This window comes from Streptomyces sp. NPDC001156 (assembly GCF_053598275.1).
This window is the reverse complement of record NZ_JBSFJX010000014.1, coordinates 56,398-111,918: the sequence shown is the minus strand read 5'-3', so window position 1 is coordinate 111,918 and position 55,521 is coordinate 56,398. Positions and strand designations below refer to the sequence as shown.

The following is a 55,521-nucleotide window of genomic DNA, read 5'->3' as shown; positions in this document are numbered from 1 at the left end:
CACCGGCCGTCCGGACCCCCGGGGACCCGGCTCGCGGCGCTCCACCTTCACAATGGGGCCCATGCGCACCGTGACTGCCGTCGCCCACCGCGGCGACCCCTACCGTCATCGCGAGAACACGCTGGCATCGCTGCGCTCCGCCGTCCGGCGGGGCGCGGACGCGGTGGAGATCGATGTACGGCTGACCCGGGACGGCGTCCCGGTGCTGCTGCACGACGGAACACTGAAACGGCTGTGGGAGCAGGACCGCCCGCTCGCCGCGCTCTCCTCGGACGAGGTCCGGGGACTGACGGCGGGCGGGGTGCCGACACTGGCGGACGCACTGGCGGCCACCGACGGCACCCGGGTCATGATCGATGTGCCGGGCCACCCCTCGCTGAGGGAGGTGCGCCGGATCGTGGACGTCGTCCGGCAGTGCGGCGCCGAGGAGCGGGTGTACTACTCCGCTGGAGCGCAGACCATGCTCGCGGTCCGTGCCGCCGACCCCTCCGCGGAGATCGCGCTGACCTGGACGACCCTGGCCCCGCCCCGTCCCGGCCTGCTCGACGCGGTGCGTCCGCGCTGGCTCAACTACCGCTTCAGCCTGATCGATCGCGACCTCGCGGTCCGAGTCCACCGGAGCGGCCATCTGCTGTCCGTGTGGACTCCCGACACCCGCCGCTCGATGCGGCGCCTGCTCGACCTGGGCGTCGACTCGATCACCACGAACCGCGTCGACGAGTTGTGCGCACTGCGCGGGCTCTGAGGCGGACACCGGATCACGACTGACGCCGGGCGAGCCGCCGGGATGGCCCGGCGCGCCGTTCGTACGGAAGAAGAACCTCGGTGTGGCGTCAGGCGGCCAGGGCAGCGCGCTCACGAGCCACGCGTACGGCCTCGGACAGGCTGGCGATGTCGTATGCGCCCTGGTGTCTGCGCCCGTTGACGAAGAAGGTGGGCGTCCCCGCCACATCGCTGAGGTCCGCCGACTCGACGTCCTCGGCCACGCGTACCGCGCCGGCGTGAGCACGCATGTCCCGTTCGAAGCGGACCGCGTCGAGCCCGATGTCCGTGGCGTAGCGCGACAGGTCGTCGAAGTCCAAGGCCCCCTGATGAGCGAGCAGCAGATCGTTCATCTCCCAGAAGCGCCCCTGCAGAGCGGCCACTTCAGCGGCTTCGGAGGCGAGCTGGGCGTGCCCGTGGACGTCGGTCAGCGGGAGATGCCGCCACACGTACCGCACGTCCCCGAAGTCCCCGAGCAGTTCGCGCACCACGCTTTCCGCCTGCCCGCAGTACGGGCACTCGTAGTCGCCGTACTCGACGACGGTCACCGGCGCGTCGCGCGGACCACGGACGTGGTCGCGGTAGGGGTCGACGGGCACCGCCAGATCGACGATCGTCTCCGACTTCCCGAGTAGCGCCCGCATCCGAAGGGGGCGCGGCAGCATGTGTATGGCTGCTGTGACGAGCCGGCTGACCACGAAGGAGCCGAGGACGGCGCTCAGGATGCCGATCTTCGCCTCCTCGAGTCGCAGGCCGGCGAAGGCGCGGGTGGCGATGAGCAGGGAGACGGTGAACCCCACTCCCGCCAGGGTCCCGCCCGTGAGGACGGCGCCCCAGCCGACCGGGACCCGGATCCGTCCGCGGCTCACCGCCGTCACCAGCGCCGCGGCCCCCACGATGCCGATCGGTTTGCCGAGGAGGTAGCCGAGGAGGATGCCCAGGGTCACCGGTGAGGCGAACGCCCGTCCCAGCTGGTCGAGACCGATCGGCATGCCGACGTTGGCCAGGGCGAAGAGCGGTACGACGACGTAGCTGGTCCACGGGTGGAACATGCGCTGAAGCCGCTCGTTCGGGGAGATGGCCGCGGCGATCCCGGCGCGCACAGTGCGTTCCAGTTCCGGCGTCGGCTGCTCGCGGAACAGCCGGAACAGCCCGGTGATGCGTTCCAGTTCGGTGCGCGCCGCCGGGTAGGCGTATGTCAGCAGGCCCATGGCCAGTCCGATGACCACGGGGTCCACGCCCGATTCCAGCAGGGCGACCCATGCGATCAGCGCCAGCAGCGCGTACACGGCGGAGTGGCGGACGCCAAGCCACCGGACGAGCAGAACGACGGCGAAGGTGCCGGCGGCGACCAGCAGCGACGGCATGTTGAGGCGACCGCTGTAGGCGATGACGATGACACCGAGGGCCAGGAAGTCGTCGACCACGGTGAGGGTCAGGATGAAGACCCGCAGTCCGGGGGGCATGTGGCGGCCGATGACGGCGAGCATGCCGAGGGCGAAGGCGGTGTCGGTGGACATCGCGGTGCCCCAGCCCTGCGCCGTCGCGTGGCCGGCGTTGAACGCGAGGTAGACACCGATCGGGACGAGCATGCCGCCCACGCCTGCCGCGAGCGACAGCGCCAGACGTGTGCGGTCACGCAGCTCGCCCATGTCGAACTCGCGGCGCGCCTCCAGGCCGACGACGAAGAAGAACAGCGCCATCAGTCCGCTGTTCACCCACTCGCGCAGCGGAAGCGACACCCCGTACGGGCCCACCCGGAGGGACAGATGAGTCCGCCAGAACTCCTCGTAGCCCGAGAAAGCCGCATTGGCCCAGACGAGTGCCGCGAGCGCCGCCGCCACCAGGACGGCCGCGCTGCCGGTCTCGGTGTGCAGGAAGTCGCGCAGCGGAGAGCGCTGGTTCTTGCCGCAGGCGCTCTGCAGTGTGTACTCGCCGGCTTGGAAGGACATGCTCGGACACTCACTCGACGGTCGGCACGGGGCACGGACGGATCCGAGGCCTCCCGCGGCCGCACCGGACGGCCGGGGTGACCACCCCGCCTCTCGTGGGACCGCGCGGTGGCATCGTCATCCGCCGGTGGTCAGCACCATGCGGAAGCGCGCAGCCCCGGACAGCATGCGTGCGAAGGCGTCGTTGACCTCCTCGAGCGGCATCGTCTCGACCATCGGCCGTACGCCGGTGCGCGCACTGAAGGCCATGGTCTCCTCGACCTCCTGCGCCGTGCCCGACGGATGCCCGCTCAGGGACTTGCTGCCCCCGATGAGCTGCGTCGGCGTCACCTTGAGCAACTCGTTCGTCACCCCGATCACGACCAGTTGCCCGCGCGGGGCGAGCCCGTCGATCGTCGCCGACATGGCGTCGGAGTTCGCCGCGGTGCCGAGGACGACCTTGGCACCCCCGAGGTCCTTCAGCGCCTGCGCGGGATCGGAGGCCAAGCTGTCGATGTAGTGGTCCGCGCCCAGATGCCGGGCCAGATCCTCCTTGTCCCGGCCGCGGGCGATCGCCACGGTCTCGAAACCCATCCTGGTGGCGTACTGGATGCCCAGATGCCCGAGGCCGCCCACGCCGAGGACGGCGACGAGGTCCCCGGCACGGGCCACGCTGCTGCGCAGCCCCATGAAGGAGGTGACGCCCGCGCACCCGAGTGGGGCGGCGTCGACCGCGGAGAGACCCTCGGGGATGCGCGCCAGCGCCTCGACGGGCACCACGATGTGGGTGGCGTATCCGCCGTCGTAGGACAGGCCCGGCACCTTCAGATTGACGCAGCTGATGAAGTCGCCCTGGCGGCAGAGGCGGCAGTGGCCGCACTGACCGCCGAACCAGCCCACCTCCACCCGGGCGCCGACTCCCCAGCCGACCACCCGCTCGCCCACCGCGTCGATCCTGCCCGCCACCTCGTGCCCGGGCACGAGCGGGAAGTGGATGGCCGGAGAGGGGGTCTGCACGAACACCGCATCCGTGTGGCAGACACCGACGGCCTCCACGGCGATCCGCACGTGCCCCCGCCCCGGCTCCGGCAGTTCCCGCTCGACGATCTCGAAACTCCCCCGGGGCTCGGCCACCTGGGCGACTCGCATCACGGACATGGCTTCTCGGCTCCTTGCTGTAGGGCGCGAACCAGACATTCGCTCACCAATCATTCCGTTGTCGCATCGGGCGGCTCAGCAGACGCGCGGCACGGTGACCGCCCCGGAAGCAGGCACCCGGTCCGGTCGTGCCCGCGGCAGCCGTCCGCTCGAAGCGGCCGCTCCTTTGGCTCAGCCTTCGCGCCAGCCCAGCTTGATGAGCAGGTTCTTCGCCTCCTCCACGACGGCCGCCTCGGCGACCACGTCATAGCGGGCGGTCACGATCTGGCTGCGGGAGGCGAAGTCGTGGCGGCCTCCGGTCAGGGCGTGGCCGACGAAACCGAAGAGGGCGCCGAAGATCGCGCCCCAGAACAATCCGCTCACCATCAGCAGCAGGACGTCATGGTTGCCCGCGGCGAACAGCGACAGGAGCAGACCGATGAGCAGTCCGAACCAGGCACCCGAGCCCGCGCCCGCCAAGGCCGCCCGGCCGCGGGTGAGACGGCCGAGCACCGTCTCCACCATCCGCAGGTCCGAATCGATGATCGCGGTGCGCTCCACCGGAAACTTGCTGTCGGAGAGGAAGTCGACCGCGCGCTGGGCCTGCTGATAGGTCGGATACGAGGCGACCACCGGCCGGTCGACCGGTGCCATGGGCGGTTGCTGCGCCATCGAAGGACTCCCTTCGTCGCCGTCCCGGTCGGCGGTCCGCTGTGACCGGTAGCCGCCGCAGCGCCCGGGTCACCTCTGATCGAGCGGTCGCCCGTCGTTGCGCAGAACGTCCAGACCGCGGCGGTACTCGTCCCCGCCGATCTCTCCGCGCGCGAAGCGCCCGGCGAGCAGCCGCTCGGGAGCGGGCCCGTCCGGCGCGGTGGCATCCGGCGCCCCGCCGCCCTCGGATCGCAGCAGGGCCCGGAAGAACGGGGCACCGGCGCTGGTGATCAGCGCCCAGAAGAGGATCGCGGCCGCCGACATGGCGAACCAGCCCCATCCGCCGAGGTTGTGGCCATACCAGAACACCACGGATGTTCACTCCCTCATCCGAACCCTGTGGTCAAACCGTACCCAGGTACAGCGATTCAGGCGCGGCGAGGCAAGCCGGCGATGGCACCCGCGGCACCGGGCACGGCCCGCCGCCTACCGCGGGGTACGGCCGTCGGGTGAGGCGGGGGCCCCGGTCCTTCCCGCCGACGGCTCGGATCGCGCCGACGTCCGTGTCGCCGACGGCTCGCGGGTCGGGACCGCCGAGCTGCTCGGGTGGCGGGAGCCGCCGTCCTGTGGCCCGCCGGTCGGAGTGGGGCTGACGCGCGGGGGCGACGCCGACGGAGTGGGGTTCGCCGACGTGGCGGGTGGCTCCGACGGGGCGTGGTGCTGCGCGGGGCCGCTCGCGGGCGGCGGGGCCAGGGGCACCGTCGGGGACGCGGGCGCCTCGGATGCGGTCAGGCGGAGCGGCAGCGCGACGAGGACGGCGACGACCACGGACGCGCCCACCCCGGCCGCGGCGCGGAGCAGCCGGCGGCGCGCTGCGGCGCGGCGGATCGCCTCGTACCGGCCGGGGGGCGGGCCGAGGTGCTCGGGAGCGGGGCGCAGGATCACCGCGAGGGGGTCCTCGGATCCGTGCTCCGGGCCGTCGTCAAAGCGTGTGGTCAAGGCTTCTCCTCAGGTGGACGCGGAGCAGTTCGCGGGCCGCGTGGAGATCGGCCTTGACGGTTCCTTCCTTGCGCCCGGTCAGCACGGACACCTCCCGGATCGGCATGTCGGCGTAGTAGTGCAGCAGGATCGGGACCCGCAGTCGTTCGGGCAGCGACTGCACGAGCAGCCGCACTGAAGGGTCCGCCTGTTCGCTGTGAGCGCGGACGGCGGCTTCCGAGGTGGCGCGGCGCATGGCTCTGCGCTCGCGCTCCAGTTTGCGCCAGTGGTCCCGGACGAGGTTGGCCGCGGTGACGTAGAGGAAGCCGCGGGGCTCCTCCACGGACGTCCAGCGGGCCCAGAGCCGGGTGAACGCCTCCGAGGCGATCTCGTGGGCCGTCTCGTCGTCGTCGACGAGACGGCGGCACCAGCCGGCGAGGCGTGGATAGAGGACGGCGAACAGCTCGGACGCCGCCTTGTCACGGGACCGTTTCAACGCTCTCCATGGTCGTGAGGGCACTCGTAGAGAAGGATGCCGGGCCGCAGGCGTACGTTCCGTGGGCCCGGCATCCCGGATGGCGGTCCTCCCTGCTCATGGGTTCCCGCCGCTCGAGCGAAGCCGAGGGTGAGGGATGAGCCCGGAGGGCGCCGGGAGGGTCAGGGGGTCGAGGAGGTCAGCGCGGCGAAGACGATCACGTTGTCGAGGTACCCGTCGCCAGTGCGGGGTCCGCCGCACGTGATCAGCCGCAGCTCAGGACGGTCCACGTCCCCGTAGACGTCGTTCGCCGGGAAGTCCGCCTTGGCGACCGTCCGTACGGCACTGACGGTGAACACCGCCGCCGTGCCGTTCTCCAGGCGCACCACGATCCGGTCGTCCCGGTGCAGCCGCGCGAGCCGACGGAAGACCCCGTCCCCGTAGGCGCCGACCGTGACATGGCCGAGGATGACCGACGGTCCCACCTCACCCGGCGTCGGCGAGTGCTGGTACCAGCCCGCCCGGTCGTGTGCCATGACGGGGGGCACCTGCACGGTGCCGTCCGGCGCCAGCCCCAGCGGCATGACCGAGGAGTCGACCCCGATGGCCGGGATCCGCAGCCTGACCGGGACCGAACGGCCCAAGGGCTGCACCGCTTTCGCGGATGCCGGCGAGGACGGCGGGCCGCTTCCGGGGCGTGCCGCCGTGGCCTGGTGAGCCGGGTGGCCACCGCAGCCCACGAGCAGCGAGGCCAGCGCCGCAGTGGCGAATGCGCGCCTGGAGAGCGGGGTCATGCCCCGGTCGCCCGCCGGCGGCGTACGACGAAGACCGCCGCACCCCCGGCGACGAGCACCGCGGCAGCGCCACCGCCGATCAGGCCGTCCATGGCCCCGGACGGCGAGGAGTCGGCCACCACTCCGGTGTCGGGTGCGCCCGACGGCACGACGGAGACCTGGCCCCGGGCCGGTGCCGGGCTCGACGCGCGGCTGGGTACGGCGCTGGGGGCCCGGGTGGGTTCGGCGCTGGGGGCAGCGCTCGACGCCCGGGCCGGGACGGGGCTGGGGGTCGCGGTCGCCCCGTCGGCGAACGCGGGCACAGTGCCCGCCAGCACTGCGGTGCACGCAAGTGCCATGGAGCTGAGGACAGTTCGGCGCATGGAATCGCTCTCTTTCGTCGGCCCGCCCGGTACTCGGTGGGCCGGGTCACGGGTCGAGCGAAGAGACGAGGCAGCAGCGGAGCAGGTTGTAAAGGAATGGCAAAGTCCGGAGCGTCACTCACGTGCTCAGCACGGCGGCTGGCCGCGGCAGGGACGCCGGGAAGCCCAACCGACCTACCGCGCGCACCTCGTGCGCCCGTATCCGCTCATACGCCTGTGCCGGCACCGTCCGCGCCGCGACGGCCGACGGCCGGTTGTGCGGCATGGAGCAGCCACCCGCGGTCGTCCAGCCGCCCGCCGACGACAGCGGGCCGGCCGTCGCCGAGACAACGCCGACGACCGCCGAGGAAAACCGAGAAGGCCGGTGAACGACTTCAGTCCGAGCCGGGCGGCGCTGCCTCACCGAGGCCGTCGTCCGGCTCCGCGCCCATCAGGCGAAGCGTTTCCTCAGCCTTCTTCCGCGCCGACTTCGACCCGGTCACCGACATGGCCGCTCTGGCCAACTCGGCCCTCAACTGGTCGAATGCCAACTCCCCCGACAGATCCCGCAACCTGCGACTTCTGCTCATACTGGTTCAACGGTCCAGCGCACCGCCCGTCACCGCAATACCGCCGAATGGGGTACCCCACCGACCGTCAACGGCCGTGCCACGAAAGCGTGAAGGCTCTTACGGCTGCCGCTCGAGCCTTTTCGGGCCCCGCTCCGAGGCGGAGGTGGCATGAATCGACTCCGTGCCACGACATGAACCACATGTCCCTTACTGTGGCTTTTGCGTAGAGCCCTGCGCGGACGGGATGGGGTGGGGGACGTGGCGTTCGCGGAATCGGCCGGCGGCGACGAGCCCCTGGCCCTCCCCAAGTCGGCCCCGGAGTCCGGACAGCGGTCCCTGGCACCGCTGCTGGCGGTGTGCGCCGGCTACTTCATGGTGATCCTCGACGTGACGATCATCAACGTCGCCGTTCCGGTGGTCGGCCGGGAACTGTCGGCCTCGCTCACCGGCATCCAGTGGATCACGGACGGGTACACCATGGTCTTCGCCGGATTGCTGATGACCGGTGGTGCGCTGGGCGACCGGCTCGGCAACCGCCGGGTCTTCTGCTCGGGTGTGGTGGTGTTCACCGTCGCCTCGGCCGCGTGCGCGTTCGCGCCGAGCGCTTCCTTCCTGGTAGGGGCCCGGCTGGTGGAGGGGCTCGGCGCCGCGCTGATCGTGCCCGGTTCCCTGGCCCTGCTCCAGCAGGCCTACCCCGCCGCGGCCGCACGCTCGCGCGCCTTCGGACTGTGGGGGTCGATGGCGGGCATCGCGGCCTCTGCCGGGCCGCTGCTGGGCGGGCTGCTGGTCTCCACCGTGGGCTGGCGGTGGGTCTTCCTCATCAACGTGCCTGTCGGCGTGGCGTGTCTGCTGCTGACGCTGCGCCACGTGACGCCCTCGCCCCGGCGCACCACCCGGGCTCCGGACTGGCCTGCGCAGTGCGCGGTCGTGGCGACGGTGGCGCTGCTGACCGCCGCGCTCAACGAGGCCGGGCGGCGGGGCTGGACCGATCCCGCCGTTCTCGCCGGGCTGGGCCTGGCCGTCGCGGCCGCCGCGGCATTCGCGGTGCGCGAGCGGCTGGCCAGGACTCCCGCTCTGCCGCCGAACCTGCTGCGCTCGCGTGCGATGAGCGGCGGAGCCGTCATCGGCCTGCTGTTCAACTTCGGCTTCTACGGCATGGTGTTCACCGCCAGCCTCGACTTCCAGCACCAGCGCGGCTTCAGCGCCCTCGAAGCGGGGGCCGCACTGTTCCCGGCGGTGGCGATGACCATGTTCGCATCGGTCCTGTCCGGGCGGCTCGCCCGCCGTACCGGCGACCGTCCGCTGGTGGTCTGCGGCATGCTGCTCGCCGCCCTGGGACTCGCCGGCTGGGCCGCGGCGGGAGCCACTCCCGCCTATCCGCTGCTGGTGGCTCCGATGATGGCCGCGGGGTTCGGTACCTCCTTCGCCCTCACCGGCTCGACCACCACCGTGATGGGTGCGGCACCCGCGGAATACTCGGGGGCCGCCTCGGGCCTGTTCAACACCACCCGCCAGATCGGCAGCGCCACCGGTGTGGCACTCGGGGGCAGCCTGCTCGCCACGGGCGCCGACTACAGCGCGGGGCTGTGCATCAGCATGGCCATCGGCGCGCTCGCCTATCTGGCGGCCGGGGGCCTCGCGTGGCGGTGCGTGCCGGCGAAGTCCGGTCATCCGCAGGACGCTTGAGACAGTCGGGCAGGCGCGAGCGGTCTTCGCTTCCGACGGGGAGGAGGCGTTCCTCGAGGGCCCGTGCCCGCCGGGAGCCGCCTTCGCGGAACCGGAACGCCAATCGGCCGGCTCGGGAGGTCAGTTGTCCCGCGGCCGGAGAAACGCCGCGGCCCCGGACGGGACAACTCCCGTCCGGGGCCGCTCGGTCGGCGTCGCCTGTTACGCGTCCAGCGACGTCATCACGTGCTTGATCCGCGTGTAGTCGTCGAAGCCGTAGGCCGACAGGTCCTTGCCGTAACCGGACTTCTTGAAGCCGCCGTGCGGCATCTCGGCGACCAGCGGGATGTGCGTGTTGATCCACACACAGCCGAAGTCGAGGGCCTTGGACATACGCATGGCGCGCGCGTGGTCCTTGGTCCACACCGAGGACGCGAGGGCGTACTCGACGCCGTTCGCGTACTCGATCGCCTGGTCCTCGTCCGTGAAGGACTGGACGGTGATGACCGGGCCGAAGACCTCGTTCTGGATGATCTCGTCGTCCTGCTGGAGGCCCGAGACGACGGTCGGCGCGTAGAAGTAGCCCTGGTCGCCGACCCGGTGGCCACCGGCCTGGACCTTGGCGTGCGCGGGCAGGCGCTCGATGAAGCCGGAGACCTGCTTGAGCTGGTTCGGGTTGTTCAGCGGCCCGTACAGCACGTCCTCGTCGTCCGGCCGGCCCGTCTTCGTCTCGGACGCGGCCTTGGCGAGCGCTGCCACGAACTCGTCGTGGATGGACTCGTGGACGAGGACGCGGGTGGCGGCCGTGCAGTCCTGGCCGGCGTTGAAGAAGCCGGCCACCGAGATGTCCTCGACGGCCTTGGCGATGTCGGTGTCCTCGAAGACGACGACCGGCGCCTTGCCGCCGAGCTCGAGGTGGACGCGCTTGACGTCCTTGGACGCGGACTCGGCGACCTGCATGCCCGCGCGGACGGAGCCCGTGATGGACGCCATCGCCGGGGTCGGGTGCTCGACCATCATGCGGCCGGTCTCGCGGTCGCCGGTGATGACGTTGAAGACGCCCTTGGGCAGGACGGAGCCGATGATGTCGGCGATCAGCACCGTGGAGGCCGGGGTGGTGTCCGACGGCTTCAGGACGACCGTGTTGCCCGCCGCGATCGCCGGGGCGAACTTCCACACGGCCATCATCATCGGGTAGTTCCACGGCGCCACCTGGGCGCAGACACCGACCGGCTCGCGGCGCACGATCGAGGTCATCCCCTCCATGTACTCGCCGGCCGAGCGGCCCTCGAGCATGCGGGCGGCACCCGCGAAGAAGCGGATCTGGTCGACCATCGGCGGGATCTCCTCGGAGCGGGTCAGGCCGATCGGCTTGCCCGTGTTCTCCACCTCCGCCGCGATCAGTTCCTCGGCGCGCTCCTCGAACGCGTCGGCGATCTTGAGCAGGGCCTTCTGGCGCTCCGCGGGGGTCGTGTCGCGCCAGGCCGGGAAGGCAGCGGCGGCGGCCGCCATCGCGGCGTCGACGTCCGCCTGACCCGATAGCGGGGCGGTCGCGTACGCCTCGCCGGTCGCAGGATTGACCACCTCGGTGGTCCGTCCGTCGGCGGCGTCACGGAATTCGCCGTCGATGTAATTGCGCAGACGACGCAGCTCGGTGCTCACTGCCGGCCCTCCAAGTTCGGTGTCCAATCGCTGAGACACCCACCCTAGTCCGTGCACCCACGTTTTCAACAGCCCCGATCCCGCCGTGGCTGCGAAATCCGCAGGGTTCGATCACAGAAACAACGAATTTCATCGATCCAGCCTTGCGGAACTATCGAGACGTCGTGCACAGTGAGGTCGTGGCCAGTCGAAGCGCAGACCAGAGGGACTCCCGCGAGTCCAGGAACGGCGGCACCCAGCTGGATGCCGTCTCCCTCGCCATCATCGAGCAGCTCCAGGAGGACGGCCGCCGGCCGTACGCCGCGATCGGCAAGGCGGTCGGCCTGTCCGAGGCGGCCGTGCGCCAGCGCGTCCAGAAGCTTCTCGACCAGGGCGTGATGCAGATCGTCGCTGTCACGGACCCGCTCACCGTGGGCTTCCGGCGGCAGGCGATGGTCGGGATCAACGTCGAGGGCGACTTGGAGCCCGTCGCCGACGCGCTGACCGCCATGTCCGAATGCGAGTACGTCGTGATGACGGCAGGCTCCTTCGACCTGATGGTGGAGATCGTCTGCGAGGACGACGACCACCTTCTGAACGTCATCAACAAACGCATCCGGGCTCTCCCCGGAGTGCGCTCCACCGAGAGCTTCGTCTACCTCAAGCTCAAGAAGCAGACCTACATGTGGGGAACCCGATAGCCGTGAGCAGCAAGGACCTCAGCAAGACCGCGTACGACCACCTGTGGATGCACTTCACCCGCATGTCCTCGTACGAGAACGCGCCCGTCCCCACCATCGTCCGGGGTGAGGGCACCTACATCTACGACGACAAGGGCAAGCGTTACCTCGACGGTCTCGCCGGTCTGTTCGTGGTCCAGGCGGGCCACGGCCGCACCGAGCTGGCGGAGACGGCGTTCAAGCAGGCGCAGGAACTGGCGTTCTTCCCGGTGTGGTCGTACGCCCACCCGAAGGCCGTGGAGCTGGCGGAGCGTCTCGCCGACCACGCGCCCGGGGACCTGAACAAGGTCTTCTTCACCACCGGCGGCGGCGAGGCCGTCGAGACCGCCTGGAAGCTCGCCAAGCAGTACTTCAAGCTGGTCGGCAAGCCCACCAAGTACAAGGTCATCTCGCGCGCGGTCGCCTACCACGGCACCCCGCAGGGCGCCCTGTCCATCACCGGCCTGCCCGGCCTCAAGGCCCCCTTCGAGCCGCTGGTCCCCGGCGCGCACAAGGTCCCGAACACCAACATCTACCGCGCCCCGATCTTCGGTGACGACCCCGAGGCCTTCGGCCGCTGGGCCGCCGACCAGATCGAGCAGCAGATCCTCTTCGAGGGCCCGGACACGGTCGCCGCGGTCTTCCTGGAGCCGGTGCAGAACGCCGGCGGCTGCTTCCCGCCGCCGCCCGGGTACTTCCAGCGGGTCCGCGAGATCTGCGACCAGTACGACGTGCTGCTCGTGTCGGACGAGGTCATCTGCGCCTTCGGCCGCCTCGGCACGATGTTCGCCTGCGACAAGTTCGACTACGTCCCGGACATGATCACCTGCGCCAAGGGCATGACCTCGGGCTACTCCCCGATAGGCGCCTGCATCATCTCCGACCGCCTGGCCGAGCCGTTCTACAAGGGCGACAACACCTTCCTGCACGGCTACACCTTCGGCGGCCACCCGGTCTCCGCGGCCGTGGGCCTCGCCAACCTCGACCTGTTCGAGCGCGAGGGCCTCAACCAGCACGTGCTCGACAACGAGTCCGCGTTCCTGTCGACCCTGCAGAAGCTGCACGACCTGCCGATCGTCGGCGACGTCCGCGGCAACGGCTTCTTCTACGGCATCGAACTGGTCAAGGACAAGGCGACCAAGGAGTCCTTCAACGAGGAGGAGACCGAGCGCGTCCTGTACGGCTTCCTCTCCAAGGCACTGTTCGACAACGGTCTGTACTGCCGTGCCGACGACCGCGGTGACCCGGTCGTCCAGCTCGCCCCGCCGCTGATCTCCAACCAGGAGACGTTCGACGAGATCGAGCAGATCCTGCGTGCGACGCTGACGGAGGCGTGGACCAAGCTCTGAGTCGCCCGAGGTTCCGATCATCCTTATGGATGATCAAACAACGGCCCCGTGCCGCCCGTTGGAGTGAGAAACGGCGGTCCGGGGCCGTTGCTGTCCGCAGCTCCCGGCGCGGTCTGCCTAGCGTGCGATGTGACCGATCGCTTCTGCCTTCGTTCCCCCGAACGGGTCCCCCGGACGGGGATCGGCACGGGACAACGGATCTGAACCGAGGTGTACGCGATGGTGGCCCCGCCGGACAACGACGTGCTCTGGGCACAATCCCTGTACTTCCAGCACAACGGCTCACCCGCGCTCTGCGGTGTCTCCCTGGGCGTACGCGAGGGCGAGGTCCTCGCCGTCACGGGCCCGCGCGGCAGCGGCAAGACGACCCTGCTCCAGTGCCTGGCGGGGTTGCTCCCCGTCCAGCGGGGCGAGGTGTGGTTCAACAGCACACCTGTGCACACCATGCGAGCGATGAAGCGCGAACGGCTGCGCCGCGACCGGTTCGGCTGGATCGATCCGGCGCCGCTGCTGCTGCCCGAACTGAACGCATGGGAGAACGCGGCCCTCCCCCTGATGCTCCGCGGCACCAGCCGCCGCCGGGCCAAGACCACCGCCCTGGAGTGGCTGGAGCGCCTCGACGTCGGGGACTGCGCCCGCAAGCGGCCATGTGAGCTGGCCCAGGCCGAGCGGCAGCGGATCGCCGTCGCACGGGCGCTCGCCGCGTGCCCGACGGTGCTCTTCGCGGACGAACCGACCGCCTCCCTGCACCAGGCCGACGGCGTCCAGGTCCTGCGCACGCTCACCGCCGCGGCCCGCTCGCACGGCATCACGATCATCCTTGCCGCGCACCCGGCAGACGCCGCGGTCGTCGCCGACCGCACAGTGCCCCTGCTGGACGGACGGCAAGTGAAGACCGTTCATCTGCCCCCTGTGCCCGAGGAAGGCCGGGCGCCGTGCTCACTCTCCGTCTAGCCCGCGGGGCGCACCCGCTGATCCTGCTGCGCCGGCTCCTGGTCGCGGCGGCCTCGGCGGGCACCGGCTTCCTACTGCTGTGCACGCTGGGATACGCCATGGGGCACCCGGAGGCATCGGCCGTTTCCGTGCTGCGGCTCATCTGGTGCCTCGTGCCGATGGCCGCCACGGTGTACTTCGCGGTCGCCGTCGCCCGCACGGACCCGGGGACCCAGCCGCGCTCGGGTCTCGCCGCCATCGGCCTGGGACCGGTCCGGCTGATGGGCCTCTCCATGGCGACCACGGCACTGTCGACCGTGTTCGGCTCGCTGCTGGCACTGCTGGTCTTCCTGCATCTGCGCGGCGATCTGACGGGGATGCCGTTCGACGGCACGGCCTCCGAGTTCCTCGCTGCCGACCAGCCCCTGCCGCTCCCCGCTGTGCTCACGCTCCTCTCGGTGGTCCCGATCACGGCGTCCCTGGCGAGCGCACTCGCCCTGCGCCCTCGGGGCGGACAGCCGCAGCGCAAGAAGCGGGCGGGCCGCGGCACACCGAGCACCGACGAGGCCGAGAACACTCCGGACACGCAGTCGCCCGGCCTTCCTGACGAGACAGCCGCGCCCGTATTGCCGCCCGCTCCCCGGCCCGCCCCGGGCGGCCTCCCCTGGGGGGTGGCCGCGCTCGCCGCGGGACTCGCCGTGGAGACCCGCGCCGGCGACACCGACCATGCACCGGGGCTCCACCTGCCCGGCGGTCTCGCGGACGGCCCCTCCGGGGTGCTGGCCGGCTGGGCGCTGACGGCGCTGGGGCTGGCCCTGGCCGGGCCTGCCCTCGTCCATCTCTGCGGCTGGATGCTGCAGTCCGCGCGCCCTGGTGCCATGCGGCTGCTCGCCGGGCGCGGTCTGCAGGAGGAGGCCCGTCGGATCGGGCGGCCGCTCGGGGTGGTGTGCGCGGTGGCATCGGGGGCGTACGCGATGGTGGCGATGTACGCTGGCGCACGCCCCGCGTTCGGGCCGCTCACCACGCTGGGCGCCGTGCTCGTGGTCGGCTGCGCGCTCGCGACGCTGGCGATGGCCGCGGTGCAGGCCAAGCAGGAGCGCGCCGACACGGTCGCGGCGCTGGTGCGGCTGGGCGCTCCGGCCAGGGTGCTGCGCACCGCGGCACTGCTGCGCACGAGCACTCTGGTCGCGGTGTTCGTGCCGGTGACCTGGGCGGTGGCGGAGATCGCGGCGATGCCGCTGGCGCGCTGAGAGCTGCTGAGAAGGGCGCCGCGGACCCTGCTGGAAGGTCGCCGCCGACCCTGCTTGGAGCGACGGGTCCAGCTTGCTTGGAGCTGCGACCTCGGCTCGCCTGGGAAATACGCCCCGACCGCCCGCGAGACGGGCGCCGGTCCGCTCGGGAAATACGCGCCGCTCGGAAGACCGGTGCGGGCCCCTCGATGGACGGCCGCCGGCCCGCTTGGAAAAAGCCGTGAAGTTCCTCCCGTACCACCGATGAGTTCCTCCTCGGTCCGCGGTCCATCTCTGCGTACGGACCACCTCACCGCCGGGAGACACCGCTCATGTACCAGCAGATGATCTTCGTGAACCTGCCCGTCGCCGACGTCGACGCGTCGAAGAAGTTCTTCACGGAGCTCGGCTACACGATCAATCCGCAGTTCACCACGGACGACTGCGCCTGCGTCGTCATCAGCGACACCATCATCGCGATGCTGCTGGGCCGGCAGCGCTACGCCGACTTCACCGAGAAGGAGATCGCGGACGCCACCAAGACCAGCGAGGTGCTGCTCTGTCTGAGCGCCGAAAGCCGCGAGAAGGTCGACGAGCTGGTCGACCGGGCCCTCGCGGCCGGTGGCACGGGCAGCCGGGAGGCGATCGACCACGGCTACATGTACGGCCGTGCCTTCGACGACCCGGACGGCCACACCTGGGAGGTCATGTGGATGGACCCGGCGGCCGTTCAGGGCTGAACCGCCGCCCCTGAACGGGGTCGCCGCGGCGGGGGGGTTGAGCTCTCTGAGCGGGTTTCAAACACGCCAATAGTTAACGACCCGGCAAAGTCGACCGTCATGCCGGACATCGCCGTTGACAGCACTTAGCCGCCGCTTATAAACAGGTGAGCCTCTTGGGGGCGCTGTTGTTGCTGCAACGCCCCTCAAACCCCCCGCAGTTGCGCATCCCGTGAAGGGCAATCGTGTCCAAATCCTCCCGCACCGCGCGTACGGTGCGCATTCTTGGCGTCGCCTCCGCAACCGCTGTGCTCGCGCTCGGCGCAGCCGGCAACGCGCTCGCCTGCAACATCAGTGAGTTCTCCGCCGATGCGAAGTGCGACGGCGGCAAGGGCGTCATCGTCGTCACCGACAAGGACTTCTCCGGCACCCCGGCGACCGTGACCGTGTTCCTCGAGAACAACGGCGCCGACGACCACCAGGTCGGCTCGCAGGAGGTCAAGGGCTCCCGCGAAGGCACCACCATCACCTTCGCCGAGGACTGGAAGCCGAACGCCACCTACCGCATCCACGTCACCGCCGGGAAGAACCTGGTCGACGAGGACATCAAGCCGAACCTGACCACCCCGTCCACCGCCTGCCAGACCTCCGAGACCACGCCGCCGGCCTCGGAGACCCCGCAGCCCTCCACCACTCCGTCCCCGTCCGACAGCCCGTCGGCGTCGGCGTCGGAGAGCACGGCCCCCACCACCACCGGGGACAACTCCCCCTCGCCCGCGGCCGGCACGTCGAACCTCGCCGAGACCGGCGCCAGCTCCAGCACGCCCATGATCGCCGGTATCGCCGGCGGCCTGGTCGTCATAGGCGGTGGCGCGGTGTTCTTCGGCATGCGCCGCCGCGGCGCGTCGAAGGCCAGCTGACGCCTTCAGGCCCGTAAGCAGGACGGCCCGCCCCTTCCCGGGGCGGGCCGTCGTGCGTAGCGGGGCGAGCCGTCGCGCCCACTGGGGCATACTTCAGCCCGGCTGTGCGCCGGAAGCGCCGTCCAACACCACGACCTCGGCGGCGTCGAACACGACCCCGACCTCGTCCCCGGGGTCCGGCGCCGCCCGCAGCGGGCACGCCGCCTCCAGCGCGGGGCCCTCGGCGGGCCGTAGTCGCACCGCGACATGGGTGCCGCGGAAGGTGCGTGCGGCCACGGTGCAGCGCAGGCCTTCGGACGCGTCCACGAGCCGTACTCCCGCGGGCCGCACGAGCAGGCTGCCGCGCCCCTGCGGGGAGCCCTCCGGGACGGGCACCTTGCCCCAGGGAGTGTCCGCGGCGTCGTGGACGACGGTCGCCTCCACCACGTTGTCGAAGCCGAGAAAACGCGCCACGAACTCGTCCGCGGGCCGCTGCCACACCTCAAGTGGCGTACCCGACTGGGCGATCCTTCCGTCGCGCATCACGACGACCCGGTCGGCGAGTGCGAAGGCCTCGCCCTGGTCGTGGGTGACGGCGAGCACGGTCGTGCCCAACCGGCCGAACAGCTCACGGAGTTCCACGACCAGGCGCTCGCGCAGCGACCGGTCGAGCTGACCCAGCGGTTCGTCCAGCATCAGCAGCCGGGGCCGAGGGGCGAGCGCCCGGGCGAGCGCGACACGCTGCTGCTCGCCGCCGGAGAGGGACCCGACGGCTCGGCGCTCGGCCCCGGGCAGTCCGACGAGATCGAGCAGCTCCCGTACGCGGGCCTGCTGTTCGGAGCGTGCCGCTCCGTGCATCCGGAGCCCGAAGGCGACGTTGCCGCCGACGTCCCGCTGCGGGAAGAGCTGGTGGTCCTGGAACATCAGGCCGACGCCGCGCCGGTGAGCGGGAACCCCCTCCAGATTCCGGCCGTCGAGGAACACCCGTCCGGAGTCGAGGGACTGCAGACCCGCCACGGTCCGCAGCAGCGTCGACTTGCCGCTGCCGCTCGGCCCGAGCACGCACACGATCTCGTGTTCGGCGACATCCAGGCCTACCGCGTCGAGCGCGGCGCGTCCCGCGAAGCGCACGGTCGCCGTGTCGAGTCTGAGCATGGTCAGAATTCCCCCGTCCGATCGCTCCGCAGCCTCTCCAGGACCAGCAGCGCCACCGCGCACACCACCATCAGAATCGTCGAAAGAGCCATTGCCTGGCCGTAGTTGAGGTCGCCGGGCCGTGCGAGCAGTCGCGCCACCGCGACCGGCAGCGTCGGGTTGTCCGGCCGGGCGATGAACACCGTCGCCCCGAACTCGCCCAGCGACACGGCGAACGCGAACCCGGCCGCGACCAGCAGTGCACGCCGCACGATCGGCAGGTCGACCTCCCGCCACACCCGCCACGGCGATGCCCCGAGCACGGCGGCCGCCTCCCGCAGCCGTGCGTCCACGGCTCGCAGCACGGGCAGCATGGTGCGCACGACGAAGGGGGCACCCACCAGCGCCTGGGCGAGCGGCACCAGGATCCAGGAACCGCGCAGGTCCAGCGGTGGCTTGTCCAGGGCGATCAGGAAACCGAAGCCGACGGTCACGGCGGACACGCCGAGCGGCAGCATCAGCAGCGCGTCGAATCCCCGTACGAGCCGGCCGGCGTCCCTGCGGGCAAGGGCCGCGGCGGCGAGTGAGCCGATCAGCACCGCGATGCCGGTGGCCGCGACGGCGTACTGGAGCGAGGTGCCGATCGCGTGGATCGGCGCCACCAGGAAGGTGCCGCCGTCGTCGTGGGTCAGCGCCTCGTAGTACGCGAAACCCGGCGCATCCAGGGACCGCCCGACAAGGACGGCGAGCGGCAGCACGAGCAGGACGGCGACCGTGGCGAGGACAGAGCCGAGCAGCGCCCACTCCCCCGCCCCGTGCGGTCTGCGCGCCGTGCGGGACGCGTCGACCAGGCGCAGCGCGCTCTCCCGGCGGCGCACGGTCCAGGCGTGCAAGACGAGGATCGCCCCCACCGCCAGGAACTGGACGAGCGTCAGCACGGCGGCCGTGGACAGATCGAAGATCTCCGAGGTCTGCCGGTAGATCTCGACCTCCAGCGTGGAGAACGTGGGACCGCCGAGGATCTGCACCACGCCGAACGAGGTGAAGGTGAACAGGAACACCATCAGTGCGGCGGCCGCGACGGCCGGGCCCAGCGCGGGCAGTGTCACCTTCCCCCAGGCCGCGAGACGGGAGGCGCCGAGCATGCGCGCCGCCTCCTCCTGACGCGGGTCCAGCTGTGCCCACAGCGCGCCAACGGTCCGGACCACCACCGCGTAGTTGAAGAACACGTGGGCGAGCAGGATGGCCCACACGGTCGTGTCGAACCGCAGCCCCCACAGGTCGTCGAGCAGACCGCCGCGGCCGACGAGCCCCAGGAAGGCCGTACCGACGACGACGGTCGGCAGCACGAACGGGACGGTGACGACCGCGCGCAGCACCTGCTTGCCCGGGAAGTCGTAGCGCGCGAAGACATATGCGCCGGGGAGCGCGACCAGCAGCGTGAGGGCGGTGGAGGCGAGCGCCTGCCAGGTCGTGAACCACAGGACGTGCCGGATGTCGGGCTGGGCGAGCACGTCCGCGAGGCGTCCGAGCCGCCACACCCCGTCGACGCGCAGACCACGGGCGACGATCGCGGCGACGGGGTAGGCGAAGAAGACCGCGAAGAACGCGACGGGCAGGGCCATCAGCCCGAGCCGCGCCACGCTCCCCCGCCTCCCGCGCCTCCGCCGAGCCCCTGCGGCCGACGCGCCTGCTTCCGCGTCGGCCTCCCGGGCTACTTCAGTACGAGCGAGGTCCACGACTTGACCCACTGGTCACGGTTGGCAGCGATCCTGCCCGGGGCCATGGTCTCGGGGCTCTTGGCCGCGGGGCCGTACTCGGTGAACTCGGCGGGCACCTTCGCGCCCTGGACCACCGGGTAGACGAACATGTTGAGCGGCATGTCCTCCTGGAACCGCCTGCTGATCAGGAAGTCGATGAACGCCTTCGCACCCTTGGTGTTGTGCGCGTTGCTCAGCAGGCCCGCGAACTCGATCTGACGGAAGCAGGTGCCCGTCGCGACACCGGTCGGCGCGGTCTTGGGCCGCGGCTCGGCGTAGACGACCTCGGCGGGCGGCGACGATGCGTACGAGACGACGAGCGGCCGGTCGCCGCCCGCCTTGCGGCCTCCGGCGGAACCGGAGAACTCCTGGTCGTACGCCTGCTCCCAGCCGTCGACCACCTTCACTCCGTTGTCCTTGAGCTTCTTCCAGTAGCCCTGCCAGCCGGCGGTGTCCCCATCGCCGTACTTCGCGGCGGTGCCGAGCAGGAAGCCGAGACCCGGCGAGGACGTGGCGGCGTTCTCGGTGACGAGCAGGTTCTTGTACGCGGGCTTGGTGAGGTCGTCGAAGGTGGCCGGCGGGGTGAGCCGGTGGTCGGCGAAGTACTTCTTGTCGTAGTTGACGCAGATGTCGCCGTAGTCGATCGGCGTGACCCGGTGCTTGCCCTTGTCGAGCTGGTACTGCGCGCCGACCTGGTCGAGACCCTTGGCCTCGTAGGGCTGGAACAGCCCGTTGTCGACGGCCCGGGACAGCAGCGTGTTGTCGACGCCGAAGAAGACGTCGCCCTGCGGGTTGTCCTTGGTCAGGATCGCCTTGTTGACGGCCTGGCCGGCGTCGCCGTCCTTGAGGACCTTGACGGTGTATCCGGACTCCTTCTCGAAGGCCGAGACGACGCTCTTCGAGGCGGCCCACGAGTCATGGCTGACGAGGGTCACGGTCTTGGAGTCGCCGCCGCTCCCGCTCGCGGAGCCGGACGACCCGCACGCGGACAGCGTGACCATGCCCAGCCCGACGACCACGGCGGCGAACCGCTTGCCGGTGATGCTCACTGAATTCCTCCTGGGGTGACCAGGAAGAGACGCGGCCCTGCCCGGGAGCCTCGAAGGGTTCCCGGGCAGGGCGCAACAGCTCGAGTGAAGACCGAACTCCCTACCCAGAATGACCTGGGCGAGGTTCAGAGGGTCTGCGGGCTCTCCCGCACTCTCAGCGCTGTGGCGCTCCCCTGTCGGAATATGAAGATGTAATGACCGGGCCCAGACTACCGCCCTAACGTTCGCTGGCCGCCAGCTGCCCGCACGCCCCGTCGATCTCCTGGCCACGGGTGTCCCGGATCGTCACCGGCACTCCGTGGGCGGCGATCGCCTCGACGAACGCCTTCTCGTCCTCGGGCCGCGACGCGGTCCACTTGGAGCCGGGGGTCGGGTTGAGCGGGATCAGGTTCACGTGCACGGGCTTGCCCTTGAGCAGCCGGCCCAGCAGATCACCCCGCCACGCCTGGTCGTTGATGTCCCGGATGAGGGCGTACTCGATGGACAGCCGGCGCCCCGACTTCTCGACGTACTCGAAGCCGGCGTCGAGGACCTCACGGACCTTCCACCGGGTGTTGACGGGGACGAGGGTGTCGCGCAGCTCGTCGTCCGGCGCGTGCAGCGAGACGGCGAGCCGGCACTTGAAGCCCTCGTCGGCGAAGCGGTGGATGGCCGGCACCAGTCCGACGGTCGACACGGTGATACCGCGCTGAGAGAGCCCGAGCCCGTCCGGGGCGGGGTCCGTGAGGGCGCGGATGGCCGCCATGACGCGCTTGTAGTTGGCGAGGGGCTCGCCCATGCCCATGAAGACGATGTTCGACAGCCGTGTCGGGCCGCCGGGGATCTCGCCGTCGCGCAGCGCCCGCATCCCGTCGACGATCTGGTGCACGATCTCGGCGGTGGACAGGTTGCGGTCGAGGCCGGCCTGGCCGGTGGCGCAGAAGGGGCAGTTCATGCCGCAGCCCGCCTGGGAGCTGATGCACATGGTGACCCGGTCGGGATACCGCATGAGCACGGACTCGACGAGGGTCCCGTCGAACAGCCGCCACAACGTCTTGCGGGTCGTGTCCTCGTCGGTCGACAGATGCCGTACGACCGTCATCAGCTCCGGGAGCAGCGCCTCCTGGAGCCGGGCGCGGGAGGAGGCGGGGATGTCGGTCCACTGCTCCGGGTCGTGCGCGTACCGGGTGAAGTAGTGCTGGGAGAGCTGCTTGGCACGGAACGGCTTCTCACCGATCGCGGCGACCGCCTCCTTGCGCTCGGCGGGCGTGAGATCGGCAAGGTGCCGCGGCGGCGTCTTGGCTCCGCGCGGCGCGACGAAAGTGAGTTCTCCGGGCTTAGGCATGGCCTTATCAGTGTCGCAGATCCAATCGGGTGACCTGCGGCTGTCGCCGGCTGCGACCCTCGTCAGTAGTCGTCACCGGTCGTCACTGAGCAGCTTCGGACGGCCCAGAGACGGCCCAGGAGCGATCACTCGCCCTCCGCCCCACTGGCGTCCGTTCATGACGAAGTCCTGCCGGGGATGCCTGTCACAGTCCCGCCCCGACTGCGGTCTCACCCATGGCAGCACAGAGACGCAACGATGAAGAGGGGCGGCTGGCCGTGCGGGAAATAAGCCGAAGAAGCCTGCTGGGGGCGGGACTCGGGGCCGCGGCGGCGATGGGCGTCGCCGGGTGCGGTACGAGTCTCACTATCGGTTCCGACCCGCCGGTGCAGGAGCCAGGCCGGGGCGGTACTGGCGGCACCGGGGGCCGTGCGACGCCCCGTCCCACCGAGCCCGCCGTCCGGCTGATAGGCGACGGCTCGACCGCCGACACCGGGAAGCAGCCGCACCAGCCGGAGAATCCCGAGCCGCTGGAGCCGGGGGACACCCCTCCGCAGTTCGTTGTCTTCTCCTGGGACGGCGCGGGCGAGGTCGGCAACGGGCTCTTCCCGCGTTTTCTGGAACTCGCCGAGAACCATGGCGCGGCGATGACCTTCTTCCTCTCCGGCCTCTATGTGCTCCCCGAGTCGAAGAAGACGCTGTACCGGCCGCCGAACAACCCCGTCGGTGCGTCCGACATCGCATATCTCAGCGATGACCACATCAAAGCTACGCTGACGCACTTGCGCCGGGCGTGGCTCGATGGTCACGAGATAGGAACCCATTTCAACGGGCATTTCTGCGGCGGGTCGGGCTCCGTCAAGAACTGGACGCCCGCGCAGTGGGAGAACGAAACCGACCAGGCCGTCTCCTTCGTCACCGAATGGAAAACGAACAGCGGCTGGACCGACATGGACCCGCTGCCTTTCGACTACCGCAAGGAACTCGTCGGTGCACGCACCCCGTGCCTGCTCGGCCAGGACAATCTGCTTCCGACCGCGAAGAAGCTCGGCTGGCGCTACGACGCGAGTTCACCCGGCGGCCGTCAGATCTGGCCCGTGAAGCGGGGTGGGGTGTGGGACCTTCCACTGCAGGCTGTCCCCTTCCCCGGGCACTCCTTCGAGGTGCTCTCGATGGACTACAACATGCTGGCCAACCAATCGGGAAATTCGACGAAGGGAATGCCGTCCCGTTATCCGGGCTGGCGCGAGCAGGCCACCGAGGCCTATCTCAGCGGATTTCAGCGCGCGTACGAGTCCAATCGCGCACCCTTTTTCGTCGGCAACCACTTCGAGCAGTGGAACGGCGGCATATACATGGACGCCGTGGAAGAGGCGCTGAAAGTCATGGCGGGCAAGAAGGACGTACGGCTGGTGTCGTTCCGTCAGTTCTGCGACTGGCTCGACGTCCAGGACCCGAAGATCCTCGAGAAGCTCCGTACGCTCGGGGTCGGACAGGCGCCCACGGGCGGCTGGAGCTCCTTCCTCCAGGATCTCGGCGGAACGTCGGCGCCGCCGGCCGCTTAGAGCCACTGTGGGCCACGCGTGGGCCAGCCGAGGCACTCTCATCCCTTGCATGCCTGTTTCGGCAGGTCACAGGCCCAGGGGCAGTCCAACGGCAGCGGTCTCGAAACCTGTCGTGGCGCGAGTCACCGTGGGTTCAAATCCCACCCCCACCGCGCAGGCGAACGGCCTCTGACCAGGCGAGACGGTCAGGGACCGTTGTGTGCTCTCATTCGGCCGCCCCAGAGTGACGCCCAGTGGTGCCGGCTCTGGGCCCGTTCGGTAGCTTCACGTGTCGTCTTCACGGGACCGCCAGGTCAGGGAGGCAGTACATGGCACCAGTGATCTCGAACCGTGGGCCGTCGCGGTCGGCGAACCCGGCGCAGCGGCTGGCGTTCTCTGTCCTGTTCGCGCTGATCGCCACCGAGCTGATCACCTTCGGGCTTTACCAGGCAGGCCACGCCGTCGGCCTGCTGGGCGAGCCCGGCACGCTCACGGTCGCATCCTGCGCACGGGTCGGTCAGCCGAAGCCCGAGATCTGGTGCACCGGCACCTTCCGGTCGAACGACGGCCACTCCACGGACCCAGCGGCACGCTTCACCGTGAACCCGTCCTTGGCCTCAGGGCAGATCACCCGCCTGGACCGGGTCGACGCGCACTCCTACAGGCGGATCAGCCCGGCCCGCACCGAGAGGTACGCGGCGTTGACGCTGTTTGGCATGGCCCTGTTCGTCTTTGCGGGGGCCGGATTCGCCTCCCGGGCGAACTCCACTGGCCGACCCGGACTGCGCGTCGGCCGCGTAGGGCTCCGACTCGATCAGGCAGGGATCACCCTGCTTCTGGGTGCGGCGCTCTGCGTCATCATCGCGTTCCTGAGCACACTGCTGGGCGGCTGACCGAGTCCGGCCACCCGTGAGGAAGGCCGTGGATCGGGTGCTTCTCCCGGCCGACGCGGGTCTTCCTCGGACGGCCCCGGCCCACAATGGACCGACGTGGCGTCTTTGCAGGTCGAAGCCCTGTCTCCGCGGCAGACGGCCGGCGACGCGGACTCAACGGCACGAGCTGGGCACCCGCACCGCCAGCAGGGCCACGTCGTCCTCGTTGTCCGGCGGGCGCGACCGTGCCAGCACCTGGTCCGCGAAGGACTCCAGCGGACGGTGGGCCAAGGACGCCGCATGTCTGCGCAGGCGGTTCAGGCCCTCGTCCAGAATCTGCCCCGGGGACTCGATCAGGCCGTCGGTGTAGAAAAGAAGGGTCGCCCCCGGCGGCAGTTGCACCGTGGCATCGGGACGGACCTGGTCGGGCGCGATGCCCAGCAGGATCCCGTGGCCGTCGGTCAGGTAGTGGGCCAGGCCCTCGTGGGTGACCAGCAGCGGCGGTGGATGCCCCGCGTTGGTCCAGGACAGCTCGCACTGGCCCGCGTCGTTCACCGTCATGCGGGCGTCTCGGCGAGCAACGTCAGCCGTTGCAGATCGGAGAGCCGCCCGCTGGCCGGTGGCCGCTGGGCGGGCACATCGGCCCGGCCTGCCGAGTGGAAGAGGACGAGGGTGATCGACGGCCGGACGCCGATGTCGCAGGGGGTGGCCAGCCACGACACCGGCAGCAGCGTGCCGTCACCGCGCTCGAGCCACTCGTCGGCGCCCTGCGCCGTACGTCCGGCGAGGATGCACTCCCAGATCCTGCACTGGGCCCTCGGCACGGATTCCCCGCCGCTGGTGCGGTGCAGCAGGTCGTGTGCGTCATGGCCGAGCAGACCGGAGGCGGGACGTGCCAGGAGTTGCTCGCCGCGCCTGTTGACGCCGACGATGCAGCCGCGCGCGTCCGTCAGGTAGGCACCCGTGCCGAGGGCCTCAAGGGCCTTGGCAACCGTCTCCTGAGAACCGCCTGCAGTAGTCATGGCCGCCTCCCCTCACCGGAGAAACGCCTCGTCCACCCTTTTCCGTGTTCCCCGTCGAGAGCGACTGATGCCCCGGTCACACCAGCCGCCTTCCTGCTCACGGAGGTGGTCGACCACATCGATCGGCCACATCGGACACGAGGGGTTGGGAGCTGTTCGGTTTCGGATGTGCAGGAGTGTGTGTGAGTGTGCACGAGCATGTACTTGCTCGTGGTGTTGCAGCGCGCACGACGCATGGCGGGCACTGTCAGTGCCGGCCGATACCGTTCTTCCTGTTGCTGATCAAGCGTTGGGGAGGGAGGGCATCGATGCGTGGTGAGTCGCTGCGCACGATCGCTGCCCCCTTCGTGGCCGTCGGCCCGTCCGGCGTGGCGATCCGCACCCGCATCAAGGCCCTCACGCCGGACGACGAGCAGGTGTTACGTCTGGTCGGCGCGCATCTGGGCTCGCTGGCCTCGAAGGATCTCAAACGCCGGTGCGCCGAGGGCCTGGAGCACTCCGCGGATACGTGGGCCAGGCGCAAGCGGGCCCTGACCGACACGTCGTCCTCGCGCTGGGCCGGTTCGATCACGAAGGCCACCCACGATCAGTGGGCGCTGTCCCGGCGCGCCCAACTCGCGCACATCCACGGCCTTGAGGCCGGCATCAAGACGATCACCCACCGCCTGTCGCTGCCGGTGGGCGAGAAGGGCTCGAAGCGGGCTCCGGGCGGATACCGCACCCGGCAGGAGTGGTTCCACAAGTCCCGGCGACTGCATCTGCTCAAGGACCGGCTGGAGCGGGAGCGGGCCGATCACGAGGTGGGGCGGGTGCGGGTCGTGCGGGGCGGCAAACGCCTGCTCACCACCCGACACCACCTCGAGGCGGCGCAGCTCACCGAGCACGCATGGCGACGGCGCTGGGAAGCATCGCGCTGGTTCCTGCAGGCGGACGGCGAATCGGGCAAGCGGTTCGGGAACGAGACGATCCGCGTCACCCCGGACGGCGAAGTCTCCCTCAAGCTCCCCGTCCCGCTTGCGCACCTGGCGAACGCCCGGCACGGCCGGTACGTCCTCGCCGCAACCGCGGTCTTCCACCACCGCAGCGACGAGTGGGCCGACCGCATCACCACGAACCGGGCCGTGGCCTACCGCATCCACTACGACATGAGCCGCTTGCGCTGGTACCTGACCGCCTCGTGGACGATCCCGCCGGTCACCACCGTCCCCCTGTCCCAGGCCCGCACGGGCGGTGTGATCGGTGTCGACACGAACGCCGACCACCTCGCCGCCTGGCGGCTGGACGAGCACGGCAACCCGTGCGGCGGGCCCCGCCGGTTCGTCTACGACCTGTCCGGCACCGCGGACCGGCGTGACGCCCAGGTACGGCATGCGCTGATCCGGCTCCTGCACTGGGCGAAACGCCACGGGGTGTCGATCGCGATCGAAGACCTCGACTTCAGCGCGGACAAGACCCGGGAGAAGCACGGCCGCCAGAGGCGGTTTCGGCGGTTGATCTCCGGCATGCCCGTGTCCAAGCTGCGGGCCCGGCTCGTCAGCATGGCGGCCGAACTCGGCATCACCATCATCGCCGTGGACCCGGCCTACACCAGCAGGTGGGGCGCCCAGCACTGGCTGGGGCCCCTCACCCACACGACCAGGAAAACCAGCCGTCACGATGCCGCGAGCATCGCGATCGGCAGGCGCGCCCTGGGGCACCGCATCCGGCGACGGACGGCACCGCCCCCACACGACCAGAGCGATCGTGTGGGGCATCGGACCGCCCAGGCCGGACACGGCACCCCAGGGCGTGAGGGAACCCGCCCCCGCATCCTTGGACCACGGACACGATCCGTGTCGCCGGACGCGGCGCGAACGCGGGAGACCAGTGCATCCACCACCGTTCGGGATGCGCCAGTTGACCAGGACTGGGTACAAGACTCACTCCTGCTCACTGACTAGGAACGGTTGTGCCTTCCACGGACCCTGAGTGCCTGCTCCGGCGCCTCGGCGACCACGTCGTGCGACAGGGCACGCGGTCTCGGCCGCCGGGGCCCGTGGTGCGCGTGCCTGCGCAGGCCTAGAATCGAACGCATGAACGATTGCTCGTGGTGTGCGGGCGGCCCTTCCGCCGCAGTCGGAGGATGATCGCGTGGAGTTTCCGGTACAGGTGGCGCTCGCCCGGCCGGTGCCGACGCTGCCGACCGGGCCGGGCTGGTGGTACGAGATCAAGCCGGACGGCCACCGGACGGTCATGTGGCGCACGGCGGACGCGATGCGCCTCCAGTCACGGTCCGGGCAGGATGTGACCGCCTCGTGGACGGACCTCGCCCTGGCAGGGATGGACCTGCCGCGGGGCGTCGTCCTCGACGGCCAGGCCGTCGTCGCGGTCGACGGGCGCTTCTCCCTCGAGGCGGCTCAGTCCCGTACGGCCTCCGCACCGCCAGAGGTGCGGGCGGCGACGCAGGCGCATCCGGCGCGCTTCCTCGTGTGGGACGTCCTGGCCCTGCCGGGTACGGACATGCGGGACCGCCCCTATGAGGAACGGCGCCTGGCCATGCTCGACGTCCTCGAAGGCCTGCCGTCGCCGTCGCGGATCCGGGCGGTTCCGGCCTCGGACGACCCCGATGTGGCACGGGCCTGGTACGACTCGCTCCAGGACGCCGGAGTCGAGTGCGTCGTCGCCAAGCAGGCGGCATCGACATACCAGGCGGGACGTTCCTCGTCGTGGAGGAAGATCCAGCACACCCAGACCTTCGACGCCGAGGTGCTCGGCTACACGGGTCCGGCGCAGCGGCCGCGCGCGCTCGCCGTGCGCCTGCCGGACGGGCGCGCCGTGCTCTCGCAGACGCTCGCGGCTCCCCTGGCCGGGCAGGTCGGGGCATGCGTCGTCACACCGCCCGGATGCGCGTACGGCCGCACGGACGCCGGTGAGACCTACATCGTCACGATGCCCGGGCTGGTTGTGGAGATCCTGGCCGGGACGGTGCGGCCCACGGGCTTCACGGTGACGAGGCTGCGGTGACAGGATGCCAGGACGCATGCCGGGAAGGGGCGGACGATTCTGTGGGCATGTCCGGAAAACGACCTGTGGTGGTGCATCCGCCGTCGCCGCGCGGCGGTCGCAAGGTGACGGCGGACGCGGCGACGCTCGGTCTGGCACACGGCCCGCGGGACGTCGAAGAGTTCATGCGACGGGCAGGACTCGAGGACGTCGACGCCTCGACGTCGGACCTGATCGAGTGGCGCGGGGGCGGGCCGGACGTGTGGCCTGAATGACGAAGCCGGTACCGCGGTATGCGAAGAGGGGCTCGTGTCCTGTGGACGACGAGCCCCTCGACGGAGAAGTGAAGACCGGCGACGCGTGGAACGATCCCTCAGCCGTTCCCGACGAACAGCACGAGCAGCAGCCACACCACCGGCGCCGTGGGCAGGAGCGAGTCCAGGCGGTCCATGATGCCGCCGTGTCCCGGCAGCAGGGTGCCCATGTCCTTGATGCCGAGATCGCGCTTGATCATGGACTCGCCGAGGTCGCCGAGGGTGGCGCTGGCCGCGACCGCGAGGCCGAGCAGAAGACCCTGCCACCACGAGCCGTTGTCGATCAGGAACTGCATGCACAGCGCGCCCGCTGCCATTGCGAAGGTGACCGCGCCGACCAGACCCTCTCGCGTCTTGCCGGGGCTGATGCGCGGAGCGAGCTTGTGACTGCCGAAGCGCCAGCCGACCGCGTACGCGCCCGTGTCGCTGACGACCGTCAGCACCAGGAACGTCAGCACCCGCCGCGGACCGTCCTCGGCGGTCAGCATCATCGAGACGAACGTGGCCAGGAACGGCACATAGAAGGCGGCGAAGACACCTGCCGTGACGTCCCTGAGATAGCCGTCCGGCGGTTCCGTCATACGCCAGACCAGGACAGCGAGCGCCGTGAGCGCCACCGCCACCCAGGCGCCCTCGGCGCCCCGCACATACCCCGAGACGACCATGGCCGCGCCGCCGACTGCCAGCGGCACGAGGGGTGCCTTGATGCCCTTGCGCTCCTCCAGCCGCTTGGTCAGTTCCCACAGGCCCACCACGACGGCGACCGCGACGACGCCGACGAATACGGCCTTGACGATGAACAACGACGCGACGATCACGACACCGAGCCCGATGCCGACCCCTATGGCCGCGCCCAGGTCACGGCCCGCGCTCTTCTTCTGCGGTGCGGGCGCCGGTTGCGGGGCGTCGGGCATGGGCTCCGGATTCTCAGGCACCGCCCAGCGGGCCGGCGCCTGCGGCGTCTCGTCGCGGAACAAGGGGCCGCTCACCCGAGCGACCCCCGGATCGTCATCCTGGTCTCCGCCGAGTGCGGGTACCTCGGGCACGATGGGCATGGGGCGAGTCTGCTGGGCGTCATGCGCATCGTACGCGGGACCCGCCGGGCCGGGGCCGTGGGCCGGCCCCTGGTCGGCGGGCCCCCAGTACCCGGTCTGTGGCGGCGCCCCCCAGGAAGAGTCGTTCATCAGACCTCGAGCAGCTCCGCTTCCTTGTGCTTCAGAAGCTCGTCCACCTGCGCGACGTACTTCGCGGTGGTGTCGTCGAGCTCCTTCTCCGCACGGCGGCCCTCGTCCTCGCCGACCTCGCCGTCCTTGATCAGCTTGTCGATGGCGTCCTTCGCCTTGCGGCGCACGGAGCGGATCGAGACCTTGGCGTCCTCGCCCTTGCCCTTGGCCACCTTGATGTACTCGCGGCGGCGCTCCTCGGTGAGCTCGGGGAACACCACGCGGATGATGTTGCCGTCATTGCTCGGGTTGACGCCCAGGTCGGAATCGCGGATCGCCTGCTCGATGTTGCGCAGCGCGCTCTTGTCGAACGGGGTCACCACGGCCATGCGCGGCTCCGGCACCGAGAACGAGGCCAGCTGGTTGATCGGCGTCGGTGCGCCGTAGTAGTCGGCCACGATCTTGTTGAACATCGCCGGGTGCGCACGGCCGGTGCGGATCGCGGCGAAGTCCTCCTTGGCGACCACGACGGCCTTCTCCATCTTCTCCTCGGCCTCGAGGAGGGTCTCTTCGATCACCACTTGCTCCTGCGTGTCTTGAGTAGGCCCGGCATCCGTGGGCGGCCGCCGGCTGCGTCGCGTCTTCTTCCTGCACGGTTCCGGACCGGTAGGACATTGTCCATCCCCCGGTCAGGTCCGTCGCCCGGACGGGGCTCACCCCGGACGGGTCTGCCTCTGGTCAGTCCCGGCCGCCTTGGTCACCCACGAGTGTGCCGATCTTCTCACCCTTGACGGCCCGCGCGATATTGCCCTCGGCCCGGAGCTCGAAGACCAGGATGGGCAGCTTGTTGTCCCGGCACAGGGTGATCGCGGTCATGTCGGCGACCTTGAGGTCGCGGGTGATGACCTCGCCATAGCTGAGCGAGTCGAACTTGACGGCCTCGGGGTTGGTCTTCGGGTCCGAGTCGTAGACCCCGTCGACACCGTTCTTGCCCATCAGCAGCGCCTCGGCGTCGATCTCCAGGGCGCGCTGGGCGGCGGTCGTGTCGGTGGAGAAGTACGGCATGCCCATACCGGCGCCGAAGATGACCACGCGGCCCTTCTCCATGTGGCGCACGGCACGGAGCGGGATGTACGGCTCGGCGACCTGGCCCATGGTGATGGCGGTCTGCACGCGCGAGTCGATGCCCTCCTTCTCCAGGAAGTCCTGGAGGGCAAGGCAGTTCATGACCGTTCCGAGCATGCCCATGTAGTCGGAACGGGCGCGGTCCATGCCGCGCTGCTGCAACTCGGCGCCGCGAAAGAAGTTGCCGCCGCCGATGACGACGGCGATCTGGGATCCGTCGCGCACCACGGCCGCGATCTCACGGGCGATGGCGTGCACCACGTCCGGATCGACGCCGAGTCCGGTACCGCCTGAGAACGCCTCTCCGGACAGCTTCAGCAGAAACCGGCCGCTTACTTTGCCGTCGTCGCGCTTCTCGGCCTTGGTGGTCATGGAGATCTCCTCGTGGTGCACATACGAAGAAGGCCATTGCCGATGGGTGTTTGGCATCCCATACGCGGCAATGGCCTCCTCGTCAGATCTGCTGTCGTCCGCCGCGCTGGTGCGCGGACCGCAAATGCGCACAGCATGGACGACTGCTTACGACCCTATCGGGGTCGCGCGTCGATCGCGGTACGGACTCAGATGCCGACCTTGATGCGCGTGAAGCGCTTCAGGGTGACACCCGCCTCGTCCAGAACCTTCTGGACGGACTTCTTGTTGTCGAGCGCGTACGGCTGGCCGAGCAGCGTGGCGTCCTTGAAGAAGCCGTTGAGGCGACCCTCGACGATCTTGGCGATCGCGGCCTCGGGCTTGCCCTCGGCGCGGGTGGTCTCCTCGGCGATGCGACGCTCGGACTCGACGACCTCGGCCGGGACGTCCTCCTTGGAGAGGTACTTCGGCGCGAAGGCGGCGATGTGCTGCGCGATGCCCTTGGCGACCTCGGCGTTCGGCTTGTCCAGCTCGACGAGGACACCGATCTGCGGCGGCAGGTCGGGCATGGTGCGGTGCATGTACGCGGTCACGAAGCCGTCGGCGAACTGCGCGAAGCGGTCCAGGACGATCTTCTCGCCGAGGTTGGCGTTGGCCTCGTCCACGAACGCCTGGACGGTCTTGCCGGGCTCGATCTCGGAGGCGAGCAGGGCCTCGAGGTCGGCCGGGGAGGTCTTGGCGACGTGCTCGGCGATCCCCTGGGCGACGGCCTGGAACTTGTCACCCTTGGCGACGAAGTCCGTCTCGCACTTCAGCTCGACGAGGACACCGGAGGAGTTGTCGTCGGCGATGATGGAGACCACGGCGCCGTTCTCGGCGGAGCGGCCCTCGCGCTTGGCGACGCCCTTCTGGCCCTTGATGCGGAGCGCCTCGACAGCCTTCTCGACGTTGCCCTCGGCCTCGTCCAGCGCCTTCTTGCAGTCCATCATGCCGGCGCCGGTGAGCTCACGGAGCTTCTTGACGTCGGCGGCGGTGTAGTTCGCCATGATCTGTGAATCTCTTCTCGGAGTTCGAAGTCTCGAAGTCGGCGGCCGCCACGGATCGTACGGGCGGCCGCCAAAGATCTACGGGCTACGAAGATCTAAGGGCTGCGGGTGAACGGCGGGTGGCGCGGTCGGCGCCACCCACCCTCACATCAGCCGAACGGACCTGAGGTCAGGCCTGCTCGCCCTCGGCGGCCGGAGCCTCGGTGGCCGGGGCCTCGGCGGCGGGCGCCTCGGTGGCCGGGGCCTCGGCGGCGGGCGCCTCGGTGGCCGGGGCCTCGGCGGCGGGCGCCTCGGTGGCCGGAGCCTCGGCGGCCTCGGCGGCCGGAGCGGCCTCCTCGGTCTCAGCCTTCTTCTCGCCCTCGAGCAGGTCGCGCTCCCACTCGGCGAGCGGCTCGCCCGCGGCCTTCTCGCCCTTGCCCTCAGCGGCGACACCGGAGCGGGCGATGAGGCCCTCGGCGACGGCGTCGGCGATCACACGGGTGAGCAGGGTGACGGAGCGGATCGCGTCGTCGTTGCCCGGGATCTTGTAGTCGACCTCGTCGGGGTCGCAGTTGGTGTCGAGGATGGCGACGACCGGGATGTTGAGCTTACGGGCCTCGCCGACCGCGATGTGCTCCTTCTTGGTGTCCACGATCCAGACGGCGCTCGGCACCTTCTGCATCTCGCGGATACCGCCGAGGGTCTTCTCCAGCTTGGCCTTCTCACGCGAGAGGACCAGGAGCTCCTTCTTGGTCAGACCGGAGGAGGCGACGTCCTCGAAGTCGATCTGCTCCAGCTCCTTGAGGCGCTGCAGACGCTTGTAGACGGTCGAGAAGTTGGTGAGCATGCCGCCCAGCCAGCGCTGGTTGACGTACGGCATGCCGACGCGGGTGGCCTGCTCGGCGATGGCCTCCTGCGCCTGCTTCTTCGTGCCGACGAACATGACGGTGCCGCCGTGGGCGACGGTCTCCTTGACGAACTCGTAGGCGCGGTCGATGTACGACAGCGACTGGAGCAGGTCGATGATGTAGATGCCGTTGCGCTCCGTGAAGATGAAGCGCTTCATCTTCGGGTTCCAGCGACGGGTCTGGTGACCGAAGTGGACGCCGCTCTCCAGCAGCTCCCGCATCGTGACGACGGCCATGGCCGTTCTCCTTGAGTTTTCTCGGTTGTACCGCGGGCGCCGGGATGGCACTCGCGCCTGACGCCCGCGATGCGCCGTGCCGCAAAGGACCGAGGAGCGCTGACACCGGCCGCATGAGGGTCTGGTGTCGGGGCGTGCGAAGTCGACCCGGTGACCCGGATCGCCACAAGAAGTGTAAGGGACCGGCGGAGCGGCGGGTGACGCCACTGTCCCCAACCGGGCGGTTGTCCACAGATTCGGCCATGATCACGCGGCGTGCGGGACGGTATTCGCATGCGAGCGGAACGATGCCTGCGGACCTGGTCTGCGGTACTGCTGATGATGACGGTGTGTGCTGGGGCGCCGGCCGCGCGGGCAGACGAGCCGGGCCCGCGGTATCCGGCCACCGCACCCGCACCGGACCCCGGCGCGCCGGTGCCGGCCGTCGCCCGGGTCTGGCCGGTGGGCGACCACCCCGTGGTCCTACGAGGCTGGGACCCACCGGCGAATCCGTACGGCCCGGGTCACCGAGGCGGCGGCCGCGGGAGATCCGGTACGGGCGGTGGCGGGCGGCCGGGTCGCCTTCGCCGGGCGGGTGGCCGGGCGGGGCGTCGTCTCCGTCGACCTGGCGGGGACCGGCGACCCGCCGGCGGACGACCTACGAGCCCGTACGCGCATCGGTGCATGAAGGCGACGAGGTGGAGCCGGGTGAGGTACTGGGCGTGCTGGAACCGCCGACCGCCCACTGCACGGGACCCTGCCTACACTGGGGCCTGCGCAGAGGGGAGGCATACCTGAACCCCCTGTCCCTGCTGCCGTCATGGCTGCTGTGGGCCGGACCGTCCCGACTGCTACGGGTGGACGACGTGCCGGCGCCGTAGGCGGGGCACGCCCGTTCGGGTGCCGTCCCGTGGCCGGGAGCACGCCCTCCTGGCAGTCGGCGCCTTAGCAGGGGGCACACCCGTTCGGGTGCCGTCCCGTAGCCGCGAGCACGCCCTCCTGGCTGCCGATACCGTGCCCGGCGCCGCGCTCAGCCCTGGACGCCCCGCAGAGCCATCGCGACCGCCGCTTCCGTGATGGCGACCGGATCCTCGGCGGCACCCAGCTCGATACGCCGCACCGCCGCGTCGACCACGCCCTGGAGCAGCATCGCCACCAGCCGGGGTTCACGGTGTCCCATCTCACCGAGTGCGTCGCCGATCATCGTGACAAGCCCTCCGTGCGCCGCCCGGATCTTGTCGCGCGCCCCGGCGTCCAGTTCGCTCGCGGAGATGGCCACCACTGCGCGATGCCGCCGGTCCCCCACGAGCGCCAGCTGCCGCCGCACATACGCCTCGATCTTCGCTTCGGGCCCGTCCGCCGCAGCCATCGCCGCCTCGACCTCGGCCGCCCAGACGGGGAAGTCGACCGCACACAGCTCCTCGACGACGGCCGCACGGGAACGGAAGTACTCGTAGACCGAGGACCGCGCCAGGCCCGTCCGCTCGGCGAGCGCCGGGAAGGTCAGCGCCTCCGTACCCCCCTCGGACAGCAGGGACCGTGCCGCGTCCAGCAGGGCGGCTCGCTGCATCGACCGGTGCTCGGCCACGGAGGCCGCTCGAATCCTTGGCACGTCAACCACTGTACGGACGGACCACCGCCGACGGGAGCACACCCGCCAGGCACCCCGCTCCCGGACTCCGCCCGCCAGGGCCCGTCGCGGACTGATTCCGCAGGTCGCGGGCGGGCTGTCTACGCGGAGGACGCCGCGCCGAGGGGTGCGGTCTCAGCGCCCGAAGCTCGCCAGCTTGGCCCGCAGCTGCAGCACCGATTTCGTGTGGATCTGGCTCACCCGGCTCTCCGTCACCCCGAGTACGTTGCCGATCTCGGCGAGGGTGAGCCCTTCGTAGTAGTAGAGCGTGACCACGGTCTTCTCCCGGTCGGGCAGGGTGTTGATCGCCCGCGCCAGGAACCGCCGCAGCTCCCGGTCCTCGGCCACCTCCACCGGGTTGTCGGCGGCGGTGTCCTCGAGGGTGTCCATCAGGCTCAGCCGCTCGCCACCCTCAGCCCCGACGTGCAGCAACTCCTCCAGGGCCACCACGTTCGCCAGCGACAACTGGCTGAAGATGGCATGGAGCTCCTCCACACCGATCCCCATCTCCTCGGCCACCTCGACCTCGGACGGCGTCCGCCGCAACCGGGCCTCCAGCGTCGCGTACGCCCGCTCCACACTGCGCGCCTTCTGCCGCACCGACCGCGGGATCCAGTCCAGCGCCCGCAGCTCGTCGATCATCGCGCCACGAATCCGCGTGATCGCGTACGTCTCGAATTTGATCTCCCTGTCGATATCGAACTTCTCGATCGCGTCGATCAGCCCGAAGACCCCGGAGGAGACGAAGTCAGCCTGTTCCACATTGGCCGGCAGCCCCACGCTCACCCGGCCCGCCACGTACTTGACCAGCGGCGAGTAGTGCAGGATCAGCTGCTCCCGCAGCCGCTCGTCCCCCGTCTCCTTGTACGACCGCCACAACTCGTCGAGCGTCGAGGGAGCGGGCGGGCGCACGCTGCCGCCGTCACGGGCGGCTGGGGGAAGCGCCGCCCGGTCGGACCCGGAGGTGTGCTGGGGCATTCGTCGCCTTGTGCCGTTCTGCAGTGAACTGGGGTTGCCTGGGTGAGCTGTCGGTCTGATGTCGAGATGCCTGTCTGAGTCGGGATCCTCGTGAGCGTAGCGTGACTGTGGCGTCGCAGTGTGCGAAGGATGAGGGATCACCCGTGAGCGAACGGGCGCGGAGGGGCGCCTTCCGCGACCGGGCGGGTCGCCCTGTGTGATCGCTGGAAAGGGTCAACTACGGGAACTGCCAAGGCTGTCGGGGGTCGCCCGGACGGCCGAACACACTCAGTCAGCACCGGCCGCGATCTTGTCGGGGGGTTTCAACGGCCTGGCGTGTCAACTTCCAGCCATCGTCGTGTCGTTCGACGAAACCAAGTGATCGGAGTTCATACAGTCTCGCGACCGCGTCGTCCTCGGTCGTTTGTGCGTCGCGCGCAATTTCGGACGCCGATGTCGCGCTGTGTGCGGGTAGCGCCGCCAGAACCCGCCGGGCGGCAGGTTCCAGCAGGTCAGTTCACCCATGTCGCCGACCAGTTCGACCACGTCGGCGGCGTCGGAGACGAGCACGGCGTCCCCGCGCAGAAGTTCATGGACACCGGCCGAGAGTGCGCTGGTGACCGGTCCGGGCACGCCCATTTCTAGGGGTACCACTTCTTCCTGGGCCATCATGCGGGGGTCAACCCGGCCCTCAACCCTGAGTGACAGGACCAGAGGTGGCGTCCAGACCTGCTGGCCAGCGTCGGGCAGGGCGGCCATGATCTCGTCCCACACCCCGCAGTTGCGCCACGTCTTGTACCGGCTGTGGATGCCCTTCCAGGGGCCGAAGCGCTCGGGCAGCTCCTCCCACAGAACGCCCGTGCGTCGAGCATCACGTGGCCAGGGCGGCACTTGTGGTTCCGAGGCTCCCACGCCTTCACGATCGGCTCGGCCAGCGCCCACGCCTCGTCACTCAGCTCGTCCGGCACCAGCCGACCGTTCTCCTTGAACCACTCCGCCAGCGAGCAGGCCAGCCCGAGCCTCGGCTTCGGGACCGGCCCCGTGATCGTCACCTTCACGTCCAGCAGCGCCAGCACCTCAGCCTGCTCGGTAGGGGTCATGTCGGCCAGCCGCTCACGGGCAACGGCGGCCCAGGCGGCGAGGTCGTTCGCGCGCTGCTCGGCGGCCTCGGTCTCCTCCAGCCACGCGGCGGCCTCGTTACGCATCGTCCGCAGCTGGTCGACTTCCTCGGTCAGCGCGCGGGTGGCCGCTTCGAGGGCGACCGCCGGAAGGTTCAGCTTGGCGTACTCGGTGACAGGCCTGGTCAGGGCGGTCTCACGCTCACTGGTCTGTCGGTCAAGGTCGGCGATGCGGTCGGTGTGGCTGGCCTCGTCCCCCTGCGCCATCCCGACCCACTCAGCCGCCATCGCCTCCAGCCGCTGTGGGTCCTCCAGCAGCTGTACCACCTCGGCCCACACCGCGCGCTCGACCGCTTCGGCGTCGACCATCTCGCACGAGCACATCGGGTCGCCCGGGTACTTCTGCGCCTTGCCGGTACAGCGGTACCACCGACCCTGACGGCCGGTCCGCTTCATCCCGACGTGATGCTGGCCGCAGCCGGTGTGCTCGTTGACCAGCCGCCTCGACAGCGGGTAGCCGTGCGGCTTCGACTTAGGCTTGCCAGGGCCGAGCCGACCCAGCGCCCGCCCCAGGCTCGCGGCCTCCTCGGGCGTAAAGATCGGAGTAAGACGGATGATCACGGTTGCACCGTGCTTGGCTGTGCCGTCCTTCTTTATCTCTGCGCCGTGACCGGCGTGCGCACGGTCAGGGTTGCGGAAGGTCGTGATGGCCTTGAGCGTCGAGTCGGACACGAGCTTGCCGCGCACGTCGGAGTGGGACCAGGGCTTGCCCGACCGCGTGAACAGCTGCTCGGCGCTCAGACGCGCAGCCATCTCCCGAGTGTTCAGGCCCTCTTCAACGGCCATCTTCCACAGGCGCCGCAGGATGCTGACCTCGCGCTCGTCCAGGACGAGGTACGACCCCTTCTTTCCTTTGCCCTCGATCCGGTACCCGTACGACGGCTCGCCACCTGGCCACCCTCCCCGTGCGGCCTTGGCCTGCAACCCCGCCTGGGTCCTCTCGCGGATCAGGTTGTACTCGAACTCTGCGAAGGCGGCGTACTGCTGAAGCATCAGCTTGCCCTGGGTGGTCGTCGTGTCGATCTGCTGCGACACACTGACGATCTCGACGCCCAGGTCTTCGAGTTCCCAGATCCAGCGCCAGAAGGCGCGACCGGTGCGGCCGACCCGGTCCCACTTGTGCACGACGACCACGTCAACCAGACCGGCCCGCGCGTCGGCCATCAGGCGATCAAGGCCCGGTCGGCTGGTCAACGACCCTGACTCGCCCTCATCCTTATAGACATCGTGCAGCTGCCAGCCCTTGCCGTTGACGTACACCCGGCACGCCTCGTCCTGGACCTCCAGGCCGTAGCCCTGGAGCTGCTCGGCAGTCGAGACCCGCTCCATCACTGCCGCCCGGAGCGTCTCCTCCGGGTTGAGCACTGCCGCCCTCAACGCGGGTCCTCCATGTCTGACCCGTCCTCGCGGATTTCCGAGCCGGCAAGGTCGCTGAAGTCGTCGGGGGCGCGGAGGTGGCCACGCTTGCTGCGGCGCGGCTCGGGTGTTTCGCTGGTAATCACTGCTGGAGTCCTGCTTTCAGCAAAAAGGCCCGGTCGGGCACTGCCCCCAAGGGAGCGGGCCTCGTCATGTTCAGTTCCCGGCTTCGGCCAGCTCGTCGTCGCTGGCGGCCAGCACCAGCCGGAACGCGTCGTAAGTAGGGTCGGCGAAGTCGCCGTTCAGCACGGTCGCTCCCGGCACCCACGCCTCGCGGGTCAGCACCAGGTTGTTGCGGACGTCGGCGACCGCCTCGGCCACGGTCAGGTCGGGGTACGAGCGGCGCTGGTCGGCGACAACGCGGGCGACGGCTTCGGTCAGGTTCACGGTGGGCGTCCTTTCGCGCGGGGATTTTCGTGTTCAGTTCTCGGCGTCGTCGTCGTCCAGGCTGGCGGCCTCACTCTCGGCCAGCGCAGCTCACCGCACCTGGACAGCGGGGCACGATGACCGCCTGGCCCAACTTCCTGGCCGCCGCTCTGGCCGCGTCTCTGCCCGCTGTCCGGTCAGACTCCGAGCATGGCCGCCGGCCTGGCCAGGCTGTCCGCCCTCCTGTCCGCACGGCCGGACACGATAGAATCCCCGTCCGTCCCGGCGAAGGGACAGGCGGGGCTTCTGTCGTTTACGGTGGCGCGTCAGCCGCTGTGGCCGGCGAGTACGTCAGGCACTCCGCCGAGAGCCAGCAGAAGGCGTTCGAGGCCCTCTATACGGGCCCTCAGGACCGGCGAGTCGTCCCCGCCGTGGAGCCTGGCCCATAGCTCCTGGGACCGACGCTGTGCCTCCCGTATCTCTGCCAGTTGGAAGCTGCGCTCTACGTCTATGTCAGCGCTCATCGCGACCGCCCTGGAGGGCCTGGCCGACGATGCGGGCCCGCTCCTCGTACAGCGGTTCATCGGCCGGAGCGTCCTCCGCTGCCTCCATCCCCAGGCGTTCGCCTCGCAGGTCCGCGACCAAGGCCACGTCCTCCACGCCGCGAGCCAGGTACTGAATCGCCATGCGCAGTTCAGCGCGAGAGGCAGCCATGTCGGCAGCCAGGGAACGGGCCCTGGCGACGTCTTCCCGTGCTGTGACGAGGATGCCCGACTCCATGGCGTCCGCTATGGCGTTAACGATGCCGTCGCCAGGCGTCACGTACGCCGTCTTGTCGCCGTCAGTCCACGGCAGGCGTCGCAGGCCGGCGGGGCCCTGGGGACGGTCCTGGGCGTCCTCGCGGACCTCCGCTGCCCAAGTGGCCATCCCGTTGTTGTGCGGGCCCGCGTGCCTCGGGCCAGATAGCAATCGGCAGCCAATTCCCCGAGAGTGTCCCTGCTGTGGTCCGCGGGGACCAGTGCTTCGGCGCCGCAGACGTTAAGGTCTTCCATGTCGTTCGCTCCTTTTTAGCGATCGGCCAGGCCCGGGGAGTTCGCCGCTCCGCCGGGCCGCTTTCGTCCACGACCTTACGCGCTTAATCGGTACCGCGGTAGTCCAGAACCGCGGTAGCACAGTGACACGACAGCGCGCAAGCTGAACACCATGGATCTTGACCGCTCCGTGCCCGTGTGGCCGCAGATTGCCGCTGACCTCCGCAGACGCCTGGACGCTGGCGAGTGGAAGGCCGGCGAACGCTTCCCCGGCACGGTCGCCCTGGCCGCCGAGTACGAGGTCACCCAGTCGACAACCCAGAAGGCTGTCGTGGCGCTCCGCGAGGAGGGCCGGCTCCGCACCGTCCTGGGAGCGGGTAGCTACGTGGTCTGACCCCGCCCTGCCTACCTCGCTACGCCCCGACGCCCGGCGGCCCTTCCAGGAACAGGTGCTGCCCTCCGGCCGCGGCCACTTCCACCGCCGTACGGGCCGAGATCTGGCCCACCACGTCGGCGAGGTCGTGGCCCTGGTCGTGTTGCGGGGCACCCGCGCCGTGGATCCTGGTGACCGCCTCGGCTCCCGGCGCGCGCAGTCCGGCGAGGAGCGGATCGGGGCGGCCCAGCTCGTCCGGCTCCTCCTCGGGCACGGGCTCGTCCGCGAGGACGGCGATCAGCTGGCGCAGACTACGCACACCCAGCACGGACACTCGGGCACGAGAGAGGCCTCGGCAGCGGCGCACTCCGGTACGACCACCTGCTCGTAACCCGCGTCCGCGGCGGCCAGCACCGCCGGCAGGATCCCCCGGACCGGGCGGACCCGCCCGTCCAGGCCGAGCTCGCCGATCGTCACGATGTCGGCGAGCACCCGGGGGTCGATCCGCTCCGCGGCGCCGAGCACCGCGCAGGCGACGGCGAGGTCGAAACCGCTGCCCGCCTTCGGTATGGAGGCGGGCTGAGCCGGACCGTGAGCTTTTTCTGCGGCCACTCGCCTCCGGAGTTCTGCACCGCGGCCCGCACCCGGTCCCGGCTCTCCGTCAGGCTCTTGTCGGGCAGACCGACCAGGGTGAACGCGGCCACGCCGGGTTCCAGGTCGGCCTGGACCTCGACCACCACGCCCTCCACGCCGACCAGGGCCACGGAGCACGCACGTGCGAAGCCCATCACGTCACCCCCTCGCACGTGCTCGACCACGGGGGCGCCGCGCTCGGGCAGGACGACGCGGACCACGTCGATCCGCACCCCGCCAGGCGGTGCCCCTCCGTGCGTCTGGATCCAGCGCTCGGCGAGGTCACGCAGCCGCTGGGCCTTCACCGGTGTGACGGCGGCCATCGGGTGTTCGAAGCGGCCGCCCCTGCGCGTCTTGACCTCGCACACGACCAGGACGTCGCCGTCCCTGGCCACGATGTCGATCTCGCCGCTCCTGCCGCTGCGCCAGTTGGGCTCCAGGACCGTCATCGCGGCCGCCGTCAGCCGCCGGGCGGCGAGCTCCTCGCCGTACCTGCCGAGTGCACTGCGTGACTGATGCGTATTCATGTCGGCACCACCTCCGGCGCCAACCGTCACGCATCCGCCGCCACGAAGCGAATCTTGGTGGACAAGTCACAGGTTGTGGAAAACTCCGTCACCCTCGCGGGTTCGACATCTCGGTCACCCTCGCGAGGGCAGCTTCCACCGCCACCGTGACGGCCGAGAACAAGATCCCCACCCTCACGGCGACAAACGGCCCCCCTTACGCCGACGGCGGCCGCTGCCTTCAGCCGCCCGGGAGCTCCAGATCGCTCTTGTTCAGCTCTTCGATGTTCACGTCCTTGAACGTGAGGACCCGTACCTGCTTTACGAAGCGAGCAGGCCGGTACATGTCCCAGACCCAGGCGTCCGCCATGGACACCTCGAAGAACACCTCGCCCTGTACGGAGTGCACCTGCATCTCGTAGTCATTGGTGAGGTAGAAGCGCCGCTCGGTCTCGATCACGTATTTGAACAGACCGACGACGTCGCGGTACTCCCGGTAGAGCTTCAGCTCCATCTCGGTCTCGTACTTCTCGAGGTCCTCGGCGCTCATGGCATGTTCCCCTTCAACCGTGCGATCCCACCATTGTGCGCCAGTCCCGTGCGCCTCTAGACGATTTCTGTGTCGAGGATCTCGGGCCTGGCCGGGGGACCCTCGTCGAGCAGCGTGCGTAGCAGCTCGGCGAGTCTCTTCGGATACACCGTCTCATGCGCCTCGGCCAGTTCCCCGCACGACCACCACCGTGCACCGGCCACACTGCGCTTTTCCAGCTCCGTCAGGCCCGTCGCGGCCGTGACCAGGGCCGTCCGGGTCGTACGGGCGAGGTAGTACCACTCGTCCTGGTCCCAGCGGCGGCCGGCGAATGGGAACGAGCACGTCCGCTGCCACAGCACCGGGCCCAGCTCGACATCCGTGATGCCGGTCTCCTCGGCCAGCTCACGCAGGGCGGCCTGCTCGCGCGTCTCGTCGCCCTCCAGGCCGCCGCCGGGCGTGAACCACCAGTCGTCGGCCGGGTCGTCCGGCTCGTGCCCGTGCAGCAGCAGAATGTGGTCCCGGGGATCGAGCAGCACCACTCGGGCCACCTTGCGCAGCCCGCCCGCGGCCGGCTCAGCGGACACCGGCCAGCTCCCTCCGGGGGGTGCTGCGCCCACGGCTCGCGAGCTTCGCGATCGGGCCGTAGGCGGCACCCACCATCACCAGCACCGCGCCCGCCACGATCGCTCCGACGATCAGCCGCAGCGGTCCGGGCGACGAGATCGGGCCCAGTGCCTGGAAGCCGGTCGGGCGCATCAGCATGCCGTTCATCGGCCACGCCACGGCGTCCACACGGGTGTCCACGCCGCTGCGCGCCACCGTGCCGTTGAAGGCCTCCGTGAGGTGCGCCGTGGAGTCCAGGGACCCGCTGCGCTCGTCACCGAGGAGGAACAGCCGGTCCTTGGGGACCGTGATGGACGGGATGGTCTTGTACTCGGCGGCGGAGCCCTTGGGGAGGTACGGCTCCTGGATCTCCTTGCCGTTGACGGTCAGCTTGCCGTCGGTGCAGCAGGCGACCGTGTCGCCGCCGATCGCCACGACCCGCTTGACCAACGGCATGTCGCCCCAGCTCTTCTGCTTGAAGACGACGACGTCGCCGCGCTTGACGTCGGCCCCGTCGACGCGCTGGGCGAGCACCCGGTCACCGGCGGCGATGGTGGGCGTCATGGAGTTGGTCGGCACCGTGTAGGGCTTGTAGACGATCGCACCCCAGACGAATCCGCCGAGGAAGAGCACACAGCCGAGGGCCACGGCCAGTCCCGACAGTGTGTTGCCGAGCCGTCTGCGGCCTTCTTCCGTACGACCAGTCCCGCTCATCCCAGTGCTCCCCAAGTCGGAGATTCGATCCCGTGGCCCGCTCCGGGCCACGGAAGATCGGCGATCTGGGACGGCACCCTATCGGGCGGTACCGCTGCCAGAAACCCTGGGGTTTCCGGCGGTAAGGCTCGCGGTGATCCGGCGCCTGCGCCAGAGCACCAGCGGCACCGCGCCCGTCAGCCCGAGCGCCCCCGGGGCCGCCACGCTCAGGCCCTGGTCGAAGGTGTCCGGGATCGGCAGCGTGTTCCAGCGGGTGGGCGGCCAGGCGACCACGATGGCCCGGCCCACGACGTTCCCGACCGGCACGAAGCCCTGGTACTGGTCCTGCTGGTGGTAGCGGGAGTCCAGCGAGTTCTGCCGGTGGTCACCCATGACCCAGATTTTGCCCGGCGGAACCATGACCTTGAACTGGCCGCCCTGGTCGTCGACGCTGCACGGGGTGTTGCCGGGGTACACATACGGCTCGTTCAGCGCCTTGCCGTTGACCAGCAGCGGGCCGGTGCCCTTGCACTCGATGGTGTCGCCGGCGACGCCGATGACCCGCTTGATGAGGTCCTTCTCCTCCGCCGACGGCATCAGGCCGATCCAGCTCAGGGCCGTCTGCAGGGCGTTCGGGTTGGTGGTGGGCTCGCCCGCCAGCCAGTTGTCCGGGTCGTGGAAGACGACGACCTCGCCGCGGGAGGGCTGGGAGCCGAACCAGGGGGTCAGCTTGTCCACGAGGACGCGGTCGCCCTGCTGGAGCGTGTTCTGCATCGAGTCGGAGGGGATGGAGAACGCCTGCACCAGGAACGTCTTGATCAGCAGCGCGAGCACCAGCGCGATACCGATGAGCAGCGGCAGCTCCTTCCAGAAGGAGCGCGGCTTCTTCGGCTGCTGAGGAGGCAGCCCGTCGCTCTCCCCTGTACCGCCACCGTCATGGGACTCACTCCCGGAGCCGATGCGGTTCTCCGCCGCCGGGGGGGCCGTCTCGTCGGGTCGCTCCGGCCGCTCTTCGGGGCCCTCGTGCCCGGACCGTGCGCCGACCGCCAAATCCCCCACATCCACTCCTCAGTCCGTATCGCCGCCGGCGCCCCAGTCGACGCAGGCCCACCACTCCCATAACGAGCGGGAGTTCCGCAGGGCTCGGGAGGGGGATCAATCCGTATCGATCCGCGGAGGCCACCCTATGCGACAGACCGAGCGCGGTGTTCGACCCGCCCGGCACCGACGCGTAAGTGTCCGGCTCTTTCAGGCGTGTCCAGTGCCCGATGGGCCAGGCGATGACCATGGCGCGGCCGACGACGGACTTCTCCGAAACAGTACCGCTGAACGCCTCGGTGCGGTGGTAACGCGAGTCGGCCGAGTTGGCGCGGTGATCGCCCATGACCCACAGCCTGCCCGGGGGAACGGTCACCGAGAACGAGAAGTCGGAAGGTTTGTTCCCCGGGTGAATGTACGGCTCATTCAGCGGCACGCCGTTGACGGTGACATGCCCCAGGGCGTCACAGCACTTGACCGTGTCCCCGCCGACGGCGACAACCCGCTTGATCAGATCTTTGTCGTTGTCGGAGGGCAGCAGACCTATCCAGGTGAGCCCCTCCTTGAACTGCTTGACGCCCACCGGGTCGTTCTTCTTGGCCGTCTGCTCGCCCGCGAGCCAGTCGCCGGGGTCACGGAAGACCACCACGTCGCCGCGTTGCGGCTTGGAGCCGAACCACGGAGTCAGTTTGTCGACGAGGACGCGGTCGCCGATCTGGATCGTGTTCTCCATGGATCCGGACGGGATCACGAACGCCTGCACGAGGAAGGTCTTCAGAACGAGGGCTATGAGGACGGCGACACCGGCCAGGAGAGGTATCTCCTTGACGGCGGAGCGCCTCCTCTTGCGCTTGACCTTGCGCTGGAGCCTGCGCCGCTCGGCCCGACTGCGCCCGGTGGGGGTGCCTGCCGAGGCGCGCCGTGAACCGGTGGGCAGGAGGTTCTGCAAGCCGGTGTCGGCCGGCACGCCGCGCGGCTTGCCGCGGTTACCCATGGGCACCGTCCGCCGCGGCCGGTACACGCGCGTAGGCGCCGGGACGGGTGATGTGCCTGAAGTGCGCGGAGGGCCACACGATCCAGTCGGCCCTGCCTATCACGGCGCCGACGGGGACCATTCCGCCGCCGGGCGAGCCCAGGTGGTCGCGGGAGTCACTGGAGTCGCTGCGGTGGTCACCCAGCACGAAGAGTGTGCCGTCCGGCACCACGACGTCGAAGGGGACGTCGGACGGGCTGTTGCCGGGGTACAGAAACGACGACTCGTCGACCGACCGGCCGTTCACCTCGAGTCCCCCCTCCTTGTCGCAGCAGACCACGTGGTCTCCCCCCACACCTACTACCCGCTTGACGTAGTCGGCGCTCCCGAAATACCCGGTGCCGTCGAAGACGACGACGTCACCCCGCTGCGGCTTCGATCCGAAACGGTACGCCAACTTATTTACGAGCACGCGGTCCCCAACCCTCAATCCGCGCTCCATCGAACTGCTGGGGATGTCGAACGGCTGGGTCACGAACGCGCTGAGCGCGAGGAGGAACAGCAGGCAGATCAGCACGGTCAGGGTGACCCGCCCGCCGGGCACCCGGTCGATCACCTGCGACGGCAACGCGAAGCGCGACCGTCCCTCCCGGCCCGCTGTGTCCGAGTTCGCCTCGGAACCGGCGGGGCTGGAGGAGCGGTCGCGCTCCGTGTGCTGTGCTCGGGTGTCCATCGGGGCCAGATGCTATCCGGCCTCGCTGTGGACCCCCATGTGGTGGCTCACTCACCTCAGGGGCGCTGAAGCCGGTGCCGGGAGGCCGAACGGGCTCAGCCCTGCGGGCCTGTCTGCGTTCGTGCCCGACGCCGGGGCGCTCCTGCGGTTCGCTCGCCGAAGCGCTCAGTTCACGCGCTTCTCCTTGATCTTCGCCGCCTTGCCGCGCAGGTCGCGCAGGTAGTACAGCTTGGCGCGGCGCACGTCACCGCGGGTGACGAGCTCGATCTTCTCCACGATCGGGGTGTGCACCGGGAAGGTGCGCTCGACGCCGACGGAGAAGGAGACCTTGCGGACCGTGAAGGTCTCGCGCACGCCGGAGCCCTGCCGGCGGATCACCACGCCCTTGAACTGCTGCACACGGGAGCGGTTGCCCTCGATGACGCGGACGTGGACGTTGACCGTGTCACCCGGACGGAAGGCCGGGACGTCGCTGCGCAGCGAAGCGGAGTCGACGGAGTCGAGCAGGTGAGACATTTCGTCTGCTTTCTTCACCGATGCCACAGGTCATCGGCGGTACGTAGGTTCTCGGTAAGGATCGCCGTCCGGGTCGGGGCGGAACGTCGTGTCCCCCTGTGGCAGGGGCGCATGCCGGACGCGGACAGCAGCCGCCTATTCTTCCACGTGCTGCGGCCTGCGCCAAAATCGGCCGTGCGGTGCGCCGTCGGGATCGGGTGCCCAGCCCAGGATGGAAAGCATCTCGCGGTCTTTCTTGTCGAAGGCCGCCGGATCGCAGCGTTCGATCAGGTCGGGCCGGTTGGCCGTCGTGCGCTTCAGTGCCTCGTCCCGGCGCCAGCGGGCGATCCTGCCGTGATGACCGCTGAGCAGCACCTCGGGGATGCCCCGGCCGCGCCAGGCGGGCGGCTTGGTGTAGACGGGACCCTCCAGGAGGTTCGCCATCGCGCCGGGCGCGAAGGAGTCGTCCCGGTGCGACTCGGCGTTGCCGAGGACTCCCGGCAGGAGCCGGGCCACCGCTTCGGTGATGACCAGGACCGCAGCCTCGCCGCCGGCCAGGACGTAGTCGCCGATGGACACCTCGTACACCGGTATCCGGGTCGCGTACTCGTCGATGACACGGCGGTCGATGCCCTCGTAGCGGGCGGGCGTGAAGACCAGCCACGGGCGCTCGGAGAGCTCCACGGCGAGTTCCTGGGTGAAGGGACGGCCGCTGGGTGTGGGGACGATCAGAGCGGGGGCCGAGGCACCCGTCTCGTATCCGGCGGCCAGGATGTCGTCGAGGGCGTCACCCCAGGGTTCGGTCTTCATGACCATGCCGGGGCCGCCGCCGTACGGCGTGTCGTCGACCGTGTTGTGGCGGTCGTACGTCCACGAGCGCAGATCGTGCACCTGGAGGTTCAGCTGCCCGCGCGCGCGTGCCTTGCCGACCAGGGAGACGTTCAGCGGTTCCAGGTACTCGGGGAAGATCGTGACGACGTCGAGCCGCATTACGCCTCTTCTCCGGACGGCTCCCCCGTCTGGCCCTCGGGCTCCCTGGCGGACGCGATCTCCGCGCGGTCGTCGATCAGGCCCGGCGGCGGGTCGATGACGGCGCGCTGCTCCTCGAGATCGATCTCGGTGACGATCTCCTCGACGAAGGGGATCAGCACCTCGCTCCCGTCCGGGCACTCCACCACGAACAGGTCCTGGGAGGGCAGGTGCGAGATCTCGGTGATCCGTCCGACCTCCACGCCGTCCCGCGTCACGACGTCGAGGTCGATCAGCTGGTGGTCGTAGTACTCGTCCTCGCCCTCGGGGAGCTCGTCCGGGTCCACCTCCGCGATCAGGAGGGTGTTGCGGAGGGCTTCGGCGGCGTTCCGGTCCTGGACGCCCGCGAAGCGCAGGAGCAGCCGGCCGCTGTGCACCCGGCCGGTTTCGATGGTGAGCGGGCCCGCGGACGCGGGATCGGTGGCCAGTACGGCGCCGGGTGCGAGCCTGAGCTCGGGCTCGTCGGTGCGTACTTCCACGGTGACCTCGCCCTTGATGCCGTGGGCGCGGCCGACCCGTGCGACTACCAGCTGCACTTGTGAAGATCTCCTGTCGTAACGACCGCGGGCCGGGGACGGCCCAGTTGGCCCTCCCCGGCCCGAGCCGGTTGCGAAAGCGTCAGCGGACGTGGTCCACGTCGACGAGGTCGACACGGACGCCGCGGCCGCCGATGGCACCCACGACGGTGCGCAGGGCGCGTGCGGTGCGGCCGTTGCGACCGATCACCTTGCCGAGGTCGTCGGGATGGACCCTGACCTCGAGCACACGTCCGCGGCGCAGGTTGCGCGAGGCCACCTGCACATCGTCAGGGTTGTCGACGATGCCCTTCACGAGGTGCTCGAGAGCCTCCTCGAGCATGCTCAGGCCTCGGTCGACTCAGAAGAAGCGGACTCGGCAGCGGCCTCGTCCTTCTTCTCGGCCTTCTTCTTCTGGGTGATCGCCTCACCCTTGCCCTCGTCGTCACCGGCGAGAGCCTCGAACGTCGGACGCGTGGCCTTGGGCTCGGCAACCAGCAGCGGCGCCGGGGCGGGCTCGCCCTTGAACTTCTGCCAGTCGCCGGTCTTCTTCAGGATGGCGAGCACGGGCTCGGTCGGCTGGGCGCCGACACCGAGCCAGTACGCCGCGCGCTCGGCGTCGACCTCGATCACCGACGGGTTGTACGTCGGGTGGTACTTGCCGATCTCCTCGATCGCCCGGCCGTCACGGCGGGTACGGGAGTCGGCGACGACGATGCGGTAGTGAGGCGAACGGATCTTGCCCAGACGCTTCAGCTTGATCTTGACTGCCACGGGAGTGGGTTCTCCTGGATTTGACGTGGTTGGGCACGGCGAGATTGCCGCGTGGGGTTGCGGTACCCGAGTGCCCGATGGACGCGTCAGCCGGAGGAGAGAGGGGTCCTGTGCGGCTGTCGAGTACAGCTAGCCATTGTGCCACACACTGCCGGGGGCCACGGCCGTGGCACCTGGGCATGACAAAGACACACCCGGCGCCGGGGACTCCCGCGCGTCGCCGCGCCACCCGGCGCTCACTGGGTGCTGTCACGCCCGCCCATGCGGCGTGCCGCATGGGCCCGCAGCCGATCACGACCGCGTACGAAGCTGAGGTACGGCCGCCACGAGCAGCCGTCGGATCAGCTCGCCGCGGCCCCCACCGGCTCAGGGATGCGGAAGGGCTTTCCGCAGCCGCCGCACACGATCGGGGCCTGTGCCAGGACCGACGGGACGACGCGGACGTTGCGGCCGCAGTCGCAGACCGCCTTGACGCGGACGCCGCCGCCGGAGGAGCCGTGGCGGGCGGCCGGGCCCCGGAACGAGCGGGCGGTGTCCGCGGCTGTGGCCGCCGTGTGGGCCTTCAGCGCGCGCTGGAGCCGCTCGATCGTCGGCCGGTAGCGGCGCTTTGCCTCGGGGTTGAGCGTGACCAGGGAGAAACCGCTGCTCGGGTGCGGTTCCTCGGGGTGGTCCAGGCCCAGCTCCTCGGCGATGGCGAGAAATCTGCGGTTGTGGTAGCGGCCGGCACGGGAGGTGTCGCGTACACCGCGGGCAGCGGCGATGCCATGGACTGCCTCATGGAGCAGTCGCTCGAAAGAGAGTTCGTGCCCGCATGCGGACGAGGACTCTCCGATCAGTGACTCGGGCGCGGCAAGATCGGGCAGCTCGGGGTGGTACCGCTGAATGTCGGCCCACGCCTGCGCCAGCTCTGCGGCGAGAACAGGTGGTGTCGTGCTCACGTAATGACAACGAGCCTGAGTGCTCCCGTGTTCCTATTCCGGGGCATCCCAAATAATTTGCACTTACCCGTCAGTTGGCACTGATGCGTCCGGAGGAGGGCGGGTGCGCTGATCTGCGGAGAAGCCTCACAGCTCATACCAAGCCGGTGCGTAGCGACCACTACGCACCGACGCGTAGGTGAACCGCGCGCGCCGGGGCAGCCAGGGTCTGCCGATGCACAAGAGGTGTTTCGGTCTCTTCGGCCTCTTACCTCAATAAGCGCGCGCGACGACCGCGACGTTACTCGACGCGTCGTCCGCGTCGGGAACCGCCCCGTCCTCGGTGACCAGACAGCGTACGGTCACGGCGTGTTCAGCCAGCTTGGCCTCGCCGTCCTCGCCGAGCACGGACCACGGAATGCGGGCCCAGCCGCCGGCGACCGCCGCCTCGACGGCCTCGTCGATCGTCGAGACCTCCGCCGTACGGGACAGGCGGCGCTCCCGCGACTGCTTCAGGAGCAGCGCCTGGTCCTCCTCAAGGATCCCCGGAAGCAGCCCCGGGATCGACTCGAGCGCCACCGGCTCCTTGCCCCCGGGGATACGACGGGCCAGCATCGCCGTGCCGTTCTCCAGGTCGCGGGGGCCGATCTCGATGCGAACGGGCACGCCCTTGAGCTCCCAGTCGACGGCGCGGCGGCCGAAGGGGGTGTCGGTGCGGTCGTCCACCTGGACACGGATCCCGGCCTCCTTGAGCCGGTCGCCGAGCTCGCGGACCTTGGCCAGAACCGCGTCGTCGTCCTTGATCGCGAGGACAACGGCCTGAATCTGCGCAAGCCGCGGCGGGACACGGAGTCCGTCGTCGTCGCCGTGCGTCATGACCAGCGCGCCGATCATGCGGGTGGTGGAGCCCCAGGAGGTCTGCCAGACGTACTCCTGCGTGCCGCCCTTCGACAGGTAGCGGGTGTGGAACGCCTTGGCGAAGTTCTGGCCCAGCTCATGGCTGGTGACCATCTGGAGGGCCTTGCCGTCGCCCATCATGCTTTCCAGCGTCAAGGTGTTGATCGCGCCGGCGAAGCGCTCCCTGACCGTCTTGCGGCCGGACACGAAGTCGATCGCGAGGACGTTCTCCAGGAAGTCCCCGTAGACGTTCCGCTGGATGTGGGCGGCGAAGTCGCGGGCCTCCTCATAGGTGGCGTGCGCGGTGTGGCCCTCCTGCCACAGGAACTCCGAGGTGCGCAGGAACAGACGGGGCCGAAGCTCCCAACGCACCACGTTGGCCCACTGGTTGATCAGCAGAGGCAGGTCGCGGTAGCTCTGGATCCACTTGGCGAAGTAGTCGTTGATGATGGTCTCGGAGGTGGGCCTGACCACGGCGGGCTCTTCGAGGTCCTTGCCGCCGCCGTGGGTGACCACCGCGAGTTCGGGCGCGAACCCCTCGACGTGGTCGGCCTCCCTGGTGAGGTACGACTGCGGGATCAGCAGCGGGAAGTACGCGTTCTGGGTGCCCGTCTCCTTGATGCGGGCGTCCATCTCGCCCTGCATCCGCTCCCACAGTCCATACCCGTACGGTCGGATGACCATGGTGCCGCGCACCGGCCCGTTGTCGGCCAGTTCGGCCTTGTTGATCAGGTCCTGGTACCAGCGCGGGAAGTCGTCCGCCCGGGGTGTGAGAACGGGTGCCTTTGCCATGGCGCGATGGTACGGGGACACCTCCGCGCGCCGTGAATCAATTTGTCACCCGGGGTGGAAGGGGGCGCACGGACGGCTCACAAGGAGTGCTCCGCACCCCCTGGACGCCACGACGGCCGCGGAGTTACCTGGCATACGGGGGGACTCGGGGGAGAGCACAAGCGCGCATCACGGGGGCTGAAGGAAACGGACGCAGCGACAACTCTCGGCGGAATGAGGCGCTTTCGATGACACCTACACTCGTGCGACAGCACATCCCCCACGCGGGAGCGACTCCCCGCGTGGACCGGCGTGCACGCGCGCGTGACTGGGCGGAGATCCAGGAGCGGATGCTGGTGCCGCTCTACGAGGCCGTGTACGACCGGCTCGAAGTGGACTCCGGGACACGGCTGCTCGGGCTCGGGTGCGGTGCCGGTCTCGCCCTGCTGACGGCAGCCTCCCGGGGCGCCTCGGTCACCGGTGTCGACAGCGGCGCCCGCGAACGCCTGGCACTCGCCCGGGAGCGGCTGCTCCCGGGGACGCCGGGCACGCGCGCGCGTGCCGGCACCCGGATCGTCGACGGCTCCCCGCGGGACGCGGCGCCCGCCCCCGGAGCGCCGGCGTACAACCTGCTGACCGCATTCGAGCCGATCGGAGCCGGTGACGGTGACGGTGCGGTCCTCGCGGACCGGCTCGCGGACGCGAAGCCGCTCGCCGAGCACGGTGCGGCCCTGGTGCTCACCGGCTGGGGCCCGCCGGAGCGGTGCAGCACGTCGCCGGTGCTCGGCCTGGCAAGGAAACTGGCCGATCCCGAGGCCGGCGCGGGCGACCGGCACCCGGCCCGGCGCGACGACCTGGAGGAGACGGCGCAGCGCTGCGGGCTGCGGCCGGACGGATCGGGGCGGGTCGCCTGCCCCTTCGGGTACGCCGACCTGGACAGCGCGGTACGCGGGATGCTGTCGACGGGGCTCTTCGACACGGCGATCGCCGCCACGGACCGGGAACAGGTGGACAAGGAGCTGGCCGAGGCGCTGCACCCGCACCTGCGGGCCGACGGCACGGTGTGGATGCCGAATGTGTTCCGCTACCTGATCGTGCGCATCCCCTAGACGAGCGCGCGCCCTTCCGGCTCCGCGGGCGCTCAGTCGTCCTTGCCCAGGCGCAGGACCCCGGCGATGCGGTACGCCTCCGCCTCGTCCAGGGTCTCGTTGGCCAGGAGGGCTTCCGCGAGAGCGTCCAGCTGGCCCCTGTGCTCCTCGAGCTTGCGGCACGCGTCGGCGTAGCACTGGTCCACGATGCTGCGCATCTCGCTCTCGATCACATCCAGCGTGTGCGGCGCCGCGGAGAGGCCGTACGCCTGCTGGGCGTCGCTGGGCAGAGCCGAGAAGCGGCCCACCCGTTCGCTCATGCCCCAGCGGGCGACCATGCCGCGGGCGATGTTGGTGACCTGTTCCAGGTCGCTCTCGGATCCCGTGGTGATGACTCCGTAGACCACCTCCTCCGCCGCCATGCCGCCGAGGGCGCCGATGATGCGGCCCCGCAGGTACTCCTCGGAGTACGCGTACTTCTCCACCTCGGGGGTCGACAGCGTCACCCCGAGCGCCCGGCCGCGCGGCACGATCGTGACCTTGCGCACCGGGTCCGCGCCGGGCTGCAGCATGCCCAGCAGGGCGTGCCCGCTCTCGTGGTAAGCGGTGCGCCGGCGGTCCTCCTCGGGCAGCAGGAGCGAGCGTTCGGCACCGAGCTGCACCTTCTCCAGGGCTTCCAGGAAGTCCTGCTGCATGATCTGCTGCTGGCCCCGCTTGACCGCCAGCAGCGCCGCCTCGTTGGCGAGGTTGGCCAGTTCGGCACCCGTCATGCCTGGGGTCATGCGGGCCACCTGGGGCAGGTCCACGTCCGGGGCGAGAGGCATCTCGCGTGTGTGGATCCCCAGGATCGCCTCGCGGCCGCCGCGGTCCGGCGGTGAGACGGTGACCACCCGGTCGAAACGGCCGGGCCGGGTCAGTGCCGGGTCCAGGACGTCGGCGCGGTTCGTGGCCGCGATGACGATCACGCCTTCCGAACCGGTGAAACCGTCCATCTCCGTGAGGATCTGGTTCAGCGTCTGCTCGCGCTCGTCATGGCCGCCCAGCGACGCCCCGCCGCCGCGCACCCGCCCGATCGTGTCGATCTCGTCGATGAAGATGATCGACGGGGCCGCCTTGCGGGCCTCGGCGAACAGCTCGCGGACCCGGGAGGCGCCGACGCCCACGATCATCTCGATGAACTCGGAGGCCGAGGCTGAGAAGAACGGCACGCCCGCCTCGCCGGCCACCGCCCGTGCCAGCAGTGTCTTGCCGGTGCCCGGCGGGCCCGTCAGCAACACGCCGCGCGGCATCTTGGCGCCCATCCTGCGGTAGGCGTCCGGGTTCTTGAGGAAGTCGACGACATCGCTCAGCTCGCCCTTGACCTCGTCGATCCCGGCCACGTCGGCGAACGTGGTACGTAGCTTGCCCGGTTGCAGTTCGACCGGCTTGGGGGGCGCCCTGCGGCCCAGCATGCCGCCCGGGCCGCCCAGCCCGGTCCGCACCCGCCGCGCGATGAAGACCCACACCGCCACCAGGATCAGCAGCGGCAGCAGTGAGATGAGCAGGTTGGACAGAAAACTGCGCTCCTGCACGACCGGCTGGGCGGTCACCGTGACATGGTGCTTGGTCAGGTTCTGCCAGAGCTTGTCGTCGGCGAAGGCGGGGCGCTGCGTCTTGAACTTGGTGTACTTCCCGCCGCCCGGGTTCGGCTGCGCGGTCTTCAGCTGTCCCTGGATCGCGTCGCCCTTGGAGTAGACCTTGGAGACGTTGCCGTTGCCGAGCTGCCTGCTGAACTCCGTGTACGAGATCGTCGGCTGATTGGCCGCGGTGAAGTAGGTGAGGGCAGCGTAGGCGACGACGAAGACGATCACTGCGGCGGCGGCCAGACTCCACCAGCCACCTGGGGGTCTTCTGCCACCGGATCGCCGGGATGACTCCTCCGGAGTGCCTTCGGTGCGCCACGGCTTGTCCGGGGTCTTGCGTGGTGGCGCGGCATTCGTCATATATCGGACGGTACGGCACCCGGAAGGCCCCGGCACGCGCTGAGGGCGCCCCTGCGGACAGGGGCGCCCTCGGCCTCGTACGGCCCCGTGGACCGCCGTGGAAGTCAGCCCATGAACTTCTTGAACTCGTCCGGCAGCTCGAACTCCTGATCGCTCTGCTGCGGCAGGCCGAAGGCGCCGCCCTCGGCCGCGGCGGCGCGACGCGCGGCCTCCTCCTGCTCCTGCTGCTTGCGCTTCATCGGGTTGCCGGAGCGCTGCTTGCCCTTGGCCTTCTTCGGCTGCTTCTTGCTGCGGCCGGGGCCGCCGCCCATGCCCGGGATCCCCGGCATACCGGGCATGCCGCCGCCCTGGGCCATGCGCGCCATCATCTTGCGCGCCTCGAAGAAGCGCTCGACCAGGTTCTTGACCGCGCTGACCTCGACACCCGAACCCTTGGCGATACGGGCCCGGCGCGAGCCGTTGATGATCGTCGGCTCCTGGCGCTCGCCCGGGGTCATCGACTTGATGATCGCGGCCGTGCGGTCGACGTCCCGCTCGTCCAGGTTGTTGATCTGGTCCTTGATCTGGCCCATGCCCGGGAGCATGCCGAGCAGCTTGGAGATGGAGCCCATCTTCCTGACCTGCTCCATCTGGGCCAGGAAGTCGTCCAGGGTGAAGTCCTGGCCCTTCTTGGACGCCAGCTTGGAGGCCATCTTCTCGGCCTCTTCCTGGCTGAACGTCTTCTCCGCCTGCTCGATCAGGGTGAGCAGGTCACCCATGTCGAGGATGCGGGAGGCCATCCGGTCCGGGTGGAAGGCGTCGAAGTCCTCGAGCTTCTCACCGTTCGACG

At 69.9% G+C, this 55,521-nt stretch carries 56 protein-coding genes and 7 pseudogenes (1 of these 63 only partly in view); 17 read left to right on the top strand and 46 right to left on the bottom strand.

Annotated elements, in window-relative coordinates:
• Positions 1-61: 61 nt before the first annotated feature.
• On the top strand, positions 62-745 hold the full coding sequence (locus ACWDA7_RS10635) for a glycerophosphodiester phosphodiesterase (RefSeq protein ID WP_450603745.1): 684 nt from the start codon (positions 62-64) through the stop codon (positions 743-745).
• Positions 746-833: 88 nt separating this feature from the next.
• Here ACWDA7_RS10635 and ACWDA7_RS10630 read toward each other — a convergent pair whose 3' ends face one another.
• The 8 genes from ACWDA7_RS10630 to ACWDA7_RS10595 all read right to left on the bottom strand — a co-directional run bounded on the left by ACWDA7_RS10630 (position 834) and on the right by ACWDA7_RS10595 (position 7,090).
• On the bottom strand, positions 834-2,714 hold the full coding sequence (locus tag ACWDA7_RS10630) for a Na+/H+ antiporter NhaA (protein ID WP_450603744.1): 1,881 nt from the start codon (positions 2,712-2,714) through the stop codon (positions 834-836).
• 117 nt (positions 2,715-2,831) lie between these two features.
• Entirely contained in the window at positions 2,832-3,851 is a 1,020-nt protein-coding gene (locus ACWDA7_RS10625) for an alcohol dehydrogenase (RefSeq protein ID WP_450603743.1), read from the bottom strand.
• 171 nt (positions 3,852-4,022) lie between these two features.
• Positions 4,023-4,502, bottom strand: coding sequence for a general stress protein (locus ACWDA7_RS10620; RefSeq protein WP_450603742.1), 480 nt, complete (start codon positions 4,500-4,502; stop codon positions 4,023-4,025).
• 69 nt (positions 4,503-4,571) lie between these two features.
• Positions 4,572-4,853, bottom strand: coding sequence for an SHOCT domain-containing protein (locus ACWDA7_RS10615; RefSeq protein ID WP_450603741.1), 282 nt, complete (start codon positions 4,851-4,853; stop codon positions 4,572-4,574).
• Positions 4,854-4,967: 114 nt separating this feature from the next.
• Positions 4,968-5,480, bottom strand: coding sequence for a hypothetical protein (locus ACWDA7_RS10610; RefSeq protein WP_450603740.1), 513 nt, complete (start codon positions 5,478-5,480; stop codon positions 4,968-4,970).
• On the bottom strand, positions 5,464-5,955 hold the full coding sequence (locus tag ACWDA7_RS10605) for an RNA polymerase sigma factor (protein ID WP_450603739.1): 492 nt from the start codon (positions 5,953-5,955) through the stop codon (positions 5,464-5,466). Before ACWDA7_RS10605 ends, ACWDA7_RS10610 begins: the two co-directional genes overlap by 17 nt.
• A 161-nt stretch (positions 5,956-6,116) precedes the next feature.
• Positions 6,117-6,728, bottom strand: coding sequence for a class F sortase (locus ACWDA7_RS10600; protein WP_450603738.1), 612 nt, complete (start codon positions 6,726-6,728; stop codon positions 6,117-6,119).
• Positions 6,725-7,090, bottom strand: a complete 366-nt coding sequence (locus ACWDA7_RS10595) for a sortase-dependent protein (RefSeq protein WP_450603737.1) — start codon at positions 7,088-7,090, stop codon at positions 6,725-6,727. Before ACWDA7_RS10595 ends, ACWDA7_RS10600 begins: the two co-directional genes overlap by 4 nt.
• 122 nt (positions 7,091-7,212) lie before the next feature.
• Here ACWDA7_RS10595 and ACWDA7_RS10590 point away from each other — a divergent pair, with 122 nt between their 5' ends.
• Positions 7,213-7,458 carry a hypothetical protein gene (locus tag ACWDA7_RS10590; protein WP_450603736.1) on the top strand — a complete coding sequence of 82 codons (246 nt, stop codon included), beginning with the start codon at positions 7,213-7,215 and terminating at the stop codon, positions 7,456-7,458.
• Positions 7,459-7,464: 6 nt separating this feature from the next.
• On the opposite strand, the gene ACWDA7_RS10585 is transcribed toward ACWDA7_RS10590, so the two are convergent.
• Positions 7,465-7,659 (bottom strand): hypothetical protein, encoded by a 195-nt coding sequence (locus ACWDA7_RS10585; RefSeq protein WP_450603735.1) that lies wholly within the window; start codon positions 7,657-7,659, stop codon positions 7,465-7,467.
• A 240-nt stretch (positions 7,660-7,899) separates the two neighbouring features.
• On the opposite strand from ACWDA7_RS10585, the gene ACWDA7_RS10580 reads away from it, so the two are divergent.
• Positions 7,900-9,327, top strand: coding sequence for an MFS transporter (locus tag ACWDA7_RS10580; RefSeq protein ID WP_450603734.1), 1,428 nt, complete (start codon positions 7,900-7,902; stop codon positions 9,325-9,327).
• A gap of 201 nt (positions 9,328-9,528) precedes the next feature.
• Here the strand turns inward: ACWDA7_RS10580 and ACWDA7_RS10575 are convergent, their stop codons facing one another.
• Positions 9,529-10,968 (bottom strand): gamma-aminobutyraldehyde dehydrogenase, encoded by a 1,440-nt coding sequence (locus tag ACWDA7_RS10575; protein WP_433130557.1) that lies wholly within the window; start codon positions 10,966-10,968, stop codon positions 9,529-9,531.
• 164 nt (positions 10,969-11,132) lie between these two features.
• Here ACWDA7_RS10575 and ACWDA7_RS10570 point away from each other — a divergent pair, with 164 nt between their 5' ends.
• From ACWDA7_RS10570 to ACWDA7_RS10545, 6 genes are all read left to right on the top strand, one after another.
• Complete coding sequence (locus tag ACWDA7_RS10570; RefSeq protein ID WP_450603733.1) at positions 11,133-11,648, top strand: Lrp/AsnC family transcriptional regulator; 516 nt, start codon at positions 11,133-11,135, stop codon at positions 11,646-11,648.
• Positions 11,633-13,015, top strand: coding sequence for an aspartate aminotransferase family protein (locus ACWDA7_RS10565; RefSeq protein WP_359402797.1), 1,383 nt, complete (start codon positions 11,633-11,635; stop codon positions 13,013-13,015). The genes ACWDA7_RS10570 and ACWDA7_RS10565 overlap by 16 nt, the downstream gene beginning before the upstream one ends.
• Before the next feature lie 219 nt (positions 13,016-13,234).
• A complete protein-coding gene (locus tag ACWDA7_RS10560; protein WP_359402800.1) occupies positions 13,235-13,969 on the top strand; it encodes an ABC transporter ATP-binding protein in 735 nt (244 codons plus the stop codon).
• Entirely contained in the window at positions 13,951-15,198 is a 1,248-nt protein-coding gene (locus ACWDA7_RS10555; RefSeq protein ID WP_450603732.1) for a hypothetical protein, read from the top strand. Before ACWDA7_RS10560 ends, ACWDA7_RS10555 begins: the two co-directional genes overlap by 19 nt.
• Positions 15,199-15,509: 311 nt before the next feature.
• Complete coding sequence (locus tag ACWDA7_RS10550; RefSeq protein ID WP_450603731.1) at positions 15,510-15,917, top strand: VOC family protein; 408 nt, start codon at positions 15,510-15,512, stop codon at positions 15,915-15,917.
• Positions 15,918-16,141: 224 nt separating this feature from the next.
• A complete protein-coding gene (locus ACWDA7_RS10545; RefSeq protein WP_450603730.1) occupies positions 16,142-16,816 on the top strand; it encodes an LAETG motif-containing sortase-dependent surface protein in 675 nt (224 codons plus the stop codon).
• Positions 16,817-16,909: 93 nt separating this feature from the next.
• Here the strand turns inward: ACWDA7_RS10545 and ACWDA7_RS10540 are convergent, their stop codons facing one another.
• The 4 genes from ACWDA7_RS10540 to rlmN form a co-directional block, all read right to left on the bottom strand.
• On the bottom strand, positions 16,910-17,950 hold the full coding sequence (locus tag ACWDA7_RS10540; protein WP_450603729.1) for an ABC transporter ATP-binding protein: 1,041 nt from the start codon (positions 17,948-17,950) through the stop codon (positions 16,910-16,912).
• Positions 17,951-17,952: 2 nt separating this feature from the next.
• On the bottom strand, positions 17,953-19,554 hold the full coding sequence (locus ACWDA7_RS10535; protein WP_450603753.1) for an ABC transporter permease: 1,602 nt from the start codon (positions 19,552-19,554) through the stop codon (positions 17,953-17,955).
• An 89-nt stretch (positions 19,555-19,643) separates the two neighbouring features.
• Positions 19,644-20,690, bottom strand: a complete 1,047-nt coding sequence (locus ACWDA7_RS10530) for a thiamine ABC transporter substrate-binding protein (protein ID WP_450603752.1) — start codon at positions 20,688-20,690, stop codon at positions 19,644-19,646.
• A gap of 265 nt (positions 20,691-20,955) precedes the next feature.
• A complete protein-coding gene (gene rlmN / locus ACWDA7_RS10525) occupies positions 20,956-22,062 on the bottom strand; it encodes a 23S rRNA (adenine(2503)-C(2))-methyltransferase RlmN (protein WP_360998526.1) in 1,107 nt (368 codons plus the stop codon).
• 257 nt (positions 22,063-22,319) lie between these two features.
• Here rlmN and ACWDA7_RS10520 point away from each other — a divergent pair, with 257 nt between their 5' ends.
• Positions 22,320-23,606: a hypothetical protein gene (locus ACWDA7_RS10520; RefSeq protein ID WP_450603750.1), complete on the top strand. Its 1,287-nt coding sequence runs from the start codon at positions 22,320-22,322 to the stop codon at positions 23,604-23,606.
• Positions 23,607-23,914: 308 nt separating this feature from the next.
• A complete protein-coding gene (locus tag ACWDA7_RS10515) occupies positions 23,915-24,478 on the top strand; it encodes a hypothetical protein (RefSeq protein ID WP_450603728.1) in 564 nt (187 codons plus the stop codon).
• 153 nt (positions 24,479-24,631) lie between these two features.
• On the opposite strand, the pseudogene ACWDA7_RS10510 reads toward ACWDA7_RS10515, so the two are convergent.
• Together ACWDA7_RS10510 and ACWDA7_RS10505 are read right to left on the bottom strand one after the other, a co-directional pair.
• Positions 24,632-25,024, bottom strand: a pseudogene (locus ACWDA7_RS10510) (PP2C family protein-serine/threonine phosphatase); the annotation flags it as partial.
• A complete protein-coding gene (locus tag ACWDA7_RS10505; RefSeq protein WP_450603727.1) occupies positions 25,015-25,479 on the bottom strand; it encodes a PAS domain-containing protein in 465 nt (154 codons plus the stop codon). The pseudogene ACWDA7_RS10510 and the gene ACWDA7_RS10505, both read right to left, overlap by 10 nt.
• A 308-nt stretch (positions 25,480-25,787) precedes the next feature.
• Between ACWDA7_RS10505 and ACWDA7_RS10500 the strand changes: the two genes are divergently transcribed.
• From ACWDA7_RS10500 to ACWDA7_RS10490, 3 genes are all read left to right on the top strand, one after another.
• Positions 25,788-27,419: an IS200/IS605 family accessory protein TnpB-related protein gene (locus ACWDA7_RS10500; protein WP_450603726.1), complete on the top strand. Its 1,632-nt coding sequence runs from the start codon at positions 25,788-25,790 to the stop codon at positions 27,417-27,419.
• 190 nt (positions 27,420-27,609) lie between these two features.
• Entirely contained in the window at positions 27,610-28,482 is an 873-nt protein-coding gene (locus tag ACWDA7_RS10495; RefSeq protein WP_450603725.1) for an ATP-dependent DNA ligase, read from the top strand.
• Between the two features lie 47 nt (positions 28,483-28,529).
• Positions 28,530-28,736 carry a hypothetical protein gene (locus ACWDA7_RS10490; RefSeq protein ID WP_450603724.1) on the top strand — a complete coding sequence of 69 codons (207 nt, stop codon included), beginning with the start codon at positions 28,530-28,532 and terminating at the stop codon, positions 28,734-28,736.
• 98 nt (positions 28,737-28,834) lie between these two features.
• Here ACWDA7_RS10490 and ACWDA7_RS10485 read toward each other — a convergent pair whose 3' ends face one another.
• The 5 genes from ACWDA7_RS10485 to rpsB form a co-directional block, all read right to left on the bottom strand.
• Complete coding sequence (locus ACWDA7_RS10485) at positions 28,835-29,959, bottom strand: phosphatidate cytidylyltransferase (protein WP_450603723.1); 1,125 nt, start codon at positions 29,957-29,959, stop codon at positions 28,835-28,837.
• Positions 29,959-30,516, bottom strand: a complete 558-nt coding sequence (gene frr, locus ACWDA7_RS10480) for a ribosome recycling factor (RefSeq protein ID WP_014675285.1) — start codon at positions 30,514-30,516, stop codon at positions 29,959-29,961. Before frr ends, ACWDA7_RS10485 begins: the two co-directional genes overlap by 1 nt.
• A 160-nt stretch (positions 30,517-30,676) precedes the next feature.
• The gene (gene pyrH / locus ACWDA7_RS10475) at positions 30,677-31,435 is read right to left on the bottom strand and encodes a UMP kinase (protein ID WP_359397211.1); all 759 of its coding nucleotides are present in this window, start codon (positions 31,433-31,435) and stop codon (positions 30,677-30,679) included.
• A gap of 188 nt (positions 31,436-31,623) precedes the next feature.
• Complete coding sequence (tsf, locus tag ACWDA7_RS10470) at positions 31,624-32,460, bottom strand: translation elongation factor Ts (protein WP_450603722.1); 837 nt, start codon at positions 32,458-32,460, stop codon at positions 31,624-31,626.
• A 169-nt stretch (positions 32,461-32,629) separates the two neighbouring features.
• The gene (gene rpsB, locus ACWDA7_RS10465; protein ID WP_450603721.1) at positions 32,630-33,583 is read right to left on the bottom strand and encodes a 30S ribosomal protein S2; all 954 of its coding nucleotides are present in this window, start codon (positions 33,581-33,583) and stop codon (positions 32,630-32,632) included.
• 321 nt (positions 33,584-33,904) lie between these two features.
• Between rpsB and ACWDA7_RS10460 the strand changes: the two are divergent.
• Positions 33,905-34,443: pseudogene (locus ACWDA7_RS10460) on the top strand (peptidoglycan DD-metalloendopeptidase family protein).
• A 149-nt stretch (positions 34,444-34,592) separates the two neighbouring features.
• Here the strand turns inward: ACWDA7_RS10460 and ACWDA7_RS10455 are convergent.
• The 8 genes and pseudogenes from ACWDA7_RS10455 to ACWDA7_RS10420 form a co-directional block, all read right to left on the bottom strand.
• On the bottom strand, positions 34,593-35,150 hold the full coding sequence (locus ACWDA7_RS10455) for a TetR/AcrR family transcriptional regulator (protein WP_450603749.1): 558 nt from the start codon (positions 35,148-35,150) through the stop codon (positions 34,593-34,595).
• A 177-nt stretch (positions 35,151-35,327) separates the two neighbouring features.
• Positions 35,328-36,170 carry an RNA polymerase sigma factor WhiG gene (gene whiG, locus ACWDA7_RS10450; RefSeq protein WP_450603720.1) on the bottom strand — a complete coding sequence of 281 codons (843 nt, stop codon included), beginning with the start codon at positions 36,168-36,170 and terminating at the stop codon, positions 35,328-35,330.
• A gap of 271 nt (positions 36,171-36,441) precedes the next feature.
• Positions 36,442-36,788: pseudogene (locus ACWDA7_RS10445) on the bottom strand (DNA-processing protein DprA); the annotation flags it as partial.
• Positions 36,789-36,956: 168 nt separating this feature from the next.
• A pseudogene (locus ACWDA7_RS10440) lies at positions 36,957-37,040 on the bottom strand (hypothetical protein); the annotation flags it as partial.
• A 1,241-nt stretch (positions 37,041-38,281) separates the two neighbouring features.
• Positions 38,282-38,656, bottom strand: a pseudogene (locus tag ACWDA7_RS10435) (recombinase family protein); the annotation flags it as partial.
• Between the two features lie 243 nt (positions 38,657-38,899).
• Complete coding sequence (locus ACWDA7_RS10430) at positions 38,900-39,130, bottom strand: hypothetical protein (RefSeq protein WP_450603719.1); 231 nt, start codon at positions 39,128-39,130, stop codon at positions 38,900-38,902.
• Positions 39,131-39,435: 305 nt separating this feature from the next.
• Positions 39,436-39,633 (bottom strand): hypothetical protein, encoded by a 198-nt coding sequence (locus tag ACWDA7_RS10425; RefSeq protein ID WP_450603718.1) that lies wholly within the window; start codon positions 39,631-39,633, stop codon positions 39,436-39,438.
• A complete protein-coding gene (locus ACWDA7_RS10420; protein ID WP_450603717.1) occupies positions 39,623-40,036 on the bottom strand; it encodes a hypothetical protein in 414 nt (137 codons plus the stop codon). Before ACWDA7_RS10420 ends, ACWDA7_RS10425 begins: the two co-directional genes overlap by 11 nt.
• Before the next feature lie 276 nt (positions 40,037-40,312).
• On the opposite strand from ACWDA7_RS10420, the gene ACWDA7_RS10415 reads away from it, so the two are divergent.
• Complete coding sequence (locus ACWDA7_RS10415; RefSeq protein WP_450603716.1) at positions 40,313-40,534, top strand: GntR family transcriptional regulator; 222 nt, start codon at positions 40,313-40,315, stop codon at positions 40,532-40,534.
• A 25-nt stretch (positions 40,535-40,559) separates the two neighbouring features.
• Here the strand turns inward: ACWDA7_RS10415 and ACWDA7_RS10410 are convergent.
• The 15 genes and pseudogenes from ACWDA7_RS10410 to proS all read right to left on the bottom strand — a co-directional run.
• A pseudogene (locus ACWDA7_RS10410) lies at positions 40,560-41,301 on the bottom strand (magnesium chelatase domain-containing protein); the annotation flags it as partial.
• Between the two features lie 9 nt (positions 41,302-41,310).
• Positions 41,311-41,703, bottom strand: a pseudogene (locus ACWDA7_RS10405) (YraN family protein); the annotation flags it as partial.
• A gap of 190 nt (positions 41,704-41,893) precedes the next feature.
• Positions 41,894-42,202: a DUF2469 domain-containing protein gene (locus ACWDA7_RS10400; protein WP_003965949.1), complete on the bottom strand. Its 309-nt coding sequence runs from the start codon at positions 42,200-42,202 to the stop codon at positions 41,894-41,896.
• Positions 42,203-42,258: 56 nt separating this feature from the next.
• A complete protein-coding gene (locus ACWDA7_RS10395) occupies positions 42,259-42,768 on the bottom strand; it encodes an NUDIX hydrolase (RefSeq protein ID WP_450603715.1) in 510 nt (169 codons plus the stop codon).
• On the bottom strand, positions 42,758-43,501 hold the full coding sequence (gene lepB / locus ACWDA7_RS10390) for a signal peptidase I (RefSeq protein ID WP_450603713.1): 744 nt from the start codon (positions 43,499-43,501) through the stop codon (positions 42,758-42,760). The genes ACWDA7_RS10395 and lepB (ACWDA7_RS10390) overlap by 11 nt, the downstream gene beginning before the upstream one ends.
• 78 nt (positions 43,502-43,579) lie before the next feature.
• The gene (gene lepB / locus ACWDA7_RS10385; RefSeq protein WP_450603712.1) at positions 43,580-44,539 is read right to left on the bottom strand and encodes a signal peptidase I; all 960 of its coding nucleotides are present in this window, start codon (positions 44,537-44,539) and stop codon (positions 43,580-43,582) included.
• The gene (gene lepB, locus ACWDA7_RS10380; RefSeq protein ID WP_450603711.1) at positions 44,424-45,512 is read right to left on the bottom strand and encodes a signal peptidase I; all 1,089 of its coding nucleotides are present in this window, start codon (positions 45,510-45,512) and stop codon (positions 44,424-44,426) included. Before lepB (ACWDA7_RS10380) ends, lepB (ACWDA7_RS10385) begins: the two co-directional genes overlap by 116 nt.
• Positions 45,505-46,224, bottom strand: a complete 720-nt coding sequence (gene lepB / locus ACWDA7_RS10375) for a signal peptidase I (protein WP_450603710.1) — start codon at positions 46,222-46,224, stop codon at positions 45,505-45,507. The genes lepB (ACWDA7_RS10380) and lepB (ACWDA7_RS10375) overlap by 8 nt, the downstream gene beginning before the upstream one ends.
• Positions 46,225-46,389: 165 nt before the next feature.
• Positions 46,390-46,740: a 50S ribosomal protein L19 gene (gene rplS / locus ACWDA7_RS10370; RefSeq protein ID WP_450603709.1), complete on the bottom strand. Its 351-nt coding sequence runs from the start codon at positions 46,738-46,740 to the stop codon at positions 46,390-46,392.
• Positions 46,741-46,875: 135 nt separating this feature from the next.
• Positions 46,876-47,709 (bottom strand): tRNA (guanosine(37)-N1)-methyltransferase TrmD, encoded by an 834-nt coding sequence (trmD, locus tag ACWDA7_RS10365; protein WP_450603708.1) that lies wholly within the window; start codon positions 47,707-47,709, stop codon positions 46,876-46,878.
• Positions 47,709-48,284 carry a ribosome maturation factor RimM gene (gene rimM / locus ACWDA7_RS10360; protein ID WP_450603707.1) on the bottom strand — a complete coding sequence of 192 codons (576 nt, stop codon included), beginning with the start codon at positions 48,282-48,284 and terminating at the stop codon, positions 47,709-47,711. Before rimM ends, trmD begins: the two co-directional genes overlap by 1 nt.
• 82 nt (positions 48,285-48,366) lie before the next feature.
• Entirely contained in the window at positions 48,367-48,606 is a 240-nt protein-coding gene (locus tag ACWDA7_RS10355; RefSeq protein ID WP_003973401.1) for an RNA-binding protein, read from the bottom strand.
• 2 nt (positions 48,607-48,608) lie between these two features.
• Positions 48,609-49,037 (bottom strand): 30S ribosomal protein S16, encoded by a 429-nt coding sequence (gene rpsP / locus ACWDA7_RS10350; RefSeq protein ID WP_359397178.1) that lies wholly within the window; start codon positions 49,035-49,037, stop codon positions 48,609-48,611.
• 341 nt (positions 49,038-49,378) lie between these two features.
• A complete protein-coding gene (locus ACWDA7_RS10345; RefSeq protein ID WP_360998386.1) occupies positions 49,379-49,975 on the bottom strand; it encodes a hypothetical protein in 597 nt (198 codons plus the stop codon).
• A gap of 252 nt (positions 49,976-50,227) precedes the next feature.
• Entirely contained in the window at positions 50,228-51,643 is a 1,416-nt protein-coding gene (gene proS / locus ACWDA7_RS10340) for a proline--tRNA ligase (RefSeq protein ID WP_450603706.1), read from the bottom strand.
• Positions 51,644-51,870: 227 nt separating this feature from the next.
• On the opposite strand from proS, the gene ACWDA7_RS10335 reads away from it, so the two are divergent.
• Positions 51,871-52,731 carry an SAM-dependent methyltransferase gene (locus ACWDA7_RS10335; protein ID WP_450603705.1) on the top strand — a complete coding sequence of 287 codons (861 nt, stop codon included), beginning with the start codon at positions 51,871-51,873 and terminating at the stop codon, positions 52,729-52,731.
• Between the two features lie 32 nt (positions 52,732-52,763).
• Here the strand turns inward: ACWDA7_RS10335 and ftsH are convergent, their stop codons facing one another.
• Both ftsH and ffh read right to left on the bottom strand, forming a co-directional pair.
• The gene (gene ftsH, locus ACWDA7_RS10330; protein ID WP_450603704.1) at positions 52,764-54,692 is read right to left on the bottom strand and encodes an ATP-dependent zinc metalloprotease FtsH; all 1,929 of its coding nucleotides are present in this window, start codon (positions 54,690-54,692) and stop codon (positions 52,764-52,766) included.
• 104 nt (positions 54,693-54,796) lie between these two features.
• On the bottom strand, positions 54,797-55,521 hold the 3' portion of the coding sequence (gene ffh, locus ACWDA7_RS10325) for a signal recognition particle protein (RefSeq protein WP_360998383.1). 823 nt of this gene lie beyond the right edge of the window; 725 of the gene's 1,548 nt are visible here — the last part of the coding sequence; its start codon lies off the right edge, out of view — the gene reads right to left on this strand; its stop codon occupies positions 54,797-54,799.

What these genes read in the sequence shown, in the direction of transcription:
- ACWDA7_RS10550 (WP_450603731.1), top strand. Translation starts at nt 15,510, where the DNA reads ATGTACCAGCAGATGATCTTCGTGAACCTGCCCGTCGCCGACGTCGAC.
- ACWDA7_RS10505 (WP_450603727.1), bottom strand. Translation starts at nt 25,479, where the DNA reads ATGACTACTGCAGGCGGTTCTCAGGAGACGGTTGCCAAGGCCCTTGAG.
- ACWDA7_RS10335 (WP_450603705.1), top strand. Translation starts at nt 51,871, where the DNA reads ATGACACCTACACTCGTGCGACAGCACATCCCCCACGCGGGAGCGACT.
- whiG (WP_450603720.1), bottom strand. Translation starts at nt 36,170, where the DNA reads ATGCCCCAGCACACCTCCGGGTCCGACCGGGCGGCGCTTCCCCCAGCC.
- ACWDA7_RS10415 (WP_450603716.1), top strand. Translation starts at nt 40,313, where the DNA reads ATGGATCTTGACCGCTCCGTGCCCGTGTGGCCGCAGATTGCCGCTGAC.
- ACWDA7_RS10620 (WP_450603742.1), bottom strand. Translation starts at nt 4,502, where the DNA reads ATGGCGCAGCAACCGCCCATGGCACCGGTCGACCGGCCGGTGGTCGCC.
- lepB (WP_450603710.1), bottom strand. Translation starts at nt 46,224, where the DNA reads ATGGACACCCGAGCACAGCACACGGAGCGCGACCGCTCCTCCAGCCCC.
- ACWDA7_RS10585 (WP_450603735.1), bottom strand. Translation starts at nt 7,659, where the DNA reads ATGAGCAGAAGTCGCAGGTTGCGGGATCTGTCGGGGGAGTTGGCATTC.
- lepB (WP_450603713.1), bottom strand. Translation starts at nt 43,501, where the DNA reads ATGAGCGGGACTGGTCGTACGGAAGAAGGCCGCAGACGGCTCGGCAAC.
- ACWDA7_RS10600 (WP_450603738.1), bottom strand. Translation starts at nt 6,728, where the DNA reads ATGACCCCGCTCTCCAGGCGCGCATTCGCCACTGCGGCGCTGGCCTCG.
- lepB (WP_450603711.1), bottom strand. Translation starts at nt 45,512, where the DNA reads ATGGGTAACCGCGGCAAGCCGCGCGGCGTGCCGGCCGACACCGGCTTG.
- ACWDA7_RS10625 (WP_450603743.1), bottom strand. Translation starts at nt 3,851, where the DNA reads ATGTCCGTGATGCGAGTCGCCCAGGTGGCCGAGCCCCGGGGGAGTTTC.
- ACWDA7_RS10530 (WP_450603752.1), bottom strand. Translation starts at nt 20,690, where the DNA reads ATGGTCACGCTGTCCGCGTGCGGGTCGTCCGGCTCCGCGAGCGGGAGC.
- ACWDA7_RS10400 (WP_003965949.1), bottom strand. Translation starts at nt 42,202, where the DNA reads ATGAGCGCCGAGGACCTCGAGAAGTACGAGACCGAGATGGAGCTGAAG.
- ACWDA7_RS10540 (WP_450603729.1), bottom strand. Translation starts at nt 17,950, where the DNA reads ATGCTCAGACTCGACACGGCGACCGTGCGCTTCGCGGGACGCGCCGCG.
- ACWDA7_RS10595 (WP_450603737.1), bottom strand. Translation starts at nt 7,090, where the DNA reads ATGCGCCGAACTGTCCTCAGCTCCATGGCACTTGCGTGCACCGCAGTG.
- proS (WP_450603706.1), bottom strand. Translation starts at nt 51,643, where the DNA reads ATGGCAAAGGCACCCGTTCTCACACCCCGGGCGGACGACTTCCCGCGC.
- ACWDA7_RS10500 (WP_450603726.1), top strand. Translation starts at nt 25,788, where the DNA reads ATGCGTGGTGAGTCGCTGCGCACGATCGCTGCCCCCTTCGTGGCCGTC.
- trmD (WP_450603708.1), bottom strand. Translation starts at nt 47,709, where the DNA reads ATGCGGCTCGACGTCGTCACGATCTTCCCCGAGTACCTGGAACCGCTG.
- pyrH (WP_359397211.1), bottom strand. Translation starts at nt 31,435, where the DNA reads ATGACCACCAAGGCCGAGAAGCGCGACGACGGCAAAGTAAGCGGCCGG.
- ACWDA7_RS10420 (WP_450603717.1), bottom strand. Translation starts at nt 40,036, where the DNA reads ATGGCCACTTGGGCAGCGGAGGTCCGCGAGGACGCCCAGGACCGTCCC.
- rplS (WP_450603709.1), bottom strand. Translation starts at nt 46,740, where the DNA reads ATGTCTCACCTGCTCGACTCCGTCGACTCCGCTTCGCTGCGCAGCGAC.
- ACWDA7_RS10630 (WP_450603744.1), bottom strand. Translation starts at nt 2,714, where the DNA reads ATGTCCTTCCAAGCCGGCGAGTACACACTGCAGAGCGCCTGCGGCAAG.
- ACWDA7_RS10515 (WP_450603728.1), top strand. Translation starts at nt 23,915, where the DNA reads ATGGCACCAGTGATCTCGAACCGTGGGCCGTCGCGGTCGGCGAACCCG.
- tsf (WP_450603722.1), bottom strand. Translation starts at nt 32,460, where the DNA reads ATGGCGAACTACACCGCCGCCGACGTCAAGAAGCTCCGTGAGCTCACC.
- ftsH (WP_450603704.1), bottom strand. Translation starts at nt 54,692, where the DNA reads ATGACGAATGCCGCGCCACCACGCAAGACCCCGGACAAGCCGTGGCGC.
- ACWDA7_RS10490 (WP_450603724.1), top strand. Translation starts at nt 28,530, where the DNA reads ATGTCCGGAAAACGACCTGTGGTGGTGCATCCGCCGTCGCCGCGCGGC.
- ACWDA7_RS10535 (WP_450603753.1), bottom strand. Translation starts at nt 19,554, where the DNA reads ATGGCCCTGCCCGTCGCGTTCTTCGCGGTCTTCTTCGCCTACCCCGTC.
- rpsB (WP_450603721.1), bottom strand. Translation starts at nt 33,583, where the DNA reads ATGGCCGTCGTCACGATGCGGGAGCTGCTGGAGAGCGGCGTCCACTTC.
- ACWDA7_RS10355 (WP_003973401.1), bottom strand. Translation starts at nt 48,606, where the DNA reads ATGCTCGAGGAGGCTCTCGAGCACCTCGTGAAGGGCATCGTCGACAAC.
- ACWDA7_RS10560 (WP_359402800.1), top strand. Translation starts at nt 13,235, where the DNA reads ATGGTGGCCCCGCCGGACAACGACGTGCTCTGGGCACAATCCCTGTAC.
- ACWDA7_RS10635 (WP_450603745.1), top strand. Translation starts at nt 62, where the DNA reads ATGCGCACCGTGACTGCCGTCGCCCACCGCGGCGACCCCTACCGTCAT.
- ACWDA7_RS10425 (WP_450603718.1), bottom strand. Translation starts at nt 39,633, where the DNA reads ATGAGCGCTGACATAGACGTAGAGCGCAGCTTCCAACTGGCAGAGATA.
- ACWDA7_RS10485 (WP_450603723.1), bottom strand. Translation starts at nt 29,959, where the DNA reads ATGAACGACTCTTCCTGGGGGGCGCCGCCACAGACCGGGTACTGGGGG.
- rlmN (WP_360998526.1), bottom strand. Translation starts at nt 22,062, where the DNA reads ATGCCTAAGCCCGGAGAACTCACTTTCGTCGCGCCGCGCGGAGCCAAG.